The sequence below is a fragment of the Nocardioides pini genome (genome assembly GCF_026712185.1).
Taxonomy (GTDB): Bacteria; Actinomycetota; Actinomycetes; order Propionibacteriales; family Nocardioidaceae; genus Nocardioides; species Nocardioides pini.
In genome coordinates, this window is the sequence record NZ_JAPPUX010000001.1 from 563557 (window position 1) to 621227 (window position 57671).

General features: G+C 72.7%; 51 protein-coding genes and 1 pseudogene (1 of these 52 running past the window's edge). 36 read left to right on the top strand and 16 right to left on the bottom strand.

Annotated elements, in window-relative coordinates:
- A protein-coding gene (locus NYO98_RS02750) for an MBL fold metallo-hydrolase (protein ID WP_268109988.1) crosses the window boundary here: on the top strand, positions 1 to 409 show its 3' portion. Its footprint begins 230 nt before the window's first position; 409 of the gene's 639 nt are visible here — the last part of the coding sequence; its start codon lies off the left edge, out of view; the stop codon is at positions 407 to 409.
- 26 nt (positions 410 to 435) lie between these two features.
- On the opposite strand, the gene NYO98_RS02755 is transcribed toward NYO98_RS02750, so the two are convergent.
- Positions 436 to 1035, bottom strand: coding sequence for a helix-turn-helix transcriptional regulator (locus NYO98_RS02755; RefSeq protein ID WP_268109989.1), 600 nt, complete (start codon positions 1033 to 1035; stop codon positions 436 to 438).
- Between the two features lie 357 nt (positions 1036 to 1392).
- On the opposite strand from NYO98_RS02755, the gene NYO98_RS02760 reads away from it, so the two are divergent.
- Both NYO98_RS02760 and NYO98_RS02765 read left to right on the top strand, forming a co-directional pair.
- Complete coding sequence (locus tag NYO98_RS02760; RefSeq protein WP_268109990.1) at positions 1393 to 1851, top strand: GNAT family N-acetyltransferase; 459 nt, start codon at positions 1393 to 1395, stop codon at positions 1849 to 1851.
- A gap of 31 nt (positions 1852 to 1882) precedes the next feature.
- Positions 1883 to 3685, top strand: a complete 1803-nt coding sequence (locus NYO98_RS02765) for a glycoside hydrolase family 3 N-terminal domain-containing protein (RefSeq protein ID WP_268109991.1) — start codon at positions 1883 to 1885, stop codon at positions 3683 to 3685.
- A 12-nt stretch (positions 3686 to 3697) separates the two neighbouring features.
- On the opposite strand, the gene NYO98_RS02770 is transcribed toward NYO98_RS02765, so the two are convergent.
- Entirely contained in the window at positions 3698 to 4888 is a 1191-nt protein-coding gene (locus NYO98_RS02770; RefSeq protein WP_268109992.1) for a class I SAM-dependent methyltransferase, read from the bottom strand.
- Positions 4889 to 5077: 189 nt separating this feature from the next.
- Between NYO98_RS02770 and groES the strand changes: the two genes are divergently transcribed.
- From groES to NYO98_RS02785, 3 genes are all read left to right on the top strand, one after another.
- Positions 5078 to 5371: a co-chaperone GroES gene (gene groES / locus NYO98_RS02775; RefSeq protein WP_056605525.1), complete on the top strand. Its 294-nt coding sequence runs from the start codon at positions 5078 to 5080 to the stop codon at positions 5369 to 5371.
- 93 nt (positions 5372 to 5464) lie between these two features.
- A complete protein-coding gene (gene groL / locus NYO98_RS02780) occupies positions 5465 to 7084 on the top strand; it encodes a chaperonin GroEL (RefSeq protein ID WP_268109993.1) in 1620 nt (539 codons plus the stop codon).
- Between the two features lie 141 nt (positions 7085 to 7225).
- Positions 7226 to 8107 carry a GNAT family N-acetyltransferase gene (locus NYO98_RS02785; RefSeq protein ID WP_268109994.1) on the top strand — a complete coding sequence of 294 codons (882 nt, stop codon included), beginning with the start codon at positions 7226 to 7228 and terminating at the stop codon, positions 8105 to 8107.
- 6 nt (positions 8108 to 8113) lie between these two features.
- Here NYO98_RS02785 and NYO98_RS02790 read toward each other — a convergent pair whose 3' ends face one another.
- Positions 8114 to 9646 (bottom strand): hypothetical protein, encoded by a 1533-nt coding sequence (locus NYO98_RS02790; protein ID WP_268109995.1) that lies wholly within the window; start codon positions 9644 to 9646, stop codon positions 8114 to 8116.
- A gap of 46 nt (positions 9647 to 9692) precedes the next feature.
- On the opposite strand from NYO98_RS02790, the gene guaB reads away from it, so the two are divergent.
- Positions 9693 to 11195 carry an IMP dehydrogenase gene (guaB, locus tag NYO98_RS02795; RefSeq protein ID WP_268109996.1) on the top strand — a complete coding sequence of 501 codons (1503 nt, stop codon included), beginning with the start codon at positions 9693 to 9695 and terminating at the stop codon, positions 11193 to 11195.
- 27 nt (positions 11196 to 11222) lie between these two features.
- Here the strand turns inward: guaB and NYO98_RS02800 are convergent, their stop codons facing one another.
- Positions 11223 to 12863: a CHAP domain-containing protein gene (locus NYO98_RS02800; protein WP_268109997.1), complete on the bottom strand. Its 1641-nt coding sequence runs from the start codon at positions 12861 to 12863 to the stop codon at positions 11223 to 11225.
- A gap of 207 nt (positions 12864 to 13070) precedes the next feature.
- Here NYO98_RS02800 and NYO98_RS02805 point away from each other — a divergent pair, with 207 nt between their 5' ends.
- The 3 genes from NYO98_RS02805 to NYO98_RS02815 are packed head-to-tail and all read left to right on the top strand — an operon-like array spanning position 13071 to position 16887.
- The gene (locus NYO98_RS02805) at positions 13071 to 13994 is read left to right on the top strand and encodes an L-lactate dehydrogenase (protein WP_268109998.1); all 924 of its coding nucleotides are present in this window, start codon (positions 13071 to 13073) and stop codon (positions 13992 to 13994) included.
- A gap of 23 nt (positions 13995 to 14017) precedes the next feature.
- A complete protein-coding gene (locus NYO98_RS02810; protein WP_268109999.1) occupies positions 14018 to 15127 on the top strand; it encodes a GuaB3 family IMP dehydrogenase-related protein in 1110 nt (369 codons plus the stop codon).
- A gap of 47 nt (positions 15128 to 15174) precedes the next feature.
- Positions 15175 to 16887 carry a glycerol-3-phosphate dehydrogenase/oxidase gene (locus NYO98_RS02815; RefSeq protein ID WP_268110000.1) on the top strand — a complete coding sequence of 571 codons (1713 nt, stop codon included), beginning with the start codon at positions 15175 to 15177 and terminating at the stop codon, positions 16885 to 16887.
- Here NYO98_RS02815 and NYO98_RS02820 read toward each other — a convergent pair.
- The gene (locus tag NYO98_RS02820; protein ID WP_268110001.1) at positions 16884 to 17411 is read right to left on the bottom strand and encodes a hypothetical protein; all 528 of its coding nucleotides are present in this window, start codon (positions 17409 to 17411) and stop codon (positions 16884 to 16886) included. The genes NYO98_RS02815 and NYO98_RS02820 overlap by 4 nt on opposite strands.
- Positions 17412 to 17532: 121 nt before the next feature.
- Here NYO98_RS02820 and NYO98_RS02825 point away from each other — a divergent pair, with 121 nt between their 5' ends.
- From NYO98_RS02825 to NYO98_RS02900, 16 genes are all read left to right on the top strand, one after another.
- Positions 17533 to 19149 (top strand): succinic semialdehyde dehydrogenase, encoded by a 1617-nt coding sequence (locus NYO98_RS02825; protein ID WP_268110002.1) that lies wholly within the window; start codon positions 17533 to 17535, stop codon positions 19147 to 19149.
- The gene (locus NYO98_RS02830; RefSeq protein WP_268110003.1) at positions 19146 to 20870 is read left to right on the top strand and encodes a GMC oxidoreductase; all 1725 of its coding nucleotides are present in this window, start codon (positions 19146 to 19148) and stop codon (positions 20868 to 20870) included. Before NYO98_RS02825 ends, NYO98_RS02830 begins: the two co-directional genes overlap by 4 nt.
- Positions 20871 to 21182: 312 nt before the next feature.
- On the top strand, positions 21183 to 22760 hold the full coding sequence (gene guaA, locus NYO98_RS02835) for a glutamine-hydrolyzing GMP synthase (RefSeq protein ID WP_268110004.1): 1578 nt from the start codon (positions 21183 to 21185) through the stop codon (positions 22758 to 22760).
- Positions 22757 to 23152: a VOC family protein gene (locus NYO98_RS02840; protein ID WP_268110005.1), complete on the top strand. Its 396-nt coding sequence runs from the start codon at positions 22757 to 22759 to the stop codon at positions 23150 to 23152. Before guaA ends, NYO98_RS02840 begins: the two co-directional genes overlap by 4 nt.
- A 108-nt stretch (positions 23153 to 23260) precedes the next feature.
- Entirely contained in the window at positions 23261 to 24976 is a 1716-nt protein-coding gene (locus tag NYO98_RS02845) for a sodium:solute symporter family protein (protein WP_268110006.1), read from the top strand.
- Positions 24977 to 24989: 13 nt separating this feature from the next.
- Positions 24990 to 25310, top strand: a complete 321-nt coding sequence (locus NYO98_RS02850; protein ID WP_268110007.1) for a hypothetical protein — start codon at positions 24990 to 24992, stop codon at positions 25308 to 25310.
- A gap of 20 nt (positions 25311 to 25330) precedes the next feature.
- A complete protein-coding gene (locus NYO98_RS02855) occupies positions 25331 to 26590 on the top strand; it encodes a DUF6986 family protein (protein WP_268110008.1) in 1260 nt (419 codons plus the stop codon).
- Positions 26591 to 26598: 8 nt separating this feature from the next.
- Positions 26599 to 27447 (top strand): factor-independent urate hydroxylase, encoded by an 849-nt coding sequence (gene pucL / locus NYO98_RS02860; RefSeq protein ID WP_268110009.1) that lies wholly within the window; start codon positions 26599 to 26601, stop codon positions 27445 to 27447.
- Positions 27444 to 27962 (top strand): 2-oxo-4-hydroxy-4-carboxy-5-ureidoimidazoline decarboxylase, encoded by a 519-nt coding sequence (uraD, locus tag NYO98_RS02865; RefSeq protein ID WP_268110010.1) that lies wholly within the window; start codon positions 27444 to 27446, stop codon positions 27960 to 27962. Before pucL ends, uraD begins: the two co-directional genes overlap by 4 nt.
- Positions 27962 to 28282, top strand: a complete 321-nt coding sequence (gene uraH / locus NYO98_RS02870) for a hydroxyisourate hydrolase (protein ID WP_268110011.1) — start codon at positions 27962 to 27964, stop codon at positions 28280 to 28282. The genes uraD and uraH overlap by 1 nt, the downstream gene beginning before the upstream one ends.
- A 2-nt stretch (positions 28283 to 28284) precedes the next feature.
- Positions 28285 to 29643 carry an allantoinase AllB gene (gene allB, locus NYO98_RS02875; protein WP_268110012.1) on the top strand — a complete coding sequence of 453 codons (1359 nt, stop codon included), beginning with the start codon at positions 28285 to 28287 and terminating at the stop codon, positions 29641 to 29643.
- Entirely contained in the window at positions 29640 to 30479 is an 840-nt protein-coding gene (locus NYO98_RS02880) for a bifunctional allantoicase/(S)-ureidoglycine aminohydrolase (RefSeq protein WP_268110013.1), read from the top strand. Before allB ends, NYO98_RS02880 begins: the two co-directional genes overlap by 4 nt.
- A gap of 124 nt (positions 30480 to 30603) precedes the next feature.
- Entirely contained in the window at positions 30604 to 31998 is a 1395-nt protein-coding gene (locus tag NYO98_RS02885; protein WP_268110014.1) for a xanthine dehydrogenase small subunit, read from the top strand.
- Entirely contained in the window at positions 31995 to 34382 is a 2388-nt protein-coding gene (locus tag NYO98_RS02890) for a xanthine dehydrogenase molybdopterin binding subunit (RefSeq protein WP_268110015.1), read from the top strand. The genes NYO98_RS02885 and NYO98_RS02890 overlap by 4 nt, the downstream gene beginning before the upstream one ends.
- A 1-nt stretch (position 34383) precedes the next feature.
- Complete coding sequence (xdhC, locus tag NYO98_RS02895) at positions 34384 to 35199, top strand: xanthine dehydrogenase accessory protein XdhC (protein WP_268110016.1); 816 nt, start codon at positions 34384 to 34386, stop codon at positions 35197 to 35199.
- A complete protein-coding gene (locus tag NYO98_RS02900) occupies positions 35196 to 36563 on the top strand; it encodes a guanine deaminase (RefSeq protein WP_268110017.1) in 1368 nt (455 codons plus the stop codon). Before xdhC ends, NYO98_RS02900 begins: the two co-directional genes overlap by 4 nt.
- Here NYO98_RS02900 and aceB read toward each other — a convergent pair.
- Positions 36520 to 38100 (bottom strand): malate synthase A, encoded by a 1581-nt coding sequence (gene aceB, locus NYO98_RS02905; protein ID WP_268110018.1) that lies wholly within the window; start codon positions 38098 to 38100, stop codon positions 36520 to 36522. The two genes, NYO98_RS02900 and aceB, sit on opposite strands and share 44 nt — an antisense overlap.
- A 204-nt stretch (positions 38101 to 38304) precedes the next feature.
- Between aceB and NYO98_RS02910 the strand changes: the two genes are divergently transcribed.
- The 6 genes from NYO98_RS02910 (at position 38305) to map (ending at position 44364) form a co-directional block, all read left to right on the top strand.
- Positions 38305 to 39408, top strand: coding sequence for a sugar ABC transporter substrate-binding protein (locus NYO98_RS02910; RefSeq protein WP_268110019.1), 1104 nt, complete (start codon positions 38305 to 38307; stop codon positions 39406 to 39408).
- Positions 39409 to 39523: 115 nt separating this feature from the next.
- A complete protein-coding gene (locus tag NYO98_RS02915; RefSeq protein ID WP_268110020.1) occupies positions 39524 to 40300 on the top strand; it encodes an ATP-binding cassette domain-containing protein in 777 nt (258 codons plus the stop codon).
- A 20-nt stretch (positions 40301 to 40320) separates the two neighbouring features.
- Positions 40321 to 41595: a sugar ABC transporter permease gene (locus tag NYO98_RS02920; protein WP_268110021.1), complete on the top strand. Its 1275-nt coding sequence runs from the start codon at positions 40321 to 40323 to the stop codon at positions 41593 to 41595.
- An 8-nt stretch (positions 41596 to 41603) separates the two neighbouring features.
- The gene (locus NYO98_RS02925) at positions 41604 to 42836 is read left to right on the top strand and encodes an ROK family transcriptional regulator (RefSeq protein ID WP_268110022.1); all 1233 of its coding nucleotides are present in this window, start codon (positions 41604 to 41606) and stop codon (positions 42834 to 42836) included.
- Positions 42837 to 42887: 51 nt separating this feature from the next.
- Positions 42888 to 43577 carry a hypothetical protein gene (locus NYO98_RS02930; protein ID WP_268110023.1) on the top strand — a complete coding sequence of 230 codons (690 nt, stop codon included), beginning with the start codon at positions 42888 to 42890 and terminating at the stop codon, positions 43575 to 43577.
- A 10-nt stretch (positions 43578 to 43587) separates the two neighbouring features.
- The gene (map, locus tag NYO98_RS02935; protein WP_268110024.1) at positions 43588 to 44364 is read left to right on the top strand and encodes a type I methionyl aminopeptidase; all 777 of its coding nucleotides are present in this window, start codon (positions 43588 to 43590) and stop codon (positions 44362 to 44364) included.
- A 32-nt stretch (positions 44365 to 44396) separates the two neighbouring features.
- Here map and NYO98_RS02940 read toward each other — a convergent pair whose 3' ends face one another.
- The 5 genes from NYO98_RS02940 to NYO98_RS02960 form a co-directional block, all read right to left on the bottom strand.
- Positions 44397 to 46547, bottom strand: coding sequence for an MMPL family transporter (locus NYO98_RS02940; protein ID WP_268110025.1), 2151 nt, complete (start codon positions 46545 to 46547; stop codon positions 44397 to 44399).
- 86 nt (positions 46548 to 46633) lie between these two features.
- Complete coding sequence (locus tag NYO98_RS02945; protein ID WP_268110026.1) at positions 46634 to 47719, bottom strand: hypothetical protein; 1086 nt, start codon at positions 47717 to 47719, stop codon at positions 46634 to 46636.
- On the bottom strand, positions 47716 to 48645 hold the full coding sequence (locus NYO98_RS02950) for a glycerophosphodiester phosphodiesterase family protein (RefSeq protein WP_268110027.1): 930 nt from the start codon (positions 48643 to 48645) through the stop codon (positions 47716 to 47718). The genes NYO98_RS02945 and NYO98_RS02950 overlap by 4 nt, the downstream gene beginning before the upstream one ends.
- Entirely contained in the window at positions 48642 to 50498 is a 1857-nt protein-coding gene (locus tag NYO98_RS02955; protein ID WP_268110028.1) for an AMP-dependent synthetase/ligase, read from the bottom strand. The genes NYO98_RS02950 and NYO98_RS02955 overlap by 4 nt, the downstream gene beginning before the upstream one ends.
- A gap of 79 nt (positions 50499 to 50577) precedes the next feature.
- Positions 50578 to 51102 (bottom strand): metallophosphoesterase family protein, encoded by a 525-nt coding sequence (locus tag NYO98_RS02960; RefSeq protein WP_268110029.1) that lies wholly within the window; start codon positions 51100 to 51102, stop codon positions 50578 to 50580.
- Between the two features lie 48 nt (positions 51103 to 51150).
- On the opposite strand from NYO98_RS02960, the gene NYO98_RS02965 reads away from it, so the two are divergent.
- Positions 51151 to 51435 carry a hypothetical protein gene (locus tag NYO98_RS02965; protein WP_268110030.1) on the top strand — a complete coding sequence of 95 codons (285 nt, stop codon included), beginning with the start codon at positions 51151 to 51153 and terminating at the stop codon, positions 51433 to 51435.
- On the opposite strand, the gene NYO98_RS02970 is transcribed toward NYO98_RS02965, so the two are convergent.
- Together NYO98_RS02970 and NYO98_RS02975 are read right to left on the bottom strand one after the other, a co-directional pair.
- On the bottom strand, positions 51395 to 51781 hold the full coding sequence (locus NYO98_RS02970; RefSeq protein WP_268110031.1) for an HNH endonuclease: 387 nt from the start codon (positions 51779 to 51781) through the stop codon (positions 51395 to 51397). The two genes, NYO98_RS02965 and NYO98_RS02970, sit on opposite strands and share 41 nt — an antisense overlap.
- Before the next feature lie 36 nt (positions 51782 to 51817).
- Complete coding sequence (locus tag NYO98_RS02975) at positions 51818 to 52432, bottom strand: maleylpyruvate isomerase family mycothiol-dependent enzyme (RefSeq protein WP_268110032.1); 615 nt, start codon at positions 52430 to 52432, stop codon at positions 51818 to 51820.
- 209 nt (positions 52433 to 52641) lie between these two features.
- On the opposite strand from NYO98_RS02975, the pseudogene NYO98_RS21875 reads away from it, so the two are divergent.
- From NYO98_RS21875 to NYO98_RS02985, 3 genes and pseudogenes are all read left to right on the top strand, one after another.
- Positions 52642 to 53271, top strand: a pseudogene (locus NYO98_RS21875) (MFS transporter); the annotation flags it as partial.
- A gap of 220 nt (positions 53272 to 53491) precedes the next feature.
- A complete protein-coding gene (locus NYO98_RS02980; protein ID WP_268110033.1) occupies positions 53492 to 54199 on the top strand; it encodes an MFS transporter in 708 nt (235 codons plus the stop codon).
- A gap of 278 nt (positions 54200 to 54477) precedes the next feature.
- Positions 54478 to 56139, top strand: coding sequence for an MFS transporter (locus NYO98_RS02985; protein ID WP_268110034.1), 1662 nt, complete (start codon positions 54478 to 54480; stop codon positions 56137 to 56139).
- 226 nt (positions 56140 to 56365) lie between these two features.
- On the opposite strand, the gene NYO98_RS02990 is transcribed toward NYO98_RS02985, so the two are convergent.
- The 3 genes from NYO98_RS02990 to NYO98_RS03000 all read right to left on the bottom strand — a co-directional run bounded on the left by NYO98_RS02990 (position 56366) and on the right by NYO98_RS03000 (position 57650).
- Positions 56366 to 56818, bottom strand: a complete 453-nt coding sequence (locus tag NYO98_RS02990; protein WP_268110035.1) for an adenylyltransferase/cytidyltransferase family protein — start codon at positions 56816 to 56818, stop codon at positions 56366 to 56368.
- 106 nt (positions 56819 to 56924) lie between these two features.
- On the bottom strand, positions 56925 to 57275 hold the full coding sequence (locus NYO98_RS02995) for a VOC family protein (RefSeq protein ID WP_268110036.1): 351 nt from the start codon (positions 57273 to 57275) through the stop codon (positions 56925 to 56927).
- Between the two features lie 21 nt (positions 57276 to 57296).
- Complete coding sequence (locus tag NYO98_RS03000; RefSeq protein ID WP_268110037.1) at positions 57297 to 57650, bottom strand: hypothetical protein; 354 nt, start codon at positions 57648 to 57650, stop codon at positions 57297 to 57299.
- Between the last annotated feature and the right edge of the window lie 21 nt (positions 57651 to 57671).

Here is a 57671-nt window from a genome sequence, read left to right on the forward strand (position 1 = left end):
GCCGGCGCTGCGGGTCGCGACCGGGGCGCCGATCCTGCTGCACCCCGACGACCGGCCCCTGTGGGAGCTGACCCACGGTGGTGACGAGGAGGGCGCCGAGCTGTGGGACGTCGACCTGGCCGACGACCAGACGCTCACCATCGCTGGGGCGGCCGTCAAGGTCATCCACACCCCGGGTCACGCGCCGGGCGCGGTGTGCCTCTACGTCCACGACCTCGGCTGCGTCTTCACCGGCGACACCCTGTTCCAGGGCGGGCCGGGGGCGACGGGCCGTTCCTACAGCGACGCGGCAGTCATCGAGGACTCGATCCGGCGGCGGCTCTTCGAGCTGCCGGACGAGACGGTCGTGCACACCGGCCACGGCCCGGACACCACCATCGGCGCCGAGCGCGAGGGCCTGGGGGCCTGAGGGGCGGCCCCCGATCGGCCGACGCCCTACGCCGCCCGGCGCTGCCCGAGCCGCGCGGCTCGCACCTCGTCGAGGTGCACGGCCTCCGCCACCAGCTGGCGCGGGGCCGGGTGGTCGTCGGGCGTCCCGTACACGAGTCGCTGCAGTCGCCTCACGTAGGCGGACGTGTGGTGCCGCACGTAGGGCTCCTCCAGGGCGCGCGACCGCCGCTGCCACCTGACGGGCTCGGCGGTGCACTCCAGGCCTCGCGGGACGTACCACCCGGTCACCGTCAGGTCGACGTGCGCCGGGTAGCGCCGGTCAGCCCGGTCTCGCGCGCCGTCGTCGCGCATCGGCTCGACCACCTCGCCGCTCTCGACGTCGTGCACGGCAACTCTGAGGCCGGCGAGCCCGAGCAGCTGCAGCACCACGCTCACCCGCGGGCTGGTCCGGCCGGTCTCCCATCGCGCCACGACCGACTGCGACACGTCGATGAGTGCCGCCAGCCCCCGCTGGGAGACGTCGAGGATCCGCCTGATGCGGCGCAGCAGCCCCGGCACGCCTCCCTCGAACGGCCCCATCAGGTACCACTCGACCTCCTCCCTGCTCCACTCGCACGTCGGGTCCCACTCGTCCGTCGTCCTCATCTGCATCCCCGTCCTTCGTCGGTGTGTCCAGTCCCCCAAGTGCAGCGCGGGGCACCGACAACCACGCCGACTTCTCCACAGGCCCGGTTGTCGACCGAGCGGCCGGTCCCGCCGCGGCCCCGTCCACCCCTCCACCTGCCCACTGGCACCTGAGTCGCCCAGAGACTCAGGTGCCAGTGCCCGGGGGAGGGGCTCGTTCGCGCCCACTGGCGGCTGAGTCGCCCAGGGACTCAGGTGCCAGTGCCCGGGGGAGGGGCTCGTTCGCGCCCACTGGCGGCTGAGTCGCCCAGGGACTCAGGTGCCAGTGCCCGGGAAAAGGGTGGGCGGGCGGCGCGGGCGCCGGGCTACGGTCGACCGATGACGACGACCGACTTCGTGCCGCAGGACTTCGAGCCGCCGACGTCGCTGGAGGCCGACGACTTCGTGCTGGAGCCGCTCGGGCCGCAGCACAACGAGTCGGACCACGCCGCGTGGTCGGCCAGCATCGCGCACATCCGGCGGACGCCGGGCTATCCGGACGGCTCGTGGCCACCCGCCGACGGCATGTCGCTCGAGGACAACCGCGGCGACCTGACCCGGCACGCGGCCGACTTCGAGGCCCGACGCGGGTTCACCTTCACGGTGCTCGATCCGGGCAGCCGGGAGGTGATCGGCTGCGTGTACCTCTACCCGAGCGGGTCGGACGCGCACGACGTCGACGTGCAGTCGTGGGTGCGCGCCGATCGAGCCGAGCTCGACGAGCCGCTGGCGGACGCCGTGGCCGCCTGGCTCGTGCGCGAGTGGCCCTGGGAGCGTCCGGACCGGCACGGGCGGTGAGACGTCTGGGGTGTCGTGCCACCATGGCGTGATGCGCTCCCGCCCCGCCTCCCACCTGGCGAGCCTCGGAGCCTCCCTCGTCCTGGTCGCGTCGCTCGCCGCGTGCGACTCCTCGACCCCGGGCGGGGACGAGGAACGGTCAGCGGAGAGCACGCCCGCCACGAGCACGCCGACCGTCCCGCCGACACCGTCGGAGGAGCTCGGGCTGGCCGAGGGGTGGGGTCCCACCCGGGCCGAGCTGGACCGGGCCGCGCAGGCGGTCGCCCGGATGAGGCTGCCCGACCTCGCCGGCCAGGTCATCGTCGCCGACTGGCAGGGGACCGCGGCACCGGTGCGGATGGTCCGCGACCTGCACCTCGGCGGGGTGATCGCCTTCAGCGCGAACGTCGCCTCGGCCGAGCAGGTCAGGGCCGTCAACCGGACTCTGACCCGTCAGGTCCCCCGGAAGTGGCCCCTCTTCCTCGGCGTCGACCAGGAGGGCGGCGTGGTCGAACGGCTGCGCGGCGCGGCGACGAGGTTCCCGGCGTTCATGAGCGCCGGCGCCGCCGGTGACCCGGGGCTGACGCAGGAGGCGTACGCCGCCGGGGCCGCGGAGCTCCGCGGGCTCGGCTTCACCGTCGACTTCGCCCCCGACGCGGACGTCACGTCGGGTCCCGGCGACCCGACGATCGGGTCGCGGTCCGCGTCGTCGCGGCCGGCCGTGGTCGCCGAGCACGTCGTCGCGGCCGCCACCGGCTTCAGCACCTCCGGCGTCCTGCCGGTCGTCAAGCACTTCCCCGGTCATGGGTCCGTCCCGGCGGACAGCCACCTGACCCTGCCCGTCCAGGGCAAGACCCGGGAGCAGCTCGCGGGGTCGGACCTCGTGCCGTTCGCCCGCGGGATCGAGGCCGGGCTCCCGGCAGTGATGGTCGGCCACCTCGACGTGCGGGCCGTGGACCCCCGGGTGCCCTCGTCCCTGTCGCGCAAGGTGGTCACCGGGCTCCTGCGCGACGAGCTGGGGTTCGAGGGCCTCGTCGTGACGGACGCCCTCGAGATGGCCGCCGTCACCCGCGGCCGCGACCCCGGGCGTACGGCGGTGCAGGCGCTGCGCGCCGGGTCCGACGTCCTCCTCATGCCTCCCTCGCCCGCGGTGGCCCGGGCCGCGGTGGTGCGCGCCGTGAGGGGCGGCACCCTCCCGCGTCGCCGGGTGGAGCAGGCCGCCGCGCGGCAGATCGCCCTGCTGGCCCACCTCGCCGGACCGGCGAAGCCGTCGGCGAAGGCGCCGGGCGCGGCGGTCGCGGCGTCGCGACGTCTATCCGCCGCTGCGGTCACAGTCACGGACGGCGCGTGCTCGGGCCGCCTGGTCGGCGACGCCGTGCACGCCTACGGCGACCCCGGCGCCGTCGCGACGTTCACGCCGGCGGCGCAGGCCGCCGGGATCACGGTCCTGGCCCGCCGCTCGCCGCCGGCCACCCTCACGAGGGCCGAGCCGCGGCCCGAGCGCAGGAAGAAGGAGCGCAAGCCCGCCTACCAGCGGCGCGTGCGCGCCTGGGAGAAGTCGGAGGCCCGCCGGGAGCGGCGCCTCGAGGCCTGGCAGGCGGCCGAGGACGCACGTCTCGCCGCAGGCACGCAGGTCGGCTTCACCGGCTTCAGGGACGCCCCCGTCGACGGCCAGGTCGCCGTGGCCACCGACACCCCGTGGGTGCTGGGGCGGGTCACCGCCCCGACCCGGGTCGCGACCTACGGCGACACGCCCGCCGCGATGCAGGTGCTGGTCGAGGTGCTGCTCGGGCAGGCGCCGGCACCGGGCCAGCTGCCGGTCGACGTCCCGGGTGTGGCCCGGCCCGGCTGCTGAGGCCGACGTCGCCTAGAAGGGCTCGACGAGCAGGGCCGTTCCCTGTCCGGAGACCCGGGTGAGCACCAGGGTCGCCTCGTCGTCCCCCCGCAGCGCCAGCCGCTTGCGCAGCTCCTCGGGGACGACCTGCACCCCGCGCTTCTTGATCGTCAGCCGGCCGATGCCGCGCTCCTGCAGGGCCGCGCGGAGCTGCTTCTCGCGGTAGGGCAGGTGCTCGACGACGCGGTAGCTGCGCGCGAACGGCGTACGGAAGGACGCGTCGCTGGTGACGTAGGCGATGTGGCGGTCGACCAGCCCGCCCCCGACGCCGGCGGCGACCGCGGTGACCAGCCCGGCCCGGATCACGGCACCGTCGGGCTCGTAGAGGTACGCGCCGACGGCGCGGACCTCGGTCCCGGGCTCCCCGTCGGCGGGGGAGTCCTCGTCGGTGAGGGTGGCCAGGCCGTGCTCGCCGATCACCGTGGCGCGGCGGTCGGTGGTGGCGAGGCCCGGCGACCAGAGCACGGCCTCCTTGACCTCGCCGCCGTCGCTGACCCACTCCGCCTCGACGCCCGGCGGCACCAGGTCGTGGCCGATGCCGGGTGCGACCTTCACCAGCGCGCGGCGGGACAGCAGGTCGAGCACCCACGGCCACGGCGGCGTCCACCCCTCGACGTCGAACACCCGGCCGCGACCACCCCGGCGCGCCGGGTCGGCGAAGGCGACGTCGAACGCGGCCGGGTCGATCGCGGTGGCGTCACCCACCTGCACGGCGCCGGCGAGACCGAGGGCGTCGAGGTTGGCGCGCGCCATCGCCACCCGCACGGGGTCGAGGTCGACGCCCGCCGCGACGAGCCCGGCCCGCGCGAAGGCGAGGAGGTCGCCGCCGATGCCGCAGCCGAGGTCGATGACGCTGCCACCGGGGAAGGCGGCGGCCACCCGGGCGGCCCGGTGCGCGGCCACCCGCGCCCGGGTCGACTGCTCGAGCGCGTCGGGGGTGAAGTACATCCGGTGCGCGTCGTCGCCGAACTTCGTGACCGCCCGCGCTCGCAGCCGGGCCTGCGTGGTCGCGGCGGCCGCCTTCTCGGCGTCGGGCTCGAGACGTCGTACGACGGCCGCGACCCGCACCGGGTCGCCCGGGTGGTCCGCCCAGGCGCCGGCCGCGTCGGCCACCAGGCGGGCGCCCTCGGCGGTGCGCAGCCAGGCCAGCGTCTCGATCTCCACGACGTCATCCTGTCAGCGGCGACACCGGCTAGCACTCGATTGGGCAGAGTGCTAGCGTCTGCTCTGGCACTCTCACCCCGAGAATGCCAACGCTCGCGAGCCTGGCACGACCCCCGCGACGGCGTGCCGCCGGACCGCGAGCCCACGTCCTGAAGATCTCTCGTTTGAGAAAGTGGAGGTTGATCCGAAGTGTCGGTCAACATCAAGCCCCTCGAGGACCGCATCGTCGTCCAGACGCTCGAAGCCGAGCAGACCACCGCCTCCGGCCTGGTCATCCCGGACACGGCCAAGGAGAAGCCCCAGGAGGGCGAGGTCGTGGCGATCGGTCCCGGTCGCATCGACGACAACGGCAACCGCGTCCCGCTCGACGTCGCCGTGGGCGACAAGGTCATCTACAGCAAGTACGGCGGCACCGAGGTCAAGTACGCCGGCCAGGAGTACCTGATCCTGTCGGCCCGCGACATCCTCGCCGTCGTCTCCTGACGCACCTGGCATCCCGGCTGGCGGCGTTGCCCGCTCGCCAGCCGGGTGCCGGGCACGTCAGGCCCTTTTTCATTTCTTCATAGGAGCACCTAGATGCCCAAGATCCTGGAGTTCGACGAGAACGCCCGACGCGCCCTCGAGCGCGGCGTCGACGCCCTCGCCAACGCCGTCAAGGTGACGCTCGGCCCCAAGGGCCGCTACGTCGTCCTCGACAAGAAGTGGGGCGCCCCCACGATCACCAACGACGGGGTGACCGTCGCTCGCGAGATCGAGCTCGACGACCCGTTCGAGAACCTCGGTGCCCAGCTCACCAAGGAGGTGGCCACCAAGACCAACGACATCGCCGGTGACGGCACCACCACCGCCACCGTCCTGGCCCAGGCCATGGTCCACGAGGGCCTGCGCGCCGTCGCGGCCGGCGCCAACCCGATGGGCCTCAAGCGCGGCATGGACGCGGCGGCCGAGGCCGTCGGCGACGCCCTGCGCGAGGCGGCCCGCGAGGTCGAGTCCCGCGAGGACATGGCGTCCGTCGCCACGATCTCCAGCCGCGACAGCCACATCGGCGACCTGCTCGCCGAGGCCTTCGACAAGGTCGGCAAGGACGGCGTGATCACGGTCGAGGAGTCCAACACCATGGGCACCGAGCTCGAGTTCACCGAGGGCATGCAGTTCGACAAGGGCTACATCTCGGCCTACTTCGTCTCCGACCCGGAGTCGATGGAGGCCGTCCTCGACGACCCCTACATCCTCCTCCACCAGGGCAAGATCTCCTCGATCCAGGAGCTGCTCCCGGTGCTCGAGAAGGTCATCGCCACCGGCAAGCCGCTCTTCATCCTCGCCGAGGACGTCGAGGGCGAGGCGCTGTCCACGCTGGTCGTCAACAAGATCCGCGGCACCTTCAACGTCGCCGCGGTGAAGAGCCCGGCCTTCGGCGACCGCCGCAAGGCGATGATGCAGGACATCGCGATCCTGACCGGCGGCCAGGTCGTCGCCCCCGAGGTCGGCCTCAAGCTCGACCAGGTGGGCCTCGAGGTGCTCGGCCAGGCGCGTCGCGTGGTCATCACCAAGGACAACACCACGATCGTCGACGGCGCGGGCGACCGCACGGCCGTCGAGGGCCGCGTCAACCAGATCAAGGCCGAGATCGAGAACACCGACTCCGACTGGGACCGCGAGAAGCTCCAGGAGCGCCTCGCCAAGCTCGCCGGCGGTGTCTGCGTGATCAAGGTCGGCGCCGCCACCGAGGTGGAGCTGAAGGAGAAGAAGCACCGCATCGAGGACGCCGTCTCCGCGACGCGCGCCGCGATCGAGGAGGGCATCGTCCCCGGCGGTGGCTCCGCGCTCATCCACGCCGTGTCGGTGCTCGAGGACAACCTCGGCCTCACCGGCGACGAGGCCGCCGGCGTCCGCGTGGTCCGCAAGGCGGCCGACGAGCCGCTGCGCTGGATCGCCGAGAACGGTGGCGTCAACGGCTACGTCGTGACGTCCAAGGTGCGCGAGCTCGGTGTCGGCAACGGCTACAACGCCGCCACCGAGGAGTACGGCGACCTGGTCGCCCAGGGCGTCCTCGACCCGGTCAAGGTCACCCGCTCCGCGCTGGTCAACGCGACGTCGATCGCCGCGATGCTGCTCACGACCGAGACCCTCGTCGCGGACAAGCCCGAGGAGGAGGAGCCGGCGGCCGCCGGCCACGGTCACGGCCACGGCCACTGATCGACCACACCCCTCGCACGGCCCGCTCCGCGCTCCGCCATCACGGCGGGGCGGGGCGGGCCGTTCGGCGTGGGGACCACGTGACACCCGCGTTACGCCGATGACGGCCGCCCGAAACACTCGTGCGCCACGATCGGCGTCATGCTGTGGAGAGTGCGCACGACGCTGGACGACCGGCCCGGGGCCCTGGCGGGGCTGGCGACCGCCTGCGGATCGGCGGGCGTCAACATCCTGGGCCTCCAGGTCTTCCCGGGCGTCGACCGGGTCACCGACGAGCTCGTCCTCCGCGCGCCCGACGACTGGGACCTCCCCCGCCTGGCCGAGCTCGTCGAGCGGGCCGGCGGCTCCCGGGTGAGCGTGCTGCCCTGCACGGAGGCCGCGCTCTCGGACCAGCCGACCCGCTACGTGCTGGCGGCCCGCAGCATCCTCTCGGAGCCGGCGAGCTTCCCCGACGTGGTCGCCAAGCTCTTCGACGCCGAGACGGACGGCTCCGGCGCGGACCTCGCCGCGGTGATGGACGGGATGGACCTCGAGATCGGCGACGTCGTGGTGCAGGTGCGGCGTACGGCGCCCTTCACCGCGGCCGAGCACGCGCGGGGCACGGCGCTCGCCGAGCTCGTCGCCGACGTGCTCGCGGCCGCGGAGGTCGGCGGGGCTCCCGAGCCGCACGTCCCCCCCGGCGGCCAGGAGCCGACCTACGAGGTCGGCGAGGGCGAGGTGCACGCCGTGGTCGCGGGAGCCGTCGTCGGCCGGGCCACCTGGCTGGTCGACGCGGAGCACGCGTGGCACGTCGAGCTGGGTGTCGACCCGGCGTGGCGTCGGCGCGGGATCGGCTCCCGACTGCTCCTCGAGACCGCGCGTTCCGCCAGGTCCTCCGAGGCCGACGAGATCGTGGTGCGGACGGCCGCGGACAACCCCGCGGTGCTCCCGCTGGTCCTCGGCACCGGCCTGCGTGGACGGATCCGGATGGGCACCGACGACCTCACGGTGCGGATCCCGGTGCGCCGGCTGGCGCGCACCTGACCGGCGTCAGCGTCCCCAGATCGTCCGGAACGGCGTCGAGCAGTCGACGTCCACCTCGACCGGGTCGACGGTGTTGAGGTGGTAGATCTTGTAGCGCCCGCACGCGTTCTCGACGAACTCGTACTTGCGGATCAGCGAGCCCTGGATCGGGGTGGTGCCGAGCTCGCTCCAGGTGGTGATGTAGGTCGCCTCGACGAACCACGTCGGTGGGTTGCTCCCGGTGAGCACCTCCTCGAGGTCCTCCAGGCCCGGGTCGAGGGTGCGCATCGGCAGCGACCAGAGATAGGGGTACGGCGACTGGGCACCGGTCGCCCACTGGATGTCGGCGCGACCGCCGTAGACCAGCACCCGGTCGCCGGGCCAGGCGGCGGCCGCGATGGCCTCCCCGGTGCGTACCTCCACGGGCACCCGGCCCCGCACCCACGCTCCCGTCCACCCGGCGAGCGCGAGGACGCTCGAGAGCACCACGAACCCGACGGCGACCGGGGTGACGCGGTGCCGGACGCGGTCGAGGTGGTCGTGCGCCACCAGCGCGGCGAGGGCCAGCGCGAGGCCGGGGATGGGCACGAAGAGGTAGGGCGCCCAGAAGCTGCCGCTCAGCGCCACGCCGAACAGGTCGAGGCCGAGCATCACGGCGATCGCGACCACGGGCACGGGGTCGTGCCGCAGGAGGCTGCGGAGCCGGACGGCGAAGAGCCCGACGAGCAGGAGCATCCCGGTGCCGGCGAAGATCAGCAGGAGCACCGAGATCCGGCTGGTCGCACCGTGGGACTGCTGCGTGGCGATCACGTGGCTCGCGTCCGAGCGGAAGGTGACGACGGCGTACCACAGCGTCTGCAGGCGCACGCCCGCCCCGACCGCCCAGGCGACGACGACCACGACCGGCACGGCGGCCCCGGCACCGGCGGCCGCGGCGCAGCGCAGCGCGTCGCGGGGGCCGACCTGGCGCGCGACCACCGAGCCCACGAGCAGGACCGCGCCGAAGACGAGGCCGCCGACGATGCTCTGCTTCATCCCCACCGCGAGCATCGCCAGGAGCCCGGCGAGGAACGCGTCGGGCGGTGACAGGCGGCGAACGGCCCGCAGCGACAGCCAGCACGAGGCCATGACGAGCGGGATGCCGAAGAGCTCGCCCTTGGCGCCGACCGAGTCGATCTCGGCGTTGCTGACCAGCGCGGCGGTCGCCACGGCGACCCAGCCGGACAGGCGGCGCACCGCCGCGCGGTCGAGCACGCCGGCCCGGGTCGCCACCTCCCGGGCGGCGGCCGCGGCGGCCAGCACGAGCAGCGAGCACGCCAGCGCGCCGACCAGACGGTGGGCGTACGGCCCTCCGAGCCTGTCGGCCGCCTGCATCACCCAGATGATCGGGGGAGGGCGGTCGACCCAGTAGCGCCCGTAGAGCGAGTCCGGCTCGGGCTGCGACGCCCGGGCGACCATGAGGAAGCCCGCCTCGTCGGGTCGCAGCGGCCACAGCAGGGACGGAAAGCGCGCGAGGAACGCCACCACCGCCGCCGCCCAGACCATCCGTCCCGCCCCCACCCGGCCACTGTCCCAGAGGGGTCCGAGCCGCCCGTAGAATGTCGCCGTGGAGATCCCGGAGAAGTTCGCTGCGCTCGGCCTCACCTACGACGACGTGCTGCTGCTGCCGGGGGAGTCGGACCTCGCACCCAGCGACATCGACACCACCACGCGTCTCACGCGTGAGATCTCGATCCGGGTGCCGCTGGTCAGCGCGGCGATGGACACCGTCACCGAGGCCCGGATGGCCATCGCGATGGCCCGCGAGGGCGGCATCGGCGTCCTGCACCGCAACCTGTCGATCGAGGACCAGGCCCGCCAGGTCGACCTGGTCAAGCGGACGCAGACCGGCATCATCTCCAACCCCGTCACCATCGGCCCCGACGCGACGCTGGAGGAGCTCGACCGGCTGTGCGGCGAGTACCGCGTCTCCGGCCTCCCGGTGGTCGACCTCGACAACCACCTGCTCGGCATCATCACCAACCGCGACCTGCGCTTCACGCCCGTCGCGGAGTGGGCGACCACCAAGGTCGACGAGGTGATGACCAGCGAGGGCCTGATCACCGGCGACATCGGCATCTCGCGCGAGGACGCCACCGCGCTCCTGCGGGCGCACAAGCGCGAGCGGCTCCCGCTCGTCGACGGCGAGGGACGCCTCGGTGGCCTCATCACCGTCAAGGACTTCGTCAAGGGCGAGCAGTTCCCCCACGCGTCGTACGACGGCGACGGCCGGCTGCTGGTCGGCGCCGCCATCGGCTACTTCGGCGACGCCTGGGAGCGGGCCACCACCCTGGTCGAGGCCGGGGTCGACGTGCTCGTCGCCGACACCGCCCACGGCCACGTGCACCTGCTGCTCGACATGGTGCGCCGCCTCAAGTCCGACCCGGCGACCCGGCACGTCCAGGTGATCGGCGGCAACGTCGCCACCCGCGAGGGCGCCCAGGCGTTCGTCGACGCCGGCGCCGACGCGGTCAAGGTGGGCGTCGGGCCCGGCTCGATCTGCACCACCCGCGTGGTCACCGGCGTGGGCGTGCCGCAGGTCACCGCCGTCTACGAGGCGTCGCTGGCCACGAAGCCGGCCGGCGTCCCGCTGATCGCCGACGGCGGCATGAAGCACTCCGGCGAGATCGCCAAGGCCCTCGTCGCCGGCGCCGACGCGGTGATGGTGGGCTCGATGCTCGCCGGCTGCGAGGAGTCGCCGGGCGACGTCGTGTTCGTCAACGGCAAGCAGTTCAAGTCCTACCGCGGGATGGGCTCCCTCGGTGCGATGAGCAGCCGCGGCAAGAAGTCGTACTCCAAGGACCGCTACTTCCAGGCCGAGGTCGCCAGCGACGACAAGATCGTGCCGGAGGGCATCGAGGGCCAGGTCGCCTACCGCGGACCGCTGTCCGCGGTCGCCCACCAGCTCGTCGGCGGGCTCAACCAGTCGATGTTCTACGTCGGCGCCCGCACCATCCCCGAGCTGCAGGACAAGGGCCGGTTCGTCCGCATCACCTCGGCCTCCCTCAAGGAGAGCCACCCCCACGGCGTGCAGATGACGGTCGAGGCGCCCAACTACAGCGGTTCGTGATCGCGACCTGACCGGGTTCCCGCCCGGTCAGGGACGGAAGCCCGGTCGCGCCGGACGGAGGTCGTCGACCTCCGGCGCGACCGGGCGGGCCAGGTAGCGCGACCCGGTCCGCGCGACGACGAGGAGACCGGCGTCGCGGCGGGTGACGACACCGGGCGACCGGGTCAGGTCGCGCGCCGCCCCGATGCGGTGCGACGGCCGGCCGGGGACCGTGCTGACGACCACGACCGCGCCGGTGTGGTCGGTCGCCGCGACCTGCAGGCCGCCGGGGACCTCCCCGACGACAGGTGAGGCGTACGGCGACCACCGGCCCGCCATCGCCGTCGACCGGCTCCAGCCACGACCCTCCAGCGTGCGCACGCCGAGCCGCCCGGTCGCGTCGACCTGGTGCAGGGTGGTCGTGCCATCGCCGGCGGTGGTCAGGGCGGGCGTCGAGGTGGTCGAGGCGGCCGGTCCGCGGAGCCGCACGAGGCGCCCTCGCTCGAGGGACCGCGCGTACGTCGCTCCGCGCGAGGTGACGGCCACGAGCCAGGTGCGTCCCGAGGCGTCGTTGCCGAGCACGGGCGCGGTGTGGGTGGACCAGGACGCCGGCCTGCCGACGCGGGCGGCGACGGTCCAGCGTCCCTCGCGGGTCAGGCGCCGGGTGACCAGCGTGCCCTCCGCGGAGACCGTCGCGAGCACCGGACGCCGGGTCCGCGACTGGGTGAGCGCCGGGCTCGCGGTCGGCGCGGACGTGCCGACGGCGCGCACGACCGGGCGCGCGCCGCGCGTCGTACCGACCAGGACCCGCCCGTCGCGCGCGGTGGCGGCCACCCAGGGCCGGCCGTGGTGGTCGAGGCTCAGCGCGGGCGCCACCACCGGGGTGAAGGCGCCCCTCGGGCCGACCACCCGTGCCGGGCGCCCCGGCGCGCTCAGGCGAAGGGTCCCGCGGTCGTCGACACGGGCGGCCCACGACCCGCCGATGCCGTCGGGCACCGACACGACGGGCCGGTCCGAGCCGACGAGCGGGGAAGGGGCGACGTCGGCGAGGTGCAGGTAGCGGAAGTCGCCGACCGGGACGGTGCGGGTGCCGTAGCCGCCCGGGGTGCCGTAGTTGTACTCCTCGACGGTGACCGTGCCGGGCCCGATGTCGCTGACCCACGCGACGTGGCCGACGCGGCCCGCGTCGGTCTGGGCGACGGCGCCGATGGCGGGCACCGAGTCGACCCGGTAGCCGAGGCGGCGCGCGACGTCGTCCCAGCCGGCGGCGTTGCCCCAGTGGACCCCGCGGAAGTGGTTGCCGAAGCGCGTCAGGCCGTTGCGCTCGTGCAGGCGCCACGAGACGAAGCTCGTGCAGTTGCGGAGCACGAAGCCCCACGAGTCGCCGATCGACCCGTTGAGCGACCACACGTTGCGGGCGCACGTCGGTCGCGGCCCGCGCGGGTCGTAGAGGTGGCCCGAGACCGGGTCGAGCACCGGCGGCGGGGGCGGCGGGGGAGGCGGCGGCAGCTCCACGGCGGGGGCCTGCCCGGGCTGCCCGGGCTGGCCGGTCTGCTCGGGCTGAACGGGCTCCGGCGGGGGCACGGGCGCCGGCGCCGGCTCCTCGATCACCGGCAGCGGCAGGATCGGGCACTGGCCCTGCCACGCCCACGGATAGTCGTCGGCCGCGTGCGCTGCCGCAGCGCCCACACCCAGCACCCCACTCGCCAGGCAGGTCGCCACGACAGCGCGCGCGAGCCTTCTGCTCCCTCGTCTCCCCACCTGCTCGACGGTAGGCAGGGCGGTCGGTGCGCGTGAGCGGCTTTGCCGAGCTGTGCACGAGCCGTTGCCGAACCCGTGGGCGCGGCCCCGCAGCAGGGCGCTGTCCTCCGGCGGCGTCGGCTGCCACGATGGGGCATGACCTCCGCGAAGATCGCGATCGTCGGCGCGGGCGCCGTGGGATCGACACTCGCCTACGCCTGCCTGGTGCGCGGCGTCGCCACCACGGTGGCGCTGTACGACGTCGACGCCGCCAAGGTGCGCGCCGAGGAGCTCGACCTGCGGCAGGGCCTGCAGTTCCTGCCGACCGCCCACGTCGAGGCATCCGACGACGTGTCGGTCTGCGCCGGCGCGCAGGTGGTCGCCGTGACCGCCGGGGCCAAGCAGCAGCCGGGGCAGTCCCGGCTCGACCTCGCGGTCTCGACCACGACGATGCTCCGCACGCTCATGCCGGCCCTCGTCGACGCAGCCCCGGACGCCCGCATCGTGATGGTCACCAACCCGGTGGACGTGGTGACCTATGCGGCACAGAAGCTCACCGGGCTCGGCACGGAGCAGCTCTTCGGGTCCGGCACCGTCCTGGACTCGGCGCGGTTGCGCGGCCTGGTGGCCGAGCGGTGCGGCGTGGCCGTCCAGAACGTCCACGCCTACGTCGTCGGCGAGCACGGCGACAGCGAGATCCCGCTGTGGAGCACCGCCAGCATCGGCGGCGTACCGGTCACCGACCTGGTGCCGGCCGGGGAGCGGGACGCCATGGCAGCCGAGGTGGTGGGCGCGGCCTACGAGATCATCAAGGGCAAGGGCGCCACCAACTACGCCATCGGCATCTCCGGCAGCCGGATCATCGAGGCGGTGCTGCGCGACGAGAAGCGGGTGCTGCCGGTGTCGACGCTGCTGGCCGACTACCACGGCGTCGGAGACGTCTGCCTGTCCGTCCCGACGGTCGTGGGCGCGGGAGGCGCCGAGCGCCGGCTCGAGGTGCCGATGGACGACGCCGAGCTCGCGGGGCTGCGGGCCAGCGCCGACCGCATCCGGGCGACCGCCCGCGACCTCGGCTTCTGAGCCGACGCCGATAGGCTTCGGGCGTGACCGAGATCGAGATCGGCCGTGCCAAGCGCGGTCGCCGCGCCTACTCCTTCGACGACATCGCGATCGTGCCCTCGCGGCGCACGCGCGACCCCGAGGAGGTCAGCACCGCCTGGCAGATCGACGCCTACCGCTTCGACATCCCCGTGCTGGCCGCGCCGATGGACTCCGTCATGTCGCCGTCGACCGCCATCGCGCTGGGTCAGATGGGCGGGCTGGGCGTGCTCAACCTCGAGGGTCTCTGGACGCGCTACGACGACCCGACCGGCCTGCTCGAGGAGGTGGCCGGCCTGTCCGGTCACGAGGCCACCCGGCGCATGCAGGAGATCTACACCCAGCCCATCAAGCCGGAGCTGATCACCGAGCGCCTCGAGGAGGTGCGCGCCGCCGGCGTCACCGTCGCCGGGTCGCTCTCGCCGCAGCGCACCAAGGAGCACGTGAAGGCCGTCGTCGACGCCGGCGTCGACATGTTCGTCATCCGCGGCACCACCGTGTCCGCCGAGCACGTGAGCAGCCAGGCCGAGCCGCTGAACCTCAAGGAGTTCATCTACGAGCTCGACGTGCCGGTCATCGTGGGCGGCTGCGCGACCTACCAGGCCGCGCTCCACCTGATGCGCACCGGCGCGGCCGGCGTGCTCGTCGGCTTCGGCGGCGGCGCCGCCCACACGACACGCACGGTCCTCGGCGTCGCCGTCCCGATGGCGAGCGCCGTCGCCGACGTCGCCGCCGCCCGTCGCGACTACCTCGACGAGTCCGGCGGCCGCTACGTCCACGTCATCGCCGACGGCTCCATCGGCAGCTCGGGCGACATCGCCAAGGCCATCGCCTGCGGCGCCGACGCGGTGATGATCGGCTCGCCGCTCGCCCGTGCGGTCGAGGCCCCCGGCCGGGGCTTCCACTGGGGGAGCGAGGCGACCCACGCCGAGCTGCCCCGCGGCGAGCGTGTCGGCTTCGAGCCGGTCGGCTCGCTCGAGGAGATCATGTTCGGTCCCTCCCGCGTCGCCGACGGCACCATGAACCTCATCGGCGCCCTCCGCCGCGCGATGGCCACCACGGGCTACACCGAGCTCAAGGAGTTCCAGCGCATCGAGGTCGTCGTCCAGCACTGATCCCCGCTGGCCTGATCCCTGCTGGCACCGCCTGAGACACTGACCCCATGACGCTCGCCAAGGCCCTCGACGCCGACCAGCGCGCGGACGCGCTCGAGCAGCTGGGGTCGGGTGAGGTCGACGTGCTGGTCGTGGGCGGCGGCATCGTCGGTGCCGGAGCGGCGCTCGACGCCGTGACGCGCGGGCTCAGGGTCGGCCTGGTCGAGCAGCGCGACCTCGCGTCCGGCACGTCGTCGCGCTCGTCCAAGCTGGTGCACGGCGGCCTGCGCTACCTCGAGATGCTCGACTTCGCGCTGGTGAGGGAGGCGCTGGAGGAGCGCGGCCTGCTGCTGACCCGGCTCGCCCCGCACCTGGTCCGGCCGGTGCCGTTCCTCTACCCGCTCGAGCACGCGTGGGAACGCCCCTACGTCGGCGCCGGCGTCGCGCTCTACGACACCATGGCGATGACCGGGAAGTACGACATGGGCGTGCCCAAGCACAAGCACGTCTTCCGCAAGCAGCTCGCCCGGATGGCACCCGACATCCGGACCGACGGCCTCCACGGCGCGATCCGCTACTACGACTGCCAGGTCGACGACGCCCGCCTGGTGATGACCATCGCCCGGACCGCCGCCAACAACGGCGCGCACGTCGCGACCCGCACCCAGGTGACCGGCTTCCTGCGTGACGGCGACCGGGTCGTCGGCGTGCGCGCCCGCGACCTCGAGGGCCAGCGCGACCTCGAGATCCGCGCCCGCGTCGTCATCAACGCGGCCGGCGTGTGGACCGACGCCGTGCAGGACCTGCTGGGCGGCGAGGCGCAGCTCGACGTCGACGCCAGCAAGGGCATCCACGTCGTCGTCCCCAAGGACCGGATCCGGTCCGAGTGCGGCTTCATCACCAAGACCGAGAAGTCGGTGCTGTTCGTGATCCCCTGGGACCAGTTCTGGATCATCGGCACGACCGACACCGCCTGGGACCTCGACCTCGCCCACCCCGCGGCGAGCAAGCGCGACATCGACTACGTCCTCGAGCACGCCAACCGGCTCCTCAAGGACCCGCTCGACCACCGCGACGTCGTCGGGGTGTACGCCGGGCTCCGGCCGCTGCTCAAGCCGATGCGCAAGGAGGGCGACATGGGCGAGACCACCAAGCTCTCCCGCGAGCACACCGTCGCCAACCCCGTGCCCGGCCTGGTGCTCGTCGCCGGCGGCAAGCTGACGACGTACCGCGTCATGGCGCGCGACGCCGTCGACCACGCGATCCGCGACTTCGACGCCACCCCCGCCTCGATCACCGACCGGGTGCCGTTGATGGGTGCCTGGGGCCACGAGGCGCGGACCAACCAGCGCGTCGCGCTCAGCCGCGCGTCGGGCCTCGAGGTCGGGGTGATCGACCACCTGCTCGGGCGCTACGGCGGCCTCGTCGACGAGCTGCTGGCCCTGATCCACCGGCGCCCCGAGCTCGGCGAGCCGCTGCCGGGGGCCGAGCACTACCTGCGGGCCGAGGTGCTCTACGCCGCCACCCACGAGGGCGCGCGCCACCTCGACGACGTGCTGGCGCGGCGCACGCGCGTGTCGATCGAGACCTTCGACCGTGGCATCGCGGCCGCTCGGCCGGCCGCGGAGCTGATGGCGGAGGCGCTGGGCTGGGACGACGCCCAGCTCGAGGACGAGGTCGACCACTACCTGCGGCGGGTCGAGGCGGAGCGGCAGAGCCAGCTCATGCCGACCGACCAGGAGGCCGACGAGGCGCGGGTCAAGGCGCCCGACATCGTCTAGAGCCGCTGGACCGGCCCCGGTGCCGACAGGCCGAAGGCCTCGCGCAGGCCGGACGGCTTGCCACCGGCCTCGAGGGCCTCGGCGACCTTGCCCACCGGCCTGGCGCCCGGCCACACGTGCACGACCATCAGCACGAGCGACACCACGGCGCCGCCGAGGTAGGTGAGGATGCCGCCGTCGGGGAGCACGAACGCGGCGGCCACCGACGCGATCGCGATGAACTCGGCGATGGCGAACCGCATGATCATCAGCGACTGCCAGCGGGTGCGGGCCTGCGTGGCCGCGTCGTGGTCGGAGAGGGCCGTGGACAGGGGCGGGGTGCGGTAGCCGACGGTCTCGAGCAGCAGGTGCGCGGCGACGCCCGCCAGCACCTGCACGGCCAGGGGTCCCACCGGGAACGACTCCGGGGCCGGCAGCACGAAGGACAGCGCGACGCCGATGACCACGAGCGCGCCCATGAGTGACCCGGCCAGGATGCGGGTGGCCAGCGCGAAGGGTGCGGGGCTCGGCAGCGGCGTCGACATGCGGCGAGCCTAGACGCAGCGAGCGCTCGACGGCGTTGGACAATATCGGCCGATATGTCGAATGCTGGGACGACGTGACCAACCGGTAGCAACGGCGTCGGCAGCGACCTACGCTGCAGGAATGAGCGAGCAGACCCCCGCCTCCGGCCCCGTCACCGACGGCCCGGCGGACCCCGAGCACGACGCCACCGCCGCCTACGGCCTCGACCGCTCGTACGTCGCCGGCCTGACGCGCCGCCTCGTCAGCACCACCGGTGAGACGGTCGCCGTCGCCTCGCCGATCGGCGGCACGCCGCTCGCCCACGTGCCGCAGTCGAGCCCGGCCGACGTGGCCGAGGCGTTCGCCCGCGCGCGCCGGGCGCAGGTGTCGTGGGCGGCCACCTCCGTCGACGACCGCGCCGCGGCGCTGCTGCGGCTGCACGACCTGCTGCTCGACCGGCAGGAGGAGCTCATCGACCTCGTCGTGTGGGAGTCGGGCAAGGCCCGCAAGGACGCCTACCTCGAGGTCGCCCACCTCGCGCTCACCGCGCGCTACTACGCCCGCACCGCCCACGAGCACCTCGACACCCGACGCGTGGCCGGGATGTTCCCCGTGCTCACCCGGGCCGAGGTCAACCGCGTGCCGAAGGGCGTGGTCGGCATCATCTCGCCCTGGAACTACCCGCTCACGATGGCGCTGTGCGACGGCATCCCGGCGCTCCTCGCCGGCAACGCGGTGGTGTCCAAGCCCGACGCGCAGACCGTGCTGACCGCACTGCTCGCCGCGCAGCTGCTGGAGGAGGCGGGCATCCCGCCGGAGACCTGGCAGGTCGTCGCCGGCCCCGGCCCCGAGGTGGGCGGCGCGATCGTCGCCCACGCCGACTACGTCTGCTTCACCGGCTCCACGGCCACCGGACGGGTCATCGCCCGAGGGTGCGCCGAGCGGCTCATCGGCTGCTCGCTCGAGCTCGGCGGCAAGAACCCGATGCTCGTGCTCCGCGACGCCGACGTCCACCGGGCCGCCGAGGGCGCCACCCGTGCCGTGTTCTCCAACGCCGGCCAGCTGTGCGTGTCGATGGAGCGGCTCTTCGTCGCCGACCAGGTCTACGACCGCTTCGTCGACGCCTTCGTCTCGCGCACGCAGGCGATGACCCTCGGCGCGAGCCAGGACTGGTCCGTCGACGTCGGGTCGCTGATCTCGCAGGCACAGCTCGACACCGTCACCCGCCACGTCGAGGACGCCGTCGCCAAGGGCGCCCGCGTGCTGACGGGCGGCAAGCACCGCCCCGACCTCGGGCCCTACGTCTTCGAGCCGACCATCCTCGAGGGCGTCTCGGCCGACATGGAGTGCTTCGGCAAGGAGACCTTCGGCCCGGTGGTCTCGCTCTACCGCTTCCACAGCGAGGACGAGGCGGTCCAGCGGGCCAACGACGGCGCCTACGGCCTCAACGCCTCGGTCTGGACCCGCGACACCGCGCGCGGGCGGGCGCTGGCCCGTCGCATCGCGTGCGGCACGGTCAACGTCAACGAGGCCTACGGGGCGACCTTCGGATCCCTCGGGGCGCCGATGGGCGGCATGCGCGAGTCCGGCCTCGGCCGCCGCCAGGGCGCCGAGGGCATCCACCGCTACACCGAGGCCCAGTCCGTCGCCGTGCAGCGGCTGGTGCCGATCGCCCCGATGTTCGGGATGTCGGAGGAGACCAACGCCAAGGTGATGACCGGGGCGCTGCGGCTGCTCAACAAGCTGGGCCTGGCATGAGCACCGCCCCCGAGGCCACGCACTACGACGTCCTCGTCATCGGCTCGGGCTTCGGCGGCTCGGTCACCGCCCTGCGGCTCACGGAGAAGGGCTACCGGGTCGGCGTCCTCGAGGCCGGTGCCCGCTTCGCGGACGACGACCTCCCCCAGCACGGCGGCGAGGTGAAGAAGTTCCTCTTCCGCCCCGAGCTCGGGATGTACGGCATCCAGCGCATCGACCTCGTGCACGACTGCTTCATCCTCGCCGGCGCCGGCGTCGGCGGTGGCTCCCTCAACTACGCCAACACCCTCTACGAGCCACCGGACCCGTTCTACCGCGACCCCCAGTGGGCCCACATCACCGACTGGAAGTCCGAGCTCGGGCCGTACTACGACCAGGCCAAGCGGATGCTCGGCGTGACCGACTACGCCAGGACGACGCCCGCGGACGAGGCCATGAAGAAGGTCGCCGACGAGATGGGCGTGGGCGACACCTTCCACCCGACGCCCGTCGGGGTCTTCCTCGCCCCGCCCGGCGAGCCCGGCGGCCAGGAGGTGCCCGACCCCTTCTTCGGCGGCGTCGGTCCCGACCGCGCGACGTGCATCGACTGCGGCTCGTGCATGACCGGGTGCCGGCACAACGCCAAGAACACCCTGGTCAAGAACTACCTCTACCTCGCCGAGCAGGCCGGCGCGGTCGTGCACCCGCTCACCACGGTCACCGACGTGCGCCCCCGGCCCGGCGGCGGCTACGAGGTGACGGCTCGGTGGACGAAGGCGAAGCTCTCCCGGGGCCGGGCCGTCAAGACGTTCACGGCCGACCAGGTGGTCTTCTCCGCCGCGGCGCTCGGCACCCAGCGGCTCCTGCACCGCCTCAAGGCCGAGGGCTCGCTCCCGCGGATCTCGGACCGCCTCGGCGTCCTCACCCGCACCAACTCCGAAGCCATCCTGTGGGCCACCGCCAACGACGACTCCGTCGACTGGACCGACGGCGTGGCGATCACCTCGAGCTTCCATCCCGACGAGCACACCCACGTCGAGCCGGTCCGCTACGGGCACGGACGCAACGTGATGCCGCTGCTCGCGACGGTGCTCGTCGACGAGGTGCTCGGCGAGAAGCGGTGGCGCACCTGGGCCAAGGAGCTGTGGCGCCAGCGCGACGGCCTGAAGGACCTCTACGCGCTGAACACCTGGTCGCGGCGCACGGTCGTCGCCCTCGTCATGCAGACCCTGGACAACTCGATCACGACGGTGTGGCGCACGCGCGGCGGCGTCGGCTACATGTCCTCGACCCAGGGCCACGGCGCACCCAACCCGACCTACATCGCGGCGGCGTACGACGCCGTCCGGCGCCTCGCCCGCATCATGGGCGCCCGGCAGGCCTACGGCTCGATCGGCGAGCCGCTCGGCATGCCGCTGACCGCCCACTTCATCGGCGGCTGCGCCATCGGCGACTCACCGGAGTCAGGCGTCGTGGACCCCTACCAGCGCGTCTTCGGCTACGACGGCCTGCACGTCGTCGACGGCTCGGCCATCTCGGCCAACCTCGGGGTGAACCCGTCGCTGACCATCACCGCGCAGGCGGAGCGCGCGATGGCGTTCTGGCCCAACAAGGGCGAGGCCGACCCGCGCCCGGCGCTCGGCTCGGCCTACCGCCGCCTCGCGCCGGTGGAGCCGAAGAACCCGGTCGTGCCGGAGGCCGCGCCGGGGGCGCTGCGGCTGCCGATCGTCGGCGTCAGCTGACCGGCGGACCAGCTCCGCGCCGTGGTCGGCGAGGTGGTCGGCGAGCTGGTCGGGACCGGGCCGTAACCACGCCCTGCCGAGGTCGTTGGGCCGGGTAGAGGGGCCCGGCAGTCATGCTCCCTCCCAAGGGCCGGGTCTCTCGTCTCGGCAGCTGTTCGCAGTGGCTGGGAGCCAAGCCCCAGGGCCCGATCACCCTCCCTCCCCGATCGGGTCCTGGGGCGACTCCCGAGCCGGGATGAGCGGGCCGGGCCCGATACTCGGCCCTCGCTCCCCGATCGGGCCCTGGGGCGATCCCATCGATAGACTCGGCGCGTGACGCAGCCTGGAGAGCACGACCTGGTCCTCGTCGTCGACTTCGGGGCGCAGTACGCCCAGCTGATCGCGAGGCGGGTGCGCGAGGCCCGCGTCTACTCCGAGATCGTGCCGCACACGATGCCGGTGGCCGAGATGCTCGCGCGCAAGCCCAAGGCGATCATCCTGTCCGGCGGCCCGTCGAGCGTCTACGCCGAGGGCGCCCCGGGCATCGACGACCACGTCTTCACGGCCGGGGTCCCGGTCTTCGGGATGTGCTACGGCTTCCAGCTCATGGCCAAGGGCCTCGGCGGCGAGGTCGCCCACACCGGCGCGCGCGAGTACGGCCGTACGCCGGTCTCCGTCTCCGAGCCGGGCACCCTCCTCGAGGGCATCCCGGCCGAGCACAAGGTCTGGATGTCGCACGGCGACTCGGTCGCCCGGGCGCCCGAGGGCTTCACCGTGCTCGCCTCCACCGCGGACACCCCGGTCGCCGCGTTCGAGGACGTGGGCCGCGGTCTCGCGGGCGTCCAGTGGCACCCCGAGGTGCTCCACTCCGAGCACGGCCAGAAGGTGCTCGAGCACTTCCTCCACCACATCGCCGGCGCACGCCAGACGTGGACCATGCTCAACATCGCCGAGGAGCAGATCGAGCGCGTCCGCGAGCAGATCGGCGACAGCGGCCTGGCGATCTGCGGCCTGTCCGGCGGCGTCGACTCCGCCGTCGCCGCGGCCATCGTGCAGCGCGCCATCGGCGACCGGTTGCACTGCGTCTTCATCGACCACGGCCTGCTCCGCGAGGGCGAGGCCGAGCAGGTCGAGCGCGACTTCGTCGCCGCGACCGGCGTCAACCTCCACGTCCACGACGCGCGCGAGACCTTCCTCGCCGCCCTCGCCGGGGTCACCGACCCGGAGGAGAAGCGCAAGATCATCGGCCGCGAGTTCATCCGGGCCTTCGAGGCCGCCGAGGTGCAGGTGCTCGGCGAGGCCGCCGAGCACGGCGACAAGGTCGGCTTCCTCGTGCAGGGCACGCTCTACCCGGACGTCGTCGAGTCCGGCGGCGGTGCCGGCACCTCCAACATCAAGTCGCACCACAACGTCGGCGGCCTGCCCGAGGACCTCGAGTTCGCGCTCGTCGAGCCGCTGCGCACCCTGTTCAAGGACGAGGTCCGCCTCGTCGGCGAGCAGCTCGGCCTGCCGGCGGAGATGGTCTGGCGCCAGCCGTTCCCCGGCCCGGGCCTCGGCATCCGCATCATCGGCGAGGTGACGGCCGAGCGCCTCGACATCCTCCGCCGCACCGACGCGATCGCCCGCCAGGAGCTCACCCGCGCCGGCCTGGACCGCGACATCTGGCAGATGCCGGTCGTGCTGCTCGCCGACGTCCGATCCGTCGGCGTGCAGGGCGACGGCCGCACCTACGGCCACCCTGTCGTGATCCGCCCGGTCACCTCCGAGGACGCGATGACCGCCGACTGGGCCCGCCTGCCCTACGAGGTCATGGAGCGGATCTCCACCCGCATCACCAACGAGGTGGCCGAGATCAACCGCGTCACCCTCGACGTCACCTCCAAGCCCCCGGGCACCATCGAGTGGGAGTGAGCCGGGGCATGCCGCGCGCGCTGCACCACCTCGACCTCTGGGTCGACGACGTCGAGGCCGCCGAGGGGGAGTGGGGCTGGCTGCTCGCTGCGTGCGGCTGGCAGCGCGAGGACGGCATGCTGTCGTGGCAGCACCCGGACGGGACGTACGTCTTCATGGAGCACTCGCCCGACCAGCACGGCGAGCACGACCGGCTGCGTCCGGGGGTGAACCACCTCGCCCTCACCGTCGGCACCCGGGCCGGGCTCGACCGGGTGCGGGCGGAGTCGACCGAGCACGGCTGGCACGAGCTGTACGCCGACCGCTACCCGCACGCCGGCGGGGAGCAGCACGTCGCGCTCTACCTCGCGAGCTCTGAGGGCTTCGAGGTGGAGGTCGTCGTCGGCGACTGACGACCGCCGCGCCGCTGACTCCGGAGGACCCCACCACGGGGTGGTCGCCGCAGCGAGCGGAGGGGTCTAGGTTGCTGGATGGCCCACACATGAATCTCGGGAGGTGACATGTCGTCCGACACCCTGATCGACGCGACCTGGCTGGACTACCTGCTGGTCGCGATCTACTTCGGCTTCGTGCTCGGCATCGGCGTGATGGCCCGGCGGTCGGTGTCGGACTCGATCGACTTCTTCCTGTCCGGTCGGTCGCTGCCGGCGTGGGTGACGGGCCTGGCGTTCATCTCCGCCAACCTCGGCGCGGTCGAGATCATGGGCATGTCCGCCAACGGTGCGGAGATCGGTCTCCCGACGGTCCACTACTTCTGGGTCGGCGCGGTGCCGGCGATGCTGTTCCTCGGCGTCGTGATGATGCCGTTCTACTACGGCTCCAAGGTCCGCTCGGTGCCGGAGTTCATGTTCCGGCGCTTCGGCACCGGCGCCCACCTAGTCAACGCGATCAGCTTCGCCGTGGCCCAGCTGCTCATCGCGGGCGTCAACCTGGCGCTCCTCGCGGGCATCCTGCACGCGCTGCTCGGCTGGCCGATCTGGATCGCGCTCGTCGTCGCCGGGGCGATCGTGCTGTCCTACATCACCCTCGGCGGCCTGAGCGCGGCGATCTACAACGAGGTGCTGCAGTTCTTCGTCATCGTCGCCTCGCTGCTGCCGCTGACCCTCATCGGGCTGAACCGCGTCGGCGGCTGGGACGGCCTCAACGACAAGATCACCGCCGCGGCCAACGGCGCACCGGCCGACGCGGCCGTCGCCCCCGCGAGCCAGCAGCTCGAGTCGTGGCCCGGGCAGGCCCTGTCGGGCTTCGACTCCGGGTTCTTCTCGGTCGTCGGCATCGTGTTCGGCCTCGGGTTCGTGCTGTCCTTCGGCTACTGGACGACGAACTTCGTCGAGGTCCAGCGCGCGATGGCCTCCAACTCCATCTCCGCGGCCCGCAAGACCCCGGTCATCGGGTCCTTCCCGAAGATGTTCATCCCCTTCATCGTGATCGTGCCGGGCATGGTCTCCGCGGTCCTGGTGCAGGAGATGATCGACCTCAAGAACGGCGGCAGTCCCGAGGGCGGAGCCAGCGGGGAGGGCGTCGCCTACAACGACGCGCTGCTGCTGCTCATGCGAGACGTGCTGCCCAACGGCCTCCTCGGCCTGGCGATCGCCGGGCTGCTGGCGGCGTTCATGGCAGGCATGGCGGCCAACATCTCGGCGTTCAACACCGTCTTCTCCTACGACCTGTGGCAGCGCTACATCCGCAAGGACCACAGCGACGACTACTACCTGCGCATCGGTCGCCTCGCCACCGTCGCCGCGACGATCATCGCGGTGTTCACCGCCCAGATCGCCATGGGCTACGACAACGTCATGAACTACCTGCAGACGCTGTTCGGGTTCTTCAACGCCCCGCTCTTCGCGACGTTCATCCTCGGCATGTTCTGGAAGCGGATGACGCCGACCGCGGCGTGGATGGGCCTGGTCCTCGGCACGGTGTCGGCGGTCACCGTCGACCGCCTGGCCGCGGCCGGTGTCATCGACCTGCCCGGGCAGGGCGCAGCGTTCCTCGCCGCCTCCACGGCCTTCGTCGTCGACTTCGTCATCAGCGTCGTCGTCTCCCTGGTGACGAAGCCCAAGCCGGCCTCCGAGCTCAAGGGCCTGGTCTACTCCGAGACGCCGAGGGAGGACCGCATCGATCCCGAGGAGGCGTCCTACCCCTGGTACCGCCGCACGGTCCCGCTCGCCGGCATCGCGCTCGCGATGGTCATCGTCCTCAACGCCGCCTTCTGAGAGAGGGGCCACCATGTCCGACACGACTGGCACGTCCGACAGCACCGGCGCTCCGCACAAGGCCGGCGCCTTCGACATCCGCAACATCATCGGCCTGCTCATGGGCGTCTACGGCATCATCCTGGTGCTCGCCGGGATCTTCGGCGACAAGGCGCTGGAGAAGACGGGCGGGGTCAACGCGAACCTCTGGACCGGTCTGGGGCTGATCGCGGTCTCGGCGGTCTTCATCGGCTGGGCGCGGCTGCGACCCATCGTGGTGCCGGAGAGCTTCGACCGGCCCGATGACGACCCGACCCGCCCGGCGCCGCAGCGCAAGCGTCCCCCGGCGACCTGACGCGGGTCTAGGGTCTCCGCATGGAGAGCCTCGACCACCTCGTCGGTGGTCTCACCAGCGAGCTCGACACGCGCCTGGCGACCGTCGACGCGCTGCTCGCGGTGCGCTACCCGGGCGAGCGAGCAGGACGCCAGCCCGTGCACACGGTGTACGTCCCGGCCGACCGCTTCCACCCCGACCTCGTGCGCGACCACGGTGCGGCGGCGCTCGCCGCGGTGGAGGAGCACGCCGACCGGCTCCTCGGGATGGTGGACGGCGACCGCGACCTCGTCGCGCGGGTGCGGGCCAAGCTCGGGCGCGAGCCCGTCGAGGACCTGCGCATCGACTTCGAGGACGGCTACGGCTCCCGCACCGACGCCGAGGAGGACGACGACGTACGACGCGCGGCGGCCGACCTGCGCGCCGCGCTCGACGCCGGGACCGCGGCACCCTTCACGGGCATCCGGTTCAAGGGGTTCGAGGCGCCCACCAGGAGTCGCGGGCTGCGCACCCTGGCGCTCTTCGTGGCCGGTCTGGTCGAGGGCGGCCCGCTGCCCGGCACCTTCGTGGTCACGCTGCCCAAGGTGACCGCGGTGGAGCAGGTGGAGGCGCTGGTCCACGTCGCCGCACGGCTCGAGTCCGAGCTCGGCCTCGACGTCGGCGCCCTGCGCTTCGAGATCCAGGTCGAGACGCCGCAGTCGATCCTCGGCCCCGACGGCAGCGCGCTCGTGGCCCGCATGGTGCACGCGTCCGGCGGTCGCTGCACGGGCCTGCACTACGGCACCTACGACTACTCGGCCTACTGCGGCATCGCGGCGGCGCACCAGAGCCTCGAGCACCCCGTCGCCGACCACGCCAAGGCCGTCATGCAGGCGGCGGCGGCCGGCACCGGCGTACGCCTCTCCGACGGCTCCACCAACGTGCTCCCGGTCGGCGGGGCCGACGAGGTGGCCTCGGCCTGGGCCAACCACCTGCGGCTCGTCCGCCGGTCGCTGGAGCGCGGCTACTACCAGGGGTGGGACCTCCATCCCGCCCAGCTGCCGACCCGCTTCGCGGCGACGTTCGGCTTCTACCGCGACGGGCTCGCGGCCGCCGCCGGCCGGTTGCGCACCTACGTCGAGCGCCGGGACTCCGGCGTCCTCGACGAACCGGCGACCGCCCGCGCGCTCGCCGACTTCCTGCTGCGCGGGATCGACTGCGGCGCACTGTCGCAGGACGAGGTGACCGAGGGAAGCGGGCTGGACGCACAGCGGCTCGCAGGGCTGGCGCACCGCGCCACGGAGACGGGAGGACGAGAGTGACAGGCATCGTGCTGGGACCGAACCGCTACGGCAAGGCCGAGTCGCGCGTCGTACGCATCGTGCGCGACACGGCGCGCCACGAGATCCGCGACCTCAACGTGTCGACCTCGCTGTACGGCGACTTCGCCGCCGCGCACACCCACGGCGACCAGTCGCAGGTGCTGCCGACGGACACGCAGAAGAACACGGCGTTCGCGTTCGCCAAGCTGCACGGCATCGCCTCGCCCGAGGACTACGCGATCGCGCTCGGCACCCGCCTGCTGGACGCGACGCCGGCGGCCGAGGGCGCGGTCGTGCGCGTCGAGGAGTACGCGTGGGACCGGATCCCGGTCAACGGCTTCGGCCACGACCACGCGTTCGTCCGGCGCGGCGGCGAGGTGCGGACCACCGCGGTCGAGGTGACGTCAGCGGGTGCTGCGGTCTCCTCCGGGCTCGAGGACCTGGTGGTGCTGAAGTCGACGGGCTCGGAGTTCAAGGGCTTCCTCCGCGACGACTACACGACGCTCCCCGACGCCGACGACCGCATCCTCGCGACCGCGCTCCGCGCCAGGTGGCACTACCGGCCCGGCGCGCAGCCCGACTGGACCACGACGTACGAGTCGGTGCGCGCGCTGCTGCTCGAGACGTTCGCGACGACCTACAGCAGGGCCCTGCAGGAGACCCTCTACGCGATGGGCCGGGCCGTGCTCGCCGCGCACGCGGACATCACCCGGATCGGCTTCGCCGCGCCCAACAAGCACCACTTCCTCGTGGACCTCGAGCCGTTCGGGCTCGACAACCCCGGCGAGGTCTTCATCGCGGCCGACCGCCCCTACGGGCTGATCGAGGCCGAGGTGCTCCGGGAGGGGACGACGTGAACGTCGCGCGCTTCAACGCCGCCGGCGCCGAGGACGCGCGCCGGCTCCTGCTGACCTGCCTCGACGCGCCCCAGTGGGCCGACCGGGTGCTCGCCGGGCGGCCGTACGACACCGTCGGCCAGGTCGAGGCCGGCATGGTCGCGGCGTCGGCGACCATCTCCGACGAGGAGCTCGAGCAGGCGCTCGCGCGGCACCCGCGCATCGGCGAGCGCGCCGACGCAGACCGGCACGACGCCGCCCACTCGACGCGGGAGCAGTCCGGCGTCGACCGGGACGACACCGACCTGAAGCGGCGCCTCGAGGAGGGCAACCGGGCCTACGAGGACCGCTTCGGCCGGGTGTTCATCGTCCGGGCCGCCGGCCGCAGCGGCGAGGAGATCCTCGAGCACCTCCACCAGCGCCTGGCCAACGACGCCGAGCTCGAGCGCGCGGCGACGATCGACCAGCTGACCCAGATCGCGGTGCTGCGGATGAGGCAGCTGATGGAGGAGACGGACCCGGAGGGAGCGTCCTGATGGCGTCGTTGAGCACGCACGTCCTCGACACCTCGGCCGGTCGTCCGGCCGAGGGGCTCCACGTGAGCCTGGAGACCGCCGACGGCACGGTCCTGGCCTCGGGCGTCACCGACGCCGACGGCCGGGTCGGCGAGCTCGCTGCCGACCTGCCGCACGGCGACCACCGCATCCGCTTCGACACCGGCTCGTGGTTCGCCGCCCGGGGGGTCGCCGCGTTCTACCCCGAGGTCGTCGTGGCCTTCACCGTCGCCTCGGACGAGCACCACCACGTGCCGCTGCTGCTCAACCCCTTCGGTTACTCCACCTACCGGGGCAGCTGAGCATGGTCGGGGACACCGCGCCGGAGACCCTCGTCCGGGCCGCCCGAGCGGTCGTCGCCGGTGCCGAGCGGTCCGCCGCCGTGCGGGTCCGCGACGGGGTCGTCGTCGACATCGGTCCCGTCGACGCCGACGCCGGGGGCGCCGAGGTGGTCGTGCTGGCCGACGACGAGGTGCTGCTGCCGGGACTCGTCGACACCCACGTCCACGTCAACGAGCCGGGCCGCACGGACTGGGAGGGCTTCGCCAGCGCGACCCGCGCCGCGGCTGCCGGCGGCGTGACGACCATCGTCGACATGCCGCTCAACAGCATCCCCCCGACGACGACCGTCGCGGCGCTGGAGGCGAAGCGGCAGGCGGCGCGGGGCCAGACCTGGGTGGACGTCGGCTTCTGGGGCGGCGCCGTGCCGGGCAACGTCGCCGACCTGGCACCGCTGCACGACGCCGGGGTGCTCGGCTTCAAGTGCTTCCTGCTCGACTCGGGCGTGGAGGAGTTCCCCCACCTCGCACCGGCCGAGCTCGCCGAGGCGATGGCCGAGGTCGCGCGCCTCGGCTCGCTGGTGGTCGTGCACGCCGAGGACGCCGACGAGATCGGGGCGTGCCCCCACGGGACGGCCTACCGCGGCTTCCTGGACAGCCGGCCCGACGCCGCGGAGGAGCGGGCCATCGCGCTCGTCGTCGACACCGCCCGTCGTACAGGGGCCCGCGCCCACGTCGTGCACCTCAGCGCCTCGGGTGCGGTGCCCGCGCTGCGGGCCGCCCGCCGCGACGGCGTCGACGTGTCGGTGGAGACCTGCCCGCACTACCTGCACTTCGACGCCGCGACGATCACCGACGGCGCCACCGAGCTCAAGTGCTGCCCACCGATCCGCGGCGCGGCCAACCGCGATGCCCTCTGGCAGGCGCTCGTCGAGGGCGACATCGACCTCGTCGTCACGGACCACTCGCCGTGCACCGCGGACCTCAAGCTCCGCGACACCGGTGACTTCGCCGACGCCTGGGGCGGGATCGCCTCCCTGCAGCTCGGCCTGCCGGTCGTCTGGACGGGCGCCCGCGAGCGCGGCGTACCCCTCGCCGACGTTGTGCGGTGGATGGCCACGGCGCCCGCCCGCCGGGTGGGGCTGGCCGGCAAGGGCGAGATCGCCGTGGGCGCCGATGCCGACCTCTGCGTCTTCGCGCCCGACGAGGAGTGGGTCGTCGACGCGGCCGCGCTGCACCACAAGAACCCGGTCACGCCCTACGCCGGGCGTACGCTCACCGGCACCGTGCGCGCGACCTGGCTGCGCGGACGACCGGTCGACCTGGCGGGCCCGCCCCGCGGCCGGCTGCTGGGGAGAGGGCCGACGAGAGGGGTGGACCGGTGAGCTACTGGGTGCCGAGGGGCGGGCTGCCGCCGCAGACCGACCTCACGACCGGCCAGTCCGGTCGCGCGGTCTTCACCGAGGCCTACGCCGTGCTGCCACGCGGGACGATGACCGACATCGTCGCGAGCCGCCTGCCGCACTGGGACGACACCCGGCTCTGGGTGATCGCCCGGCCGCTGTCCGGCTTCGCCGAGACCTTCTCCTGGTACGTCGTCGAGGTGGCGCCGGGCGGCGGGACCGAGCGACCCGACGACGACCCCGACGCGGAGTCCGTGCTCTTCGTGGTGGGCGGGCGATCGACCCTGACGGTCGGCGACCGGACCCACGCGCTCGAGCCCGGAAGCTATGCCTTCGTGCCGCCGGGGACGGCCTGGACGCTGCGCAACGGCGGCGACGAGCCGCTGGCATTCCACTGGATCCGGAAGGCCTACGAGCGGGTCGAGGGCGTCGAGGTGCCCGACCCGTTCGTCGTCCACGAGGACGACGTCGACGCCGAGCCGATGCCCGGCACCGACGGCGCGTGGGGCACCCAGCGCTTCGTCGACCCCCTCGACGTGCGGCACGACATGCACGTCAACATCGTGGGCTTCGAGCCCGGGGGAGCGATCCCGTTCCCGGAGACCCACGTGATGGAGCACGGCCTCTACGTGCTCGAGGGCAAGGCGGTCTACCTGCTCAACCAGGACTGGGTCGAGGTCGAGGCGGGCGACTTCATGTGGCTGCGCGCCTTCTGCCCGCAGGCCTGCTACGCCGGCGGGCCCGGCCGGTTCCGCTACCTGCTCTACAAGGACGTCAACCGGCACCCGCGGCTGCACCCGAGGTCCACCACGATGTGACCCCGGTCACGTAGGATGGACGACGGCAGGTCGTCGTTCGGCATGGACAACCGGCGGCCCGTGACTCCCTGAACCATGCGCCCACCGAACTGTTGCGCCTGACGTTCTGCCGAGGGGAGAGCACGTGCCGGATCCGCAGGTCACCGTCAACGGGCAGCCGCGCCCGCTCGCCGGCACGCCCACCCACACCAACGTGCTCGACTTCCTGCGCGGCCTCGGGCTCACCGGCGCCAAGGAGGGCTGCGCGGAGGGGGAGTGCGGTGCCTGCGCGGTGATGATCGCGCGGCCCGACGGCGCGGGTTGCCGCTGGACCCCCGTCAACGCGTGCCTCGTGCCGGCCCTCGCGCTCGACGGGCAGGAGGTCGTCACCGCGGAGGGCCTCGGCACCCCCGAGCGGCTGCACCCCGTCCAGGCCGGGCTCGCCGCCGCCGGCGGCTCCCAGTGCGGCTACTGCACGCCGGGGTTCGCCTGCTCGATGGCGGCCGAGTACTACCGCCCCGGCCGCGAGGCCGGTCCCGAGGGCTTCGACCTGCACGCGATCGCCGGCAACCTGTGCCGCTGCACCGGCTACCGCCCGATCCGTGACGCGGCCCGCGCCCTCGGCGGTCCCGCCTCCGCCGACCCCCTGGCCGAGCGGCAGGGGAGTCCCGCGCCGGCGGTGGTGGCGACCCGGGTGGACGGGTTCGCCCGTCCCGCGGACCTGGCCGAGGCCCTGGCGCTGCTGGCCGAGCACCCCGACGCCGTCGTCGTCGCGGGGTCCACCGACTGGGGCGTGGAGGCCAACCTGCGGGGTCGCCGGGCGTCCTACGTCGTCGCCGTCGACCGGCTCCCCGAGCTGCGCGGGCTCTCGACCGGCGGTCCGGTGGAGATCGGGGCCGCGCTGACCCTCAGCGAGGTCGAGGCCGCGCTGGGCGACACCGTGCCGCTGCTCGCCGACGTCTGGCCGCTGTTCGCCTCCCCGCTCATCCGCAACGGGGCGACCATCGGCGGCAACCTCGCGACCGCGTCGCCGATCGGCGACCTCGCCCCCGCCCTCCTCGCCCTCGACGCGACGCTGGTGCTCGCCTCGGCCTCCGGTGACCGGGAGGTCGCGCTCGCCGACTTCTTCACCGGCTACCGCGAGACGGTCCTGCGGGCCGGCGAGCTGATCCGGGCCGTCCGGGTGCCGACGCCGCTCCCCACCCGCACCACGTTCCGCAAGATCGCCAAGCGGCGCTACGACGACATCTCCAGCGTCGCCGTCGCGGCCGCGCTCGACGTCGTCGACGGCACGGTCGTGAGGGCACGCATCGGCCTCGGCGGGGTCGCCGCGACGCCGCTGCGCGCCCGCGCCACCGAGGCCGCCCTCGAGGGACGGCCGTGGACGCAGGAGACGGTCGAGGCGGCCTCCCGCGTGCTGGCGGGGGAGGGCACGCCGATCGACGACCAGCGGGCCAGCGCCGCCTACCGCTCGGCGATGCTGGGCAACGCCCTGAGGGCGTGGTGGTTCGAGGAGTGGGACGAGGAGCAGTCCCGATGAGCCGCCTGTCCGAGCGCCCCGACGACGCGGTCGTCGGCCTCGCCCTGCCCCACGAGAGCGCCGCCCTCCACGTCACCGGCCACGCGCTCTACACCGACGACCTGGTGCACCGCACGCCGCACGTGCTGCACGCCCACCCGGTCTGCTCGCCCCACCCGCACGCCCGGGTCACCCGGGTCGACGCCGCCCCGGCGCTCGCCGTCCCGGGCGTCGTCCGCGTGCTGACCGCCGACGACGTGCCGGGGGTCAACGACGCCGGGGTCAAGCACGACGAGCCGCTGTTCCCCGACGTCGTCATGTTCGTCGGGCACGCCGTCTGCTGGGTGCTGGGCGACACCCTCGAGGCCGCCCGCCGCGGCGCCGCCGCGGTCGAGGTCGACTACGAGCCGCTGCCCGCGATCGTGTCGCTGGCCGAGGCGATCGACGCCGAGCACTTCCAGGGCGGCCGGCCCGTCGTCGCCCGGGGTGACGTCCAGGCGGGCCTGGCGGGCGCCGCCCACGTCTTCAGCGGCGTCACCGAGATGGCGGGGCAGGAGCACTTCTACCTCGAGACCCACGCCTCCCTCGCCCTCGTCGACGAGGGCGGGCAGGTGTTCGTGCAGAGCAGCACGCAGCACCCGAGCGAGACGCAGGAGATCGTGGCGCACGTGCTCGGCCTCGACAGCCACCACGTGACCGTGCAGTGCCTGCGCATGGGCGGCGGGTTCGGGGGCAAGGAGATGCAGCCCCACGGCTTCGCGGCGGTCGCCGCGCTCGGCGCCGTCCTCACCGGCCGTCCCGTGCGGCTGCGCCTGAGCCGCACCCACGACATGACGATGACCGGCAAGCGCCACGGCTTCCACGCGCAGTGGCGGGTCGGCTTCGACGACGACGGGCGGCTGACCGCCCTCGAGGCGACCCTGACCTCCGACGGCGGCTGGAGCCTCGACCTCAGCGAGCCGGTGCTGGCGCGGGCACTGTGCCACGTCGACAACGCCTACTGGATCCCGCACGTGCTCCTGCACGGCCGGGTGGCGCGCACCCACAAGACCTCCCAGACCGCGTTCCGCGGCTTCGGCGGACCGCAGGGGATGCTGGTGGTCGAGGACATCCTCGGTCGCTGCGCCCCGCTGCTCGGGATCGACGCGGTCGACCTGCGCCGGCGCAACTTCTACGTCGACGGCCAGGCCACGCCCTACGGCCAGGTGGTCCGCCACCCCGAGCGGCTGGTTGCTGCGTGGGAGCAGGTTCTCGCCAGCGGCGATGTCGTACGCCGTCGCGCCGAGGTCGCGGCCTTCAACGCCGCCCACCCCCACCGCAAGCGCGGCCTCGCGGTGACGCCGGTGAAGTTCGGCATCTCCTTCAACTTCACCGCCTTCAACCAGGCCGGCGCGCTGGTGCACGTCTACAAGGACGGGTCGGTGCTGATCAACCACGGCGGCACCGAGATGGGCCAGGGGCTGCACACGAAGATGCTGCAGGTCGCGGCCACCACCCTCGGCGTACCCCTCGCGAAGGTCCGCGTCGCACCCACCCGCACCGACAAGGTGCCCAACACGTCCGCGACCGCGGCGAGCTCCAGCACCGACCTCAACGGCGGCGCGGTCAAGGACGCCTGCGAGCAGGTCCTCGCGCGCCTGCGCGAGGTCGACGCGGGCCGCGGCCTGGCGTGGGAGGAGCTGGTCCGCGAGGCGTACTTCAGCCGGGTGCAGCTGTGGGCGGCCGGCTTCTACCGCACCGAGGGGATCCACTGGGACTCCACGCGGATGAGCGGCCACCCCTTCAAGTACTTCGCCTACGGCGTCGCCGCCGCCGAGGTGGAGGTCGACGGCTTCACCGGCGCCCACCGCACGCGGCGCGTCGACGTCGTGCACGACGTCGGCGACAGCCTGTCCCCGCTCGTCGACCTCGGGCAGGTCGAGGGCGGCTTCGTGCAGGGGGTCGGCTGGCTGACGATGGAGGACCTGCGCTGGGACGAGACCGACGGTCCGGGACGCGGCCGGCTCACCACGCAGTCCGCCAGCACCTACAAGCTCCCGAGCCTGGGCGAGCTGCCCGACGAGTTCAACGTCGCGCTGCTCGAGCGGGCGCACGAGGACGGCGCGGTCTACGGCTCCAAGGCGGTCGGTGAGCCCCCGCTCATGCTGGCGTTCGCGGTGCGTGAGGCACTGCGCGAGGCGGTCGCGGCGTTCGGGCCGGATGGTGTCAGCGTGGAGCTCGCCTCCCCGGCCACGCCCGAGGCGGTCTTCTGGGCCGCGGAGCGCGCCCGGGCGGCGGTCCCCGGCCACCTTCGCGGCGGTGTCGTCGAGGGCCTGCCGGGCGCGGTGCCCGACCGGCCCGACCCGGCGGCGCCGGCCCTCCACCCCAGGTCCGAGCAGGCCGCCCACGCGGCCGGGGAGGCCTGACGTGCACTGGCTGGGAGCGGTCGAGCGGCTGCGGGAGCAGAGGCTCCCCGGGGTGCTGGTCACGATCTCCGAGGTGCGCGGCCACGCCCCTCGCGACGCCGGCGCCAAGATGGTCGTCGCGGCGGAGGCCGCATGGGGCAGCGTCGGTGGCGGCAACCTCGAGGAGACCGCCCTCGCCCGCGCCCGGGCGATGATCGGCGAGGGGAGCGCCGTCCCCGAGCAGCTCGTCCTCGGCCTGACCGACAAGGCCCGCACCGACCACGGCCGGCAGTGCTGCGGCGGCGAGGTCACCCTGCTGCTCGAGCCGCTGCCGGTGGTGGGGTCCGTGGCGGTCTTCGGCGTGGGACACGTCGGGCTCCAGCTCGCCCGGATCCTGGCGGCCCACGACCTCGACCTCCACCTCGTCGACTCCCGTGCCGGCCTGCTCGACGACCAGCGCCTGGCGCTGCCCGCCGACGGCGAGGCGCGGGTGCGGGTCCACCACTCGCCGGTCCCCGAGCTCGCGCTCGGGGCGGTCCCGGCGGGCACGCACGTGCTGGTGATGACCCACGACCACGCCGAGGACTTCGCCCTCTGCGACGCCGCCCTGCGCTGCACCCACCTCGGGTCGGTCGGACTGATCGGATCGGCCGCCAAGTGGGCCCGCTTCCGCACCGGCCTCGCGGTCGAGGGGCACGACGACGCCGCCGTCGCCCGGATCCGCTGCCCGATCGGGCTGCCCGCGACCGCCAGCAAGGTGCCCGCCGCGATCGCCGTCTCGGTGGCAGCCGAGCTGATGGACCTCCTCGCCGCCGACCGCGCCGGGGTCGCCAGGTGACGGCGCCCGGGGTCGTCTACCGGGCCCGGGCCTACGACGCCCCCGACGACCCCTTCACCACCAGCGGCCCGGCGTTCCGCTACGACGACGACCTCGGGCTCGCCGTCTCCGACGACGGGGTCATCACCGCCCGCGGCCCCTTCGCCTCGGTGGCGGCCGCACGCCCCGACGCGCCCGTCATCGACCTCCGGTCGGGCCTGCTGCTGCCCGGGCTGGTCGACACCCACGTCCACTTCCCCCAGGTGCGGGTGATCGGCGCCCTCGGCATGCCGCTGCTCGAATGGCTCGAGCGGTGCGCCCTGCCGGAGGAGGAGCGCCTCGCCTCGACGTCGTACGCCGCCACGGTGGCCGGCGAGCTCGTCGCCGGCCTGATCGCCGCCGGGACGACGACGTCGCTCGTCTTCGGGTCGCACTTCGCGCCCGCGGTCGACGCGCTCTTCGCCGAGGCCGAGCGCTTCGGGCTGCGGATGACCAGCGGGCTGGTCGTGAGCGACCGCATCCTGCCCGAGCCGCTGCTGACGACGCCCGAGCGCTCCCACGACGAGGCGGTCCGGCTCGCCGCGGACTGGCACGGTCGGGGTCGGCTCCGCTACGCCGTCACGCCGCGCTTCGCGCTGTCGGCCTCCGACGCCATCCTCGCGGCGTGCGCCGACGTCCTCGAGGTGGTCGACGGCGCCTGCTTCACCTCCCACGTCAACGAGAACAACGCCGAGGTCGCCACGGTCGCCGACCAGTTCCCGCACCGCGACCACTACGTCGACACCTACGACCACCACGGGCTGCTCGGGGGCTGCTCGGTCCTGGCCCACGACGTGCACCCGACCGACGCCGAGCTCGACGTCCTGGCGGCCCGGGGCACCGCGGTGGCCTACTGCCCGACCAGCAACGCCGCCCTCGGCTCGGGGATGTTCTCGCTGCGACGGCACGTCGCGGCGGGCGTGCGCGTCGCGCTGGGCAGCGACGTCGGCGCCGGGACCGGCTTCTCGATCTTCAAGGAGGGCCTGCAGGCCTACTTCCTGCAGCACCTGCTCGGCGCCGACGGGCTGCCGCTGGCCGCGGGGCACCTCCTGCACCTCAGCACGGCGGCGGGCGCGGCGGCGCTGGGCCTCGGTGACGTCACCGGCGACCTGAGCCCGGGCAAGCAGTTCGACGCGATCTGCGTGCGACCGCCGGTCGGCACCTCGCTCGACATCGGGCTGCGGCACGCCGGGTCGCCGGAGGAGGCCCTGGGCAAGGTCTTCGCGCTCGCCGGCGACGCCGACGTCGCCGACGTGTGGGTGGGCGGCGACCAGGTGGCCTCCGGCGGGTTCGTCCGGCCGGTCAGTCGCCCCGCGCCAGCAGGACGTCGTACGCCTGGAGGGTGAGGAAGTCGGGGAAGTCGTCGCCCAGCGCGCAGTCGACGAAGAGCCGGCGGGCGTCCTCGTCGACCGCACCGCCGAGGGCGTCGTGCTCCTCGGCCACCAGGCGCTCGACGAGGTCGCGCGTGATCACCTCGCCGGAGTCGAGGGTGGCGCCGTTGTGGACCCACTGCCACACCTGCGAGCGTGAGATCTCGGCGGTCGCCGCGTCCTCCATCAGGTTGTCGATGCCGGCGGCGCCGTTGCCCGACAGCCAGGCGTGGAGGTACTGCATGCCGATCCGCACGTTGCCGCGCAGCCCGGCCTCGGTGCGCTCGCCGGGCGTCTCGCCGACCGCGAGCAGGTCGGCGGCGGAGACCGACACGTCGTCACGGAGCACGTCGAGCTGGTTGTCCCGCCCGTCGAGGACGGCGTCGAACACCTCCTCGCACACCGGCACCAGGTCGGGGTGGGCCACCCACGAGCCGTCGAAGCCGGCGCGGGCCTCGCGGGTTTTGTCCTCGCGCACCTTGGCGAAGGCCCGCTCGTTGACCTCGGGGTCCCGTCGGCTCGGGATGAACGCCGCCATCCCGCCGATCGCGAAGGCCCCGCGTCGGTGGCAGGTCCGCACCAGGAGGTCGCTGTAGGCGGTCATCATCGGTGCCGCCATGGTCACCGCGTTGCGGTCGGGGAGCGTGAAGCCGGGCCCCGCGTCACGGAAGTTCTTGATGATGCTGAACAGGTAGTCCCAGCGGCCGGCGTTCAGCCCGGCCGCGTGATCGCGCAGCTCGTGCAGGATCTCGTCCATCTCGAAGGCCGCGGTGATGGTCTCGATGAGGACGGTCGCCCGCACCGAGCCGTGCGGCACCCCGAGGGCCGCCTCGGCGTGGGTGAAGACGTCGTCCCACAGGCGGGCCTCGAGGTGCGACTCCATCTTCGGCAGGTAGTAGTAGGGCCCGCTCCCGGCGGCCAGCAGCTCGCGGGCGTTGTGGAAGAAGTGCAGGCCGAAGTCGACCAGGGCCGCGACGACGGGGCGGCCGTCGGCGGTGAGGTGGGCCTCGTCGAAGTGCCAGCCGCGGGGACGGGGGAGGACCACGGGGCTGCGCGCCGGGTCGGCGACGGCGTACTCCTTGCCCTCGGGCGAGGTGAACGCGAGACGCCCGCGGACGGCGTCACGCAGGGTCAGCTGGCCACCGACGACGTTGCGCCAGTGCGGGGTGTTGGCGTCCTCGAGGTCGGCGAGCCACACCCGCGCGCCGGAGTTGAGGGCGTTGATCGCCATCTTCGGGTCGGTGGGGCCGGTGATCTCGACGCGACGGTCCCGCAGGTCGGCGGGCACGGGCGCCACCGTCCAGTCGGAGTCGCGCACGTGCGCCGTCTCGGGCAGGAAGTCCAGGCGCCCGGTCCGGGCGATCTCCTCGCGGCGGCTCCGACGCGCCGCGAGCAGCTCGTCGCGCCGCTCGTGGAAGCGGGCGTCGAGGTCGGCCACAAAGGCGAGCGCATCGGGCGTGAGCACCTCCTCGGACCGCGGGACGGGCGGGGCGGACACGTCGAGGCCGGTCATGGCCGTCACGCTAGCCCCCGGCGAGCGCGGGTGGTCCAGTCCACAGTGGCCCCTGGCGCCCGTTTTGGTAACGAACCGGCAACAGCCGTGTCGGCTATCTGGACGTGACTGTGGTCACTCCATATGTTGCGTGGAACAACATATGTACGCGCCTCCGCGCTGAGCGGCAGCCGACGTACGACAGATCGCTAGGAGGCGGTTCGCGTGAAGCGGAAGCACAGTTTGGTTCTCGTCCCCCTGCTCGGCCTGTCGATGGCACTGACTGCCTGCGGCAGCGACGACAGTGACAGCGGCAGTGACAGCGGCAGCAGCTCCGACAGCAGCAGCTCCGAGGGCAGCGGCAAGATCGGCGTGATCCTGCCGGACACCGAGTCCTCGGTGCGGTGGGAGAGCGCGGACCGTCCGGCCCTCGAGGCGGCCTTCGACGAGGCGGGCGTCGACTACGACATCCAGAACGCCGAGGGTGACGCCGAGCGGATGACGCAGATCGCCGACACCATGATCGGCAACGGCGTCACGGTGCTCGCGATCGTCAACCTCGACTCCGAGTCGGGCGCCGCCATCCAGGAGAAGGCCAAGTCCCAGGGCGTGGCGACCATCGACTACGACCGGCTCACCCTCGGTGGCTCGGCGGAGTACTACGTCTCCTTCGACAACACCGTCGTCGGCGAGCTCCAGGGCCAGGGCCTCGCGGACTGCCTGGGCGACAAGAAGGCGAACATCGTCTACCTCAACGGCTCGCCGACCGACAACAACGCGACGCTCTTCGCCGAGGGCGCGCACAGCGTGCTCGACGAGATCAGCAACTACACCGTCGTCGGTGAGCAGGCGGTCCCGGACTGGGACAACGAGGAAGCGGCCACGATCTTCCAGCAGCTCTACACCGCGGCGGACGGCAAGGTCGACGGCGTGCTCGCCGCCAACGACGGCCTCGGTGGCGCGGCCATCAGCATCCTCGAGGGCAACGGCCAGGCCGGCAAGGTCCCGGTCACCGGCCAGGACGCCACGGTCGAGGGCCTGCAGAACGTCCTCGCCGGCACCCAGTGCATGACGGTCTACAAGTCCGCCACGCAGGAGGCCGGTGCGCTCGCCGACGCCGCCATCGCCCTGGTCAACGGCGAGGAGGCCGAGACGACCGGCACCACCGAGGACACCGAGGGTGGCCGCGAGGTCCCCTCGATCCTGCTCGAGCCGCAGGCCATCACCAAGGACAACGTCGGTGACGTGATCGACGACGGTGGCCAGAAGGCCGAGGACGTGTGCACCGGCAAGTTCGCCGACCTGTGCACCGAGGCCGGCATCTCCTGATCCTGATCAGGACAGCCTGACCCGTGCGGTACGACGACGCCCGGGCCGGACCATCGGCCCGGGCGTCGTCCTCCGTCCTCTCGTACAACAAATTCTGCTGATCGGAAGTGGGACCATGGTTCAACCGCTGCTCGAGCTGCGCGGCGTCAACAAGAGCTTCGGCGTGGTGCACGTGCTCCACGACGTCGACTTCGCCGTCTACCCCGGCCAGGTGACCGCTCTGGTCGGCGACAACGGCGCCGGCAAGTCGACGCTGGTCAAGATCATCGCCGGCATCTACGGCCGCGACAGCGGTGACTACTTCTTCGACGGCAAGAAGGTCGAGGTGCACGGCCCGCGTGACGTGGCCCACCTCGGCGTCGAGGTCGTCTACCAGGACCTCGCGCTCTGCGACAACCTGGACATCGTCCAGAACATGTTCCTCGGTCGCGAGGAGAAGGGGCGCATCGGCCTCGACGAGATCGCCATGGAGTCCCGCGCCCGCGAGACCCTCGCGTCGCTGTCCGTGCGCACCGTGAAGTCGGTGCGCCAGAGCGTCGCCAGCCTGTCCGGTGGCCAGCGCCAGACCGTCGCGATCGCCAAGGCGGTCCTCTGGAACTCCAAGGTCGTGCTGCTCGACGAGCCCACCGCCGCCCTCGGCGTCGCCCAGACGCGGCAGGTGCTCGACCTCGTGCGCCGCCTCGCAGACCGTGGTCTCGGCGTCGTGCTGATCTCGCACAACATGGGCGACGTCTTCGAGGTCGCCGACCGGATCACCGCGCTCTACCTCGGCCGCGTGGCCGCCGACGTCCCCGCGAAGGACGTCAACCACAGCCAGGTCGTCGAGCTGATCACCGCCGGACGCTCCGGCGACCTCGGCATCTCCGAGAACCCCGCGAACGCGTCCGTCTGAGAAGGACTGGAGACCTCATCATGACCGTCGACAACGACACCCAGTCCGCACCGGCCCCGGGCGGCTTCGACAGCGACAACCGCCAGGCGGCCACGATCGGCGACTCCGCCCGTGACTACGTCAACCGCCTCCGTGGCGGTGACATGGGCTCCCTGCCCGCCATCCTCGGCCTCGTCTTCCTCTTCGTCCTGTTCGCCTCGCTCAACGACAAGTTCCTCACGACCTACAACATGGCCAACCTCGTCGTCCAGGCGGGCTCGATCTGCGTGATGGCGATGGGGCTGATCTTCGTCCTGCTGCTCGGCGAGATCGACCTCTCGGCCGGTGTGGCCGGCGGTGCCGCCGCGACGATCACCGCCCTCATGCTCATCGACTACGACTGGACCTGGTGGACCGCGACGCTGGCCGGCCTCGCGGTCGGCGCCGTGATCGGGCTGGCCATCGGCTCCCTCGTCGCCTTCCTGGGGATCCCGTCCTTCGTCGTCACGCTCGCCTTCTTCCTCGGCCTGCAGGCCGTGCCGCTGAAGCTGATCGGGTCCGGCGGCTCGCTGCGCTTCAACGACGAGGTGCTGCGCGGGCTCTCCATCAAGAACGTGCCGGTGACCGCGGGCTGGATCGCGGCGATCCTGATCGTCGTCGTCTACGCCGCGCTGTCGCTGTGGAGCTACCGCACGCTCTCCGCCAAGGGCCTGGTCCACAAGCCGCTCGGCCTGGTGATCATCCGGATCGTCGTGCTCGGCGCGATCGTGCTCGGCGTCACCGCGCTGCTCAACGCGAACCGCTCGCCCAACCCCAACTTCCTCGAGATCCGCGGAATCCCCTGGGTGCTGCCCCTGGTGATCGCCCTCCTGCTCTTCTGGACCTTCATCCTCGGCCGCACCCGCTTCGGGCGCCACCTCTACGCCGTCGGCGGCAACACCGAGGCTGCTCGGCGTGCCGGCATCAACGTCACGCGCATCCGGATCGCGGCCTTCATCATCTGCTCCACGATGGCGGCGATCAGCGGTCTCCTGCTGGCGTCCTACGTCGGCAAGGTCTCGCCGGGCTCCGGTGGCGGCAACGTCCTGCTGTACGCCGTCGCTGCGGCGGTCATCGGCGGCACCAGCCTCTTCGGTGGCCGGGGCCGGGCGATCGACGGCGTGATCGGCGGCCTGGTGATCGCGACCATCCCCAACGGTCTCGGTCTGCTCAACCAGGCGAGCTACATCAACTTCCTGGTCACGGGTGGGGTCCTCCTGCTCGCCGCGAGCGTCGACGCCATCTCGCGCCGCCGCCGCTCCTCCGCCGGCGTGTAGGGCCGGTCGTGACCACCCGCCGGCGCCCGGGCCTGGGGACCAACCAGGAGCTCGCGCGTCGCCACAACCTCGGGACCGTCCTGCGGCACGTCCACGGAGCCGGTCAGATCTCGCGCGCCGAGCTGACCGGCCTCATGGGCCTCAACCGCAGCACCATCGCCGCGCTCGTCAACGAGCTGGAGGCGCTCGGCATCACCGAGCGGGTCCCCCCGGTCGAGGGGACCCCGCGCCAGGGTGCGGGCCGTCCGTCGGCGGGGGTCCGGGTCGCCGACCGGGGCCCCTTCGTGATCGCGGTGGACCTCGGGGTCGACCGGGCGGTCGTGGCCAGCATCGGCCTCGGCGGACGCGTGCTGCAGCGGTCGGAGGCGCCCGTGCGCAGCGACGGCGAGGCCTGGCAGGTGGGCGCCGCCGTGGCCGGGCTGATCCGCTGCGTGGTTGAGGAGGTCCCCGACGCCGCGCAGCTGGTCGGCATCGGGATCAGCGTCCCCGGCCTCGTGCGCAGCAGCGACGGACTCATCCGCCTGGCCCCCAACCTCGAGTGGCACGACGTCTCCTTCGGCGGCATCGTCCTGGCCGCGCTCGGCCTGGACGTGCCGGTCTCGATCGCCAACGACGCCGACCTCGGCGCGCTCGCCGAGCACGTCCGGGGGGTGGCCGTCGGGGTGGACGACCTGATCTACGTCTCCGGCAACGTCGGCGTCGGTGCGGGCGTCATCACCGCGGGCGTCCGCCTGGAGGGCGCAGGGGGCTACGCCGGCGAGGTGGGCCACCTCCGCTTCAACCCGGCGGGCCGCGAGTGCCACTGCGGCAACCGCGGCTGCTGGGAGACCGAGGTCGGCGCCCACGCCATCGCCGAGGCCATCCACTGCCCGCTCGACAAGGTCGCCCAGCTCGACGAGGTGCTCGCCGGCTTCGGCGAGCCGTCGCCCGCGCTGCGCGCCACCGGCACCGCGCTGGGGCACGGGCTGGCCAGCATCGTCAACGTCTTCAACCCCCGCCAGGTCGTGCTCGGGGGCTACTTCCGCTCGCTCTACGCGCTCGTCGGCCCGGAGGTCGAGGCCGGCCTGGCCGACCGCGCGCTGCCGGCGCCGCTGGAGTCGGTGACGCTGACCCTGCCCGGGCTCGGCTCCGACTCGTCGCTGATGGGGGCCGCGGAGATCGCCCTCGAGCCGCTCTTCGTGGACCCCGTGGCCGCCCTGGGCACGGCGCTCGTCGGCGTCGGGGCCCGGCTCGCCGGATGAGCGGCGCCGCCGGCGCCGTGACGGCGGGGCCGAGCCGATAACCTCCTCGGGATGTTCCGCGCACCGCTCCTCGCCGCCGCCCTCGTCGTCGCCCCGCTGCTGTCGGGCTGCGTCGGCGACGAGCCGACCATCGCGGTCCTCGTGGCCGACGGCTCGGACGCCTCCTCGCGTGCCGTCGACGTCGACCGGCTGACCGACCGCGTGGAGTCGACCTGCGACGAGTGCCGCGTGCGCGTGTACGACGCCGAGGGCGACGCCGCGACCCAGAAGAGCCAGGCCCGCCAGGTCCAGGCCGACTCGGCGGACGTGGTGGTCGTGGTGCCGGTGGACCCCGACGACCTCGGCACCCTCACCGCCGGCGACCTGCCGGTCGTCTCGCTCGGGGAGCTCGTCCCGGGCTCGGACCGCTTCGTGGGCCTCGAGAGCGGGCCGGTGCCGAGCCGGACGGGCTCCGACGTGGAGGCCGCCCGTGACGTCGTGCGCGGGGACGAGAAGTCGATGACCTACGTCCCGACGGGACCGATGAGCGACCGGGCCGCCGACCTGGCGGTCGCCTACCTCGCCGACGAGCCCGTCGAGGGGGGCGTGGAGGTCGACGGCGTGGAGTCCTGGCTCTACAGCGACCGCGAGGTCACCGTCGACACCCTCACCTCGGTGCTGGTGGCGGAGGGGATCCTCACCCTCGACGACCTGTGCGAGGGCGAGACGCGCCGGCAGTGTGCGAGGCTGGGGCTGAGATGATGGCCCCGCGATGATCGAGATCCTGACCCCGGCCCAGGTCGACCGAGCCCGCCGGACCGGCGCCCTCGTCGCCCACATCCTGCAGACCCTGCGCGCGCGCAGCGAGGTCGGCACCAACCTGCTCGACCTCGACCGCTGGACGGCCGAGATGATCCGCGAGGCCGGCGCCGAGTCCTGCTACGTCGACTACGCGCCGTCCTTCGGTCGGGGCCCGTTCGGCCACCACGTCTGCACGGCGGTCAACGACGCCGTGCTGCACGGACGCCCGCGCGACCAGCGGCTCGCGGACGGCGACCTGCTCACCCTCGACCTGGCGGTCCGCCTCGACGGGGTCGCCGCCGACTCCGCGATCAGCTTCGTGGTGGGGGAGAGCCGACCGCCCGGGAGCGTCGAGCTGATCGAGACCACCGAGCGGGCCCTGGCCGCCGGCATCGCCGCGGCCGGTCCGGGCGCCCGGATCGGCGACCTGTCCCACGCGATCGGCACCGTCCTCGGCGACGCCGGCTACCCCATCAACATGCAGTTCGGGGGCCACGGCATCGGCACGACGATGCACCAGGACCCGCACGTGTCCAACGACGGTCGACCGGGCCGGGGCTACAAGCTGCGCCCCGGCCTCCTGCTGGCGCTCGAGCCGTGGATCATGGCCGACACCGACGAGCTGGTCACCGACGACGACGGCTGGACGCTGCGCAGCGCGACCGGCTGCCTGACCGCGCACAGCGAGCACACGATCGCCATCACGGAGGACGGCGCGGAGGTCCTCACCCTCGCGCCCTCCGCCTGACCCCGGACCTGACCCGCCTGGTGCCGACCCGCCTAGTGCACGGTCTCCAGCGGGGCCTCCGTCTCGCTCTCGGTGAGCGGGGTGTCGGCTGAGTCGAGCTTGCTCGGCCACCAGATCTTCCCGCCCAGGTCGAGGTTGAGCGCGGTCACGAGGACCGACCGGACGACCAGCGTGTCGAGCATGACGCCGAGGGCCACGGCCACGCCCAGCTCGGCGAGGAACACCAGCGGCAGCGAGCCCAGCACCAGGAAGGTGGCGGCGAGGACGATGCCGGCCGAGGTGATCACGCCGCCGGTGGAGGCCAGGCCGATGAGCGAGCCCTTGCGTGTGCCGTAGGTGACGGTCTCCTCCCGCACGCGGGTCATCAGGAAGATGTTGTAGTCGATGCCCAGCGCCACGAGGAACACGAAGGCGAACAGCGGGAACCCTGGGTCGGACCCGGCGAACCCGAAGACGTACTCGAAGAGCAGCGCCGAGATGCCGAGCGCGGCGCCGAACGACAGCACCACGGTCGCGATCAGGATCAGTGGCGCGACCAGCGCCCGCAGGAGCCCGATCAGGATGAGCAGCACCACGCTCAGCACGAGCGGCATGATGACCCAGCTGTCGCGCTCGGAGGCGATCTTGGTGTCGAGGTAGAACGCGGCACCGCCTCCGACGACCGCGTCGGCACCCGTCACCTCGTGGACCGCCTCGCGGCTGGCGTCCACGATGTCGGCCGCGGTCGTGGAGGAGATGTCGGCGTTGACGGTTGCCTCGAACCACACCCGGTCGCCGGAGATCGGCTGGACCTCGCCCGGTGTGCCGAGGCCCTCGACGCCCTCCAGCGACGCCGCGACGTCGGCGGCCTGGTCGGCATTGGTGACGACCTGGATCGTGTTGGAGTTGTCGGCCAGGCCGTGCTCGGTGAGCAGCTTCTGGCCCTTGATGGAGTCGAACTCCTTCGTGTAGGTGTCCTCCGTCGAGAGCCCGGACGCGTCGAGCCGGAAGAGGCCGAGGCAGGCCAGCAGCAGGAGACCGGTGGTCGTGAGCCAGACCCGGCGCGGACGGTGGCTGATCCTGCGACCGACGCGGGCCCAGAAGCCGTTGGCGGTGGGCTCCGCGCTGCGGTAGGCGGGGCGCTTGGGCCAGAACACCCAGCGGCCGCAGATCACCAGCAGCGCCGGCAGGAGGGTGATCATCACGAGCATGGTGACGGCGACACCGATGGCGAGGACCGGGCCGAGGCCCGCGGTGGAGTTGAGGTCGGCGAACGACAGGCAGAGCATGCCGACGGCGACGGTCGCCGCGCTGGCGAAGATCGCCGGGGCGGCACGGTGCAGCGCGAAGGCCATCGCCTCGTGGCGGTCCTCGTGACGGCGGAGCTCTTCTCGATACCTGGCGACGAGCAGCAGCGCGTAGTCGGTGCCGGCCCCGATCACCAGGATGCTGAGGATGGCCTGGCTCTGGCCGTTGACCGTGAGGTCGGCGTACTTCGCCAGGAGGTAGACCAGGCCGGTCGCGATGAAGTTGGCCGACACGGCGCAGAGGATCGGGAGCAGCCACAGGATGGGGCTCCGGTAGGTGAACAGCAGGATGACGATCACGACGGCGAGGGTGGCGAAGATCAGGTTCGTGTCGATGCCCTCGAACGCCTCGGCGGAGTCGGCTGCCTGGCCGCCGTAGCCGGCGAGGTGGACCTGCCCGCCGTCGAGCGTGGCGATGTCGCGGATCTCGTCGGCGGCCTCGGGGATGTCGTTCCAGCCGTTGGCCCCGAAGTTGAGCACGAAGTAGAGGTAGGCGACCTCGCCGTCGTCGGAGACCAGCGTCGGCACCGGGGCTCCCTGGGCGGCGGCCGCTTCCGCGGCCCCGGGCGTCAGCACGCCCTCGTCGGTGATGCCGTCGATCTTCGCGATCTCCGGGCCGTCGGCCTCGATCTGGGCGAGGTCGTCCTCGGTCAGCCCGCCGTCACGCTGGTAGACCACCAGCGTCGGGATGTCGTTGGGGTCGACGGTCTCGGACAGCTCCTCGAGCACCTGGGTCGACTCCGCTGACTCGGGCAGCCACGACGAGGCCTCGTTGTTCTGGACCGAGGTGAGCTTGGCCGAGAAGGTCGCCATGATCCCGGTGAGCAGCAGGACCGCCACGAGGACGATCCACTTCGTCACGCGGCCGGTCAGTGCGCCTGCGATCTGTCGATGCATGTGCTCCAGTGGAGCAGGACGGTCCGACATCGTGCATCGGTAATTGCCCTGAGGTCTAGACCGGGTCGCGCCCCGGCGTCCCCGGGTCAGCGGGTCTGGAGCTGGAACGGCGCCCTGATGTCCATCGTGCCGCGCCGCGGCGCGACGGCGTACTCCATGGACCCGTCGACGCCGAGGCGCACGACCGCCCACCGGTCGGCCTGGTAGGTCACGACGAGCACGTGCCCGGCGTCCTCCCAGACCTCGTCGAAGTACGTCGCCGAGCGGCCGTTGCGGGCCGAGGTGAAGGACCGCACCACCGAGCCGTCGGTGGTCGAGAGGACGTCGAGCGAGGTCGGGCCGAAGCCGTCGGCGTACGCCGGGGTGCCGAGGACGTGACGGTCGTCCGGGCTGATGTCGGAGAACTGGTTGTCGCAGGTGCGCCACGCGACCTTCCAGCTGCGGAGCATCGCGCTGCACGAGCCCGCGTCGCTGAGCGAGGTGATGCCGCCGACCCATCGTCCGCGCCCGGTCGAGGTGAGCCGCAGCCGCGGCACGCGGTCGACGATGCCGTGCGAGGAGGTGTAGTAGGCGCGGCGGGACCCGTTGACGTAGACCGCACAGCCGTTGCTGGTCGAGCTCTCCTTGCAGTCCTCGCCGAACACTGCGACCGCCCGTCCTCTCCCATTGATGGGGACCGGGTTGAAGCGCAGCACGCGGTCGCCGAACTCGTCGATGGACCAGACCCGACCGCCCTTGCCCGAGAAGGCGACGGCCTTGCCCTGGGCCGAGACCGCCAGTCCGTAGCCCGTCTTCCACGAGCGCTCGCCGCTCGTGCCGTCGGCGCCGAGCCAGCGGGTCGTCGAGCCGCCCGCACCGATGGTCTGGATCACGTAGCCCGAGCCCATCGGTGCGAACTGGTCGAGCCGGTTGGGCGCGGGGGTGGTGGCGCCGCCGGCCCCGTGGATCACGGTGCGGCCGGACCGGCGCTCGCTCCAGCGGACGGCCGGGGGGTCGCCCTGCTCGAGGCCGCGGACGTCGAGGACGGTGGTGGGGGCCGGGCGGCTGCTCATGGCGGTGGCGGTGTCGGCCGCCGAGGTCGCGGGGGCCGCCGGGGACAACGCTGCGGCGAGGCCGAGGCCCGCGGCAGCGACCAGGGTGGCGCGGGACGCCGCGCGGAGGGAGGTGGTCATGTCGAGGAGACGCTCCCGACGGACGAGAGGTTGCCTGTGCCACCGGGAAATGCGGGCGGGAGGTCGCGACCCTCACCGGCGAGCACGTCGCGGAGGCGCTCGGGGTGGTTGGTGATGAGGCCGTCGACCCCCAGCCGCACGAGGTGCCGCATGGTGGGCGCGTCGTCGACGACGTAGGGCACGACCGCCAGCCCCGCGGCGTGCGCCGCGTCGACCAGCGCGGCCGTCGCGAAGGGCCGGTACGCCGGGTCGCCGACGCCCGAGCGGAAGGGCGAGCCGTGGATGGGCGAGATCGCGGTGAAGCCCTGCCGGGCGGCCGTCAGCGTGAAGTCCTCGTCGACCTCGACCCCGTCGAACCACGGTGACGCCACCCCGTCGGCGCCGCGGAGGTACTTCGGCGACACGAGCAGGTTGCGGGCGAGGGCCGGCTCGGCCGCGCCGACGCGACGCAGCACGCCCCAGTCGAAGCACTGGATGCTCGTGCGCGCGACGAGCCCGTCCACGTGCAACGCGTCGACGACCCGCTCGACGAACGCCTCCCGGGTGGTGAGGCCGCTGGCGTCGAGGGCGTCGTACTTGATCTCGAGGTTGATTCGCACCGGGTCGGCCCCGCGCTCGTCGAGGAGTGCCGCGACCTGGCGGAGCAGCGGCATGGTGGGCGGCAGGTCGGCCCGGGTGAGCTCCCGGATCCGCCGTGCGTCGGCGAGCCCGCCGTGGACGGTCGGGTCGTGGTGGACGACGACGTCGTCGTCGGCCGTCAGGTGGACGTCGAGCTCGAGGGTGGAGACCCCCAGCGCGAGGGCGCGACCGAAGGCCTCGAGGGTGTTCTCGGGCCAGAGCCCCGCGCCGCCGCGGTGGGCCTCGACGTCGAAGACGTGCACGGGCGGAGCGTCGAAGACGTGCACGGGCGGAGCGTCGGACCTCACCCGTAGAGCTTGTCCACCACGTCGGCGTACTTCGTCCTCACGACCCGCCGCTTGAGCTTCAGCGTCGGCGTGAGCTCCTCGGACTCCGCGGTCCACTCGTCGGGCAGCAGCTCCCAGGCCTTGACCTGCTCGGGCCGGGAGAGCCGCTCGTTGGCCTTGTCGACCGCGTCCTGCGCCATCGCACGGATCTCCGGCTTGGTCGACAGGTCGGCGAGGTCGGTGAACTCGACGCCCATCTTCGCCGCGACCAGCGGCGCGATCTCGCCGTCGAGGGTGAGGATCGCGACGACGTAGGAGCGGTCGTCGCCCAGCGCCATCGCGTGCCCGACGATCGGCGACTCCTTGAGGTAGTTCTCGATGTTGGACGGCGCGATGTTCTTGCCCGCCGAGGTGATGATCAGCTCCTTCTTGCGGTCGACCACCGAGTAGAAGCCGTCCTCGTCGACCGTGCCGATGTCGCCGGTGCGGATCCAGCCGTCCTCGTCGATGAGGCTGCGGGTCGCGCCCTCCTGCTTGTAGTAACCGGGCGTGTTGACCGGCCCGCGGCAGAGGATCTCGCCGTCCTCGGCGAGCCGCACCTCGATGCCGGGGTTCGGCCGCCCGACCGTGCCGAGCTTGAAGGCGTCGGGGCCGTTGGAGGTGAAGGCGCCGGTCGTCTCGGTCATCCCGTAGACGTCGTACACGCGCAGGCCGAGACCGCCCATGAACTTCGCGACCTCGAGCGGCATGGGCGCGGCTGCGCTGGCCGCCCACTGCACCTGGTCGAGGCCGAGCAGCAGGCGCAGGAAGCCGAGGATCGCCTCGTCGGCCTTCTGGAAGGCCTCCTCGACCTCCGGCGTCATCTCGTGGCCGTACTCGTGGGCCTGCGTCCACGCCAGTCCGGCCGCCATCGCGTCGGTGACGAGCTTCTGGTTCGCGGGGTCGGGGTCCTCGGCGAGCTTGGCGGAGATGCCGGTCTTGATCTTCTCCCACACGCGCGGGACGCCGAAGAAGGCGGTCGGGTGCACCTCGCCCAGTGCGCCGAGGAGGCCCGCGGGGTCGGGGATGGCGTGCACGTGGTTGCCGAGGAACGGGGGAGCGTACGTCGCCAGGATCCGCTCGGCGATGTGGGCGAGCGGGAGGTAGCTGATCGTGCGCTGCGGGCCGTGCAGGCCGCCGGCGTCGAGGGTGGAGACCGCCTCGTACATCACGTTGTGGTGGGTGAGCACGACGCCCTTCGGGTTGCCCGTCGTGCCGGAGGTGTAGAGGAACGTCGCCGGCAGGTCGGGGGTGATCCGGTCCATCCGCCCGTCGACGGCGCCGGTGTCGTCACCGCGGGCGAGGAGGTCGGCCCACGTCATGACGCGCGGGTCGTCGACGCGGTCGGCGTCGGACAGCATCACCAGGTGGCGGATGGAGTCGACCTCGTCGAGGGCCCGCTCCCACCGCTGGTAGCGGTCGTGGTCCTCGAGCACCACCACCACGGGGCGCGACTCGCCGGCGATGAAGGCGACCTGGTCCTGCGCGAGGGTGTTGTAGATCGACATCGGGACGGCGGCAGCCGTCATGGCGCCGTAGTCGGCGAGCGTGTGCGCGGTTCGGTTGGCGGCCATGATCGCCACGGGGTCGCCCGGCTCGACGCCGAGGTCGATCAGGGCGGCCGCGACCCGGCGGGTGAGGTCCCACGTCTCGGTCCAGGTGATCGTGGACCACGTCTCGCCCTCGGGAACGTCGAACCGGTCGGAGAAGGCGGGTGCGTCGCCGTAGGTCTCGGCGGCCTTCCGCACGGTGGCCGGCATGTGCAGCCCGAGGATGCGTGCCTCGTACTGCTCACGCACTGCCAGGACGGCGGGGGCGGTCTCGGTCGCGGTCATCTCCGGCTCCTCGGGTGCTTCGGTCGTGTGGCCCGTGCTGTGGCGGGGGTCACATCATGGAGTCCCCGCCGCGTGCTGGCTAGGGCCGGACGACCGTGTCCCCAGGCGGGAGCCGGTGCAGGACGACGTCGCCGAGCCCGCCGTCGGCGGCCGTCGCGGTCATGTACGTGCAGTGCGGCTGCCGGCGGCGGTCGGTGGGGGAGCCGGGGTTGAGCAACCGGAGGCCGCTGGTCGTGACGGTGTCCCACGGGATGTGGCTGTGGCCGAAGACGAGCACGTCGAGGTCGTCGTACGTCGCCTGCATGCGCTCCTCGCGGTCCTTCGCCGGCCCGGTCTCGTGGACCACGCCGAGGCGCACGCCGTCGACCTCGACCCGCGCGACCTCCGGCAACCGCTCGCGGAGCTCGCCGTGGTCGTTGTTGCCCCAGCACGCGACGAGGCGGGCCGAGCGCGCCTCGAGCTCGTCGAGGAGGCGCACGTCGACCCAGTCGCCGGCATGGACGACGAGGTCGGCCTCCCCGACGGCCCGCCACACCTCGGCCGGCAGGTCGCGGGCACGCTTCGGCACGTGCGTGTCCGCCAGGAGCAGGAGCCGGGTCGCCATGGGTCCAGTCAACCCGGTCGGCCGAAGCGGGATGGGTACCGTCGAGGCATGACGACCCCCGATCAGTCCACCCTCGACGACATGGTCGCCGAGTCCGCGCTGCAGCTGTGGTCGGCGGCCCAGACCGACTTCGACCCCTTCGAGGTCGACTCGTCCGAGTGGCCGGAGACGGCCGTGCCCGTGCGCGACGCGGACATCGCGGTCGACACCCGCCTCGAGGTCGACGACGTGCGTGCCGCGCTCGAGAGGCTCGACGGGGAGAAGGTCGTGGTGGGTCGGGAGGCCGGGACGCTCAGCGTGCTGCGGGTGGTGCCGGGGGACACGCCCCTGTAGCCGGCTGCTGCCGGAGCTCGGCCTGGACGGTCGCCAGCCGGACCAGGAAGGCGCGCTCGTCGAGCCGCTTGCGGCGCAGCCAGCCGGTGACCTCGTCGTTGCACTTGCTCGCGTTGCAGGACGCGCACGCGGGGACGACGTTGAGGAGCGTGTAGCGACCGCCGCGGGAGATCGGCAGGACGCAGTCCTTCTGCACCGGTCCGCCCGTCGCGCCGCAGTAGGCGCACCCGCCCCACGCCTCCTGCAGCGCGGTCCACTCGTTCGGGCTCAGGTCGTGCTCGACGCTCGCCATCCGGCGCTGGCGCTTGCGGGCTGCTCGCGCGCGACGGGTACGGGACGCTGGCATGGCGTCAGGGTAGGGGTGGCGCGGGCCCGAGGCGCGTCACAGCACCGTGAAGCCCGGAGGAAGTCCCTCCCGACCCGTGGCGGCACGCAGCAGCGGCGACGCGAGCCCCGCGTCGACCGCCAGTCGTGCGACCAGCTCGAACGCCTGCGCCGCCGGGAACGGGGGAGGCTCCGTCGGCACGCCCAGTGCGGCCGCGAGGTCCGCGGTGTGCACGACGAGCTCGAACGTGCGGGTCGGCAGGTAGTCCGCCAGCCGCATCCCGCCGGCGATCGTGGTGATCACCTCGGTGCCCGCGCAGGCGGCGACCAGGGGGACCACGCGCGACGCGATCTCGGCGACGGCAGCGGCGGGGTCCGTCCCCAGCACCTGCCCCGCCTCACGTCCGCGCGCCGCGACGTCCGGGCCTGCGGCAGCGGCCCGGGTCGCGCGGTAGTAGTCGGCGGTCGACCCGACCTCGACGGACGCCGCGGGCTTTCGGAGGTAGCTCTCCACGGTCAGCAGCGACCGGCTGGTGTGGCCGACGAGGCTGCGGACGTCCCACTCGCCCAGCCCCGGCTCGTCCCACCGGCCACCGACCAGCGCGCTGGTCGCGACGAACCACTCCGCAGCAGCGGCGAACGCGCGGCAGGAGGTCGTCCACGGAGAGTCCACCTCGGGAGGGTACGACGCGGTGCGGTCCCGCGTCCCGCCGCGGACGGGCCGGTCCGGGTCGGGTGGACCTCGCCGATCCCGGGGTTGACCCAGCCTGCGCGCCGGGTCTTCCACGAAGGGTGGTCGGGTCCGCCGGCGGCAGCGTGGACGGTGGTCCCGCTCGGTCGGCACGCGGACCACCGCGGCCGCTCGCGAGATGAGGAGTCGTCATGGGCGAGACCCCTGCCCGTCCCAGCGGGAACCCCAGCGGGAACCCGTCGGATCCCGACGCACCGGACCCGGGTCGCTGGTGGGCGCTGGCCGTCCTGGCGGCCGCCCAGCTCATGATCATCCTGGACGCCTCGATCGTGAACATCGCCCTCCCGTCCGCGCAGGCGGAGCTGGACATCAGCAACGCGGACCGGCAGTGGATGGTCACGGCCTACACCCTCGCCTTCGGCGCACTGCTCCTGCTGGGTGGTCGGATCGCCGACTACACCGGTCGCAAGCGCACCTTCGTCGTCGGGCTCCTGGGGTTCGCCGGCGCCTCCGCCCTGGGTGGGCTCGCACCCAACCAGGAGCTGTTGTTCGCCGCCCGGGCCCTGCAGGGAGCCTTTGCAGCACTGATGGCGCCCGCCTCGCTGTCCATCGTGACGGTCACGTTCACCGAGCCGCGGGAGCGCGCCAAGGCCTTCGGGGTGTTCGGGGCGCTCGCGGGCGGCGGCGCCGCGATCGGCCTGATCGTCGGCGGCGTGCTCACGGAGTACGCCTCGTGGCGCTGGTGCCTCGGCGTCAACGTGCCGGTCGCCCTGCTCGTCGCCGCTGCGGCCGTGCCCCTGGTCCGCGAGAGCAAGGCCCACGGTGACACCAGGTACGACGTGCCGCGGGTGCTCCTGGCGACCACGGGCCTGTTCTGCCTCGTCTACGGCTTCACCGAGGCCGCCCGATCCGCCCACCCCGACGACCCGACCTCGACGGAGGTGCAGGGCTGGGGCGACCCGAGCACGCTGACCTTCCTGGTGGCGGCGGTCGTGCTGCTGGTCGCGTTCGTGCTGTGGGAGCAGCGGGCCCGCAACCCGTTTGCTGCCGCTGCGCGTCGTCCTGGACCGCAACCTCGGCGGGTCGTTCCTGGTGTTCCTGCTGGTGGGCGCCGGGCTCTTCGCGATGTTCCTGTTCCTCACCTACTACTTCCAGGTCAACCTCGGGTACACCCCGCTCGAGGCCGGCTTCGCCTTCCTGCCGTTCAGCGTCGGCATCATCCTCGCGGCCGGGATCGTGGCCCAGCTGCTGCCACGACTCGGCCCGAGGGCGCTGATGGTCCCCGGCCTCACCATGGCCGTCGTCGGGATGCTGCTGCTGACCCGGATCGACCAGGACTCGTCGTACTGGGCGCTCGTCTTCCCGGCGATGGTGATCATGTCGGTCGGACTGGCCGGCGTGTTCATCCCTGCGGCCAGCACCTCCCTGGTCGGGGTCGGCAGCCACGACGCAGGCGTCGCCTCCGCCGTGCTGAACACCTCGCAGCAGATCGGCGGGTCGCTCGGCACGGCGCTCCTCAACACGATCTTCGCCGGGGCGGTCACGGCGTACTTCACCGACCACCCACCGGCCAGCCCCGAGGAGGGGCAGCAGATCCTGCCCCTCGCGTTCATCCACGGCTACCAGGTGGCGTTCTCCTGGGGTGCCGCCCTCTTCGCGGTGGCCCTGGTTGTCGCGGCCGTCTTCATCAACGCGCACAAGGAGGACATCCCCTCCGACGCGGCCCCCGTGGCCGACGCCGCCGACTGACGGGAGCAGTCCTCTGGGGGCGGCCGCCGCCTCACGGCCACGCGATGTCGGCCCGGGCCCCCACGAGGCGCTCGGCTGTCCAGGGCGCTGCGCCTGTGACCGAAGCACCCGCGGCGGGTGATGCGCACAGGCGGCGGCGGCCGGAGTCTCTCAAGACCGGGCGTGAGGACGGAGACGTATGACCACGCAGCTTCTCGCCATCGGCGTGCCGGGTGTCGTCGCCCTCCGCGGGCTGTCGTGGATCCTCTCGGCATCGGCCGCTGAGGGGATGGCCCGTCGTGGCCGTCGATAGGACTCGAACCAGGACTGACACCACGTCGCGGACGAGCTGGCTGCCGCTGGTCGCCCTGGCCCTTGCCCAGTTCGTCATGGTGCTGGACCAGTCGGCGATGAACGTCTCGATCAGCACGCTGGTGGACGACTTCGACACGACGGTGACCACGATCCAGGCCGTGATCACCCTGTACTGCCTGGTGATGGCGATGTTCATGCTCACCGGCGGCAAGATCGGCGACATCATCGGCCGACGACGCGCGTTCGTCGTCGGACTCGTCGTCTACGCCTGTGGTTCGGCGATGACGGCACTGGCGCCGACCGTCCTCGTCCTCACGCTGGGATGGTCGATCCTCGAGGGCCTGGGTGCGGCGCTCGTGCTACCCGCCATGGTCGCCCTCATCGCCGGCAACTTCGAGGGCGCGTCGCGGAAGGTGGCGTACGCCGTGATCGGCGGGGTCGCCGGCGCGGGCATCGCGGTGGGGCCGATCCTGGGCGGGTGGGCCACGACGGAGTACTCGTGGCGCATCATCTTCGCGGGCGAGGTGGTCCTGGTGGCGCTGATCCTCGTGATGACGCCGAAGGTCGCCGACGCGGCCCGGACCGGGCCGGCCCCGCGGCTCGACACCGTCGGAACGGTGTTGTCCGCAGCGGGCCTGGGGCTGGTCGTCCTCGGGGTCCTCCAGTCGAGCGCCTGGGGCTGGATCAAGCCCAAGGGAGACTCGCCGCTGACGCCGTTCGGCTTCTCGCTCACGATCTTCGTCGTCGGGGCCGGAGTGCTGCTGCTGTGGGCGTTCACGCAGTGGCTGGACAGGAGGGAGCGCGGTGGCCGCGATCCTCTGGTGCACCTGACGCTCCTGGAGATCGCTCCGCTGCGCGCTGGGCTGATCGGTCTCTTCAGCCAGAACCTGATCCTGATGGGGATCTTCTTCACGATCCCGCTGTACCTGCAGCTGGTGATCGGCCTCGACGCCCTGGAGACCGGCGTCCAGATGCTCCCGGTGTCCATCACCATGTTCATCGCCTCCGCAGCCGGCTCGCGACTCTCAGCGCGCTCCTCGATCCGTTCCATCGTGCGGGTCGGCCTGGCGACCGCCGCACTCGCGGCCACCCTGCTGATGGCGACGATCGAGCCCGAGCTGGACAACCCGAGCTTCCTCCTCTCGATGGCCGTCCTCGGTGTCGGGATGGGCCTCATCGCCTCCCAGCTCGGCAACGTGGTCCAGTCCTCGGTCGACGCCTCGGGACGAGGGGAGGCCGGTGGACTCCAGTTCACCGGCCAGCAGCTCGGGTCCTCGCTCGGAGTCGCCCTGCTGGGTGCGATCGTCCTGTCCGGCCTGACCACCAACTTCCTGACCAACATCTCCGAGGACGACCGGATCAACAGCGCCGTGTCCGAGCAGGTCGGTGTCGCGGCGGGCTCGGGCATCGACTTCGTCGCCTCGGACCAGATCGCAGCCGCTGCCCTCAGCGCCGGGCTCGACGAGCCGACCTCGGAGGCGCTCGTCGACAGCTACGAGTCCGCCCAGCTGCAGGCCCTGAAGACCGGGCTGCTGGTAGCGGGACTCCTGGCACTCCTGTCCCTGGCCTTCACCAAGGACCTGCCGCGCGGGTTGCCCGACGACCCAGGCGACACCGACGAGGCCGGTGCCGGAAGCCAGGCATGAGGCGGTCGGCCGACCGAGAAGTCTGCGCCGGTCGGCACGGCGACCCTGTGGGTCTCGTCTCGCGCGAGACGCCACTAGCGTCACCTCATGCAGCGTCCCTGGCTGAGCTGGTCTCGGCGACAGTTCCTGTGGACGGGTCTCGCCGGGTGGGCCATCCTGCTCATCATCCGGAGCGTGTTGCCGGGTGTCACTGACTCGTCGGCCACGCCCCGCCCGACAGGTCGAGTCACTCGTCCGAGGTGGCAGCGTCCAGCACCCGCTGGATGAGCGACGTCGTGGAGATGGCGGAGGTACGTGCGACGCGCACGAAGCGCCTATCGGCAACGGCCGGACCGTAGACGCTTTCCGCCCCCTCCAGTGACAGGTCATCGCCGTGCACCACCGTCGCGATCGCGTGTTCGGCCAGGAACTCCGCGGTCAATCGGTCGGGAGCGTCGGCGATCACCTCGTCGACGTACCTGCACGCCTCGATGACCGCGACGCGCTCACCGAGAGTCATGATGGGACGCCGCTTGTACGAGGCGACGGTCTCGTCCGACAGGACGCCGACCACCAACCAGTCCCCGTGGCCGCGGGCCTCTCGGAGGAACGCCACGTGGCCAGCGTGGAACAGGTCCCCGACCATGTCGACGTAGACCTTGGACGCCGGTGGTGCAGCAGCGCCGATCTCGTCCACCATCACGATCCCGTCCCCAAACGACGTGAGGACGTCGGTGCCCTCAGCTCGTCGAAAGGTACCGCGCTCGAATCGGCAGATCCGCGAGCCATCGCGTCCGATCCGGACGTCAGGACTCGACGCAGAACTCGTTGCCCTCTGGGTCCTGCATGACCACCAGGTCCCCCTGTCGACGCTGCTCGACAGCGCCCAGGTCGACAAGACGCCGCACCTCCGCGTCGACATGACCGACTACTCGCAGGTCGAAGTGTTGTCTGTTCTTGGCCGACTTCGGCTCGGGCACCCTCTGGAACCACAGGTTCGGGCCGCCCCAGCCCGCCGGTTCGACCCAAGCCCGATCCGGCGTGCTGTCCGCTTGAGTTCGCCTCTGCGCTGCTTGTATGTCCTCAGCCGACGGTCGTACGTGGCCGCCCCGATGAGATCCCCGTATCCGCCCGCAAGTCCTTAAGGGGCTCTGCACGCCGAGTCCGGAGAATCCGGGTCAGAGCTCGACCTCGCCGGAGAGCGCGTAGACGACCTGCTCGCCCTCGACCATGTCCGAGGAGTGCGCCAGGTGCTCCTGCGACGCCTCGGTGCCGTAGGCCTCGTCGAAGAGGGGCTCCAGGTTCCAGTCGTCCAACGCGGACGGTCCGTGGAAGGTCATGAGCCAGGCCCGGCTCGCGCCCTCCGGCTGGTCGTCCGCCGGGCGGTGGAGGTGCCACCTCCCGACCTGGTGCGTTCGCACCCTGGCCACGGCGGGCGCCACGACCTCGCGCAGGAACTGTTCGAAGTCGGCGTCCCGGCCCGGCTTCACGTGCGTCGCCACCACGAATCGGGGCGGGTCCGTCGACACCATCGCGTCCTCCTCTTGCGGGCG

Coding starts and splice junctions, on each gene's coding strand:
- NYO98_RS02755 (WP_268109989.1), bottom strand. CDS start 1,035: ATGAGGACGACGGACGAGTGGGACCCGACGTGCGAGTGGAGCAGGGAG.
- NYO98_RS02760 (WP_268109990.1), top strand. CDS start 1,393: ATGACGACGACCGACTTCGTGCCGCAGGACTTCGAGCCGCCGACGTCG.
- NYO98_RS02765 (WP_268109991.1), top strand. CDS start 1,883: ATGCGCTCCCGCCCCGCCTCCCACCTGGCGAGCCTCGGAGCCTCCCTC.
- groL (WP_268109993.1), top strand. CDS start 5,465: ATGCCCAAGATCCTGGAGTTCGACGAGAACGCCCGACGCGCCCTCGAG.
- NYO98_RS02785 (WP_268109994.1), top strand. CDS start 7,226: ATGCTGTGGAGAGTGCGCACGACGCTGGACGACCGGCCCGGGGCCCTG.
- NYO98_RS02805 (WP_268109998.1), top strand. CDS start 13,071: ATGACCTCCGCGAAGATCGCGATCGTCGGCGCGGGCGCCGTGGGATCG.
- NYO98_RS02815 (WP_268110000.1), top strand. CDS start 15,175: ATGACGCTCGCCAAGGCCCTCGACGCCGACCAGCGCGCGGACGCGCTC.
- NYO98_RS02820 (WP_268110001.1), bottom strand. CDS start 17,411: ATGTCGACGCCGCTGCCGAGCCCCGCACCCTTCGCGCTGGCCACCCGC.
- NYO98_RS02825 (WP_268110002.1), top strand. CDS start 17,533: ATGAGCGAGCAGACCCCCGCCTCCGGCCCCGTCACCGACGGCCCGGCG.
- NYO98_RS02830 (WP_268110003.1), top strand. CDS start 19,146: ATGAGCACCGCCCCCGAGGCCACGCACTACGACGTCCTCGTCATCGGC.
- NYO98_RS02845 (WP_268110006.1), top strand. CDS start 23,261: ATGTCGTCCGACACCCTGATCGACGCGACCTGGCTGGACTACCTGCTG.
- NYO98_RS02850 (WP_268110007.1), top strand. CDS start 24,990: ATGTCCGACACGACTGGCACGTCCGACAGCACCGGCGCTCCGCACAAG.
- NYO98_RS02855 (WP_268110008.1), top strand. CDS start 25,331: ATGGAGAGCCTCGACCACCTCGTCGGTGGTCTCACCAGCGAGCTCGAC.
- uraH (WP_268110011.1), top strand. CDS start 27,962: ATGGCGTCGTTGAGCACGCACGTCCTCGACACCTCGGCCGGTCGTCCG.
- allB (WP_268110012.1), top strand. CDS start 28,285: ATGGTCGGGGACACCGCGCCGGAGACCCTCGTCCGGGCCGCCCGAGCG.
- NYO98_RS02890 (WP_268110015.1), top strand. CDS start 31,995: ATGAGCCGCCTGTCCGAGCGCCCCGACGACGCGGTCGTCGGCCTCGCC.
- aceB (WP_268110018.1), bottom strand. CDS start 38,100: ATGACCGGCCTCGACGTGTCCGCCCCGCCCGTCCCGCGGTCCGAGGAG.
- NYO98_RS02915 (WP_268110020.1), top strand. CDS start 39,524: ATGGTTCAACCGCTGCTCGAGCTGCGCGGCGTCAACAAGAGCTTCGGC.
- NYO98_RS02920 (WP_268110021.1), top strand. CDS start 40,321: ATGACCGTCGACAACGACACCCAGTCCGCACCGGCCCCGGGCGGCTTC.
- NYO98_RS02930 (WP_268110023.1), top strand. CDS start 42,888: ATGTTCCGCGCACCGCTCCTCGCCGCCGCCCTCGTCGTCGCCCCGCTG.
- map (WP_268110024.1), top strand. CDS start 43,588: ATGATCGAGATCCTGACCCCGGCCCAGGTCGACCGAGCCCGCCGGACC.
- NYO98_RS02940 (WP_268110025.1), bottom strand. CDS start 46,547: ATGCATCGACAGATCGCAGGCGCACTGACCGGCCGCGTGACGAAGTGG.
- NYO98_RS02945 (WP_268110026.1), bottom strand. CDS start 47,719: ATGACCACCTCCCTCCGCGCGGCGTCCCGCGCCACCCTGGTCGCTGCC.
- NYO98_RS02955 (WP_268110028.1), bottom strand. CDS start 50,498: ATGACCGCGACCGAGACCGCCCCCGCCGTCCTGGCAGTGCGTGAGCAG.
- NYO98_RS02960 (WP_268110029.1), bottom strand. CDS start 51,102: ATGGCGACCCGGCTCCTGCTCCTGGCGGACACGCACGTGCCGAAGCGT.
- NYO98_RS02965 (WP_268110030.1), top strand. CDS start 51,151: ATGACGACCCCCGATCAGTCCACCCTCGACGACATGGTCGCCGAGTCC.
- NYO98_RS02970 (WP_268110031.1), bottom strand. CDS start 51,781: ATGCCAGCGTCCCGTACCCGTCGCGCGCGAGCAGCCCGCAAGCGCCAG.
- NYO98_RS02990 (WP_268110035.1), bottom strand. CDS start 56,818: ATGGTGGACGAGATCGGCGCTGCTGCACCACCGGCGTCCAAGGTCTAC.
- NYO98_RS03000 (WP_268110037.1), bottom strand. CDS start 57,650: ATGGTGTCGACGGACCCGCCCCGATTCGTGGTGGCGACGCACGTGAAG.